Source organism: Streptomyces sp. NPDC032822 (assembly GCF_055578825.1).
In genome coordinates this window covers 600,665-658,335 of the sequence record NZ_JBVIOL010000002.1, presented here as the reverse complement: position 1 = coordinate 658,335, position 57,671 = coordinate 600,665, and the positions used below count along the sequence as shown (strand labels likewise).

Genomic DNA, 57,671 nt, shown 5'->3' with positions numbered 1-57,671 from the left:
CTCCCCACTGATCGACACCGACGGACTGCTCGCCGCCGCCTACTCGCCCGACGACGGCCACTGCACGCCCGAGGCGGTCGTGCACGGCTACGCGGCGAGCGCCCGTCTGCACGGAGCGAAGATCCTGCGGCACACCGAGGTCTCCGGCATCGAACGCCACGGCGACGCCATCACCGCCGTGCTGACGACGATCGGCCGGATCGACACCGACACGGTGATCTGCGCGGCCGGCCCCTGGTCGCGCGCGGTCGCCGCGATGGTCGGCGTGGACCTGCCCGTCGAGCCGCTGCGCCGGCAGATCGCGGTCACGGAACCGGTCCCCGGACTGCCGCCGCGCCTCCCCATGACCATCGACTTCACCACCAGCCTCTACTTCCACACCGAGGGCCCCGGCCTCCTCGTCGGCATGTCCGACCCCGACGAGCGGCCCGGCTTCGCCACCGACACCCACGACCGCTGGATCCCCCGCCTCGGCGCGGCCATGGCACAGCGTGCCCCCGCCCTGCTCGACCTGCGCCGCACCGGCGGCTGGGCGGGACTGTACGAACTCACCCCGGACCACAACGCCCTGATCGGCGAGGCGACTTCGGTGTCCCGTTTTCTGTATGCGACCGGCTTCTCCGGCCACGGTTTCCTCCAGGGACCGGCCGTCGGCGAGGTCGTCCGCGACCTGTACCTGGGCCGCGTACCCTTCGTGGACGTCAGCCCGTTGAGCGTCGACCGGTTCGCGGCCGACGCCCTGCGCCCGGAGGCCAACCGCGTATGACCGAGCTCCACCTGTGGCTGCGCCACGAGGCCCGCACCACCGAGCGCCGCACGCCGATCGTGCCGTCCGACGCACGACGGCTCGTCGACGGCGGAGTGAGGCTCACCGTCGAGGAGTCCCCCCAGCGGATCTTCCCCGTCGAGGAGTACGAGGCGGCCGGCTGCCGGATCGCACCCACCGGCTCGTGGGTGTCGGCACCCGCCGGCGCCGTGATCCTCGGCCTCAAGGAACTCCCCGACGAACCCGCCGAACTGACCCACCGTCACATCTTCTTCGGCCACGCCTACAAGCGACAGCCGGGAGCCGCCGATCTGCTGCGACGGTTCGCGCGCGGGGGAGGGGCGCTGCTCGACCTGGAGTACCTCGTCGACGACGCCGGACGCCGCCTCGCCGCGTTCGGGTTCTGGGCCGGCTACCTCGGCGCGGCCCTGGCCGTCCTCCGGCACCGGGGCAGGCTCGCCGCGCCCCTGACGCCCACCGACAAGGACGCGCTGGACGAGACGCTGCGCCCGCGGGCCGGGGACGAGGAGTTCACCGCGCTGGTGATCGGCGCGCTCGGCCGCAGCGGACGGGGCGCACGCGCCGCCTTCCACACGGCGGGGATCGAACCCACCTGCTGGGACGTCGAGGAGACCCGCGACCTGGACCGGGCGGCCCTGCTCCGCCACGACGTCATGGTCAACGCCGTCCTCGCCACCACGCCCGTCCCGCCCTTCCTGCGCGAGGACGACCTCGACGCCCCCGCCCGCCGCCTGCGCACCCTGTGCGACGTCACCTGCGACGTGGGCTCGCCCCTCAACGTCCTGCCGGTCTACGACCGCACCACCGACTGGACGCAACCGGCGCGCCCGCTGCGCGAGAAGCCGCCGCTCGACCTGATCGCCATCGACAACCTGCCGTCCCTGCTGCCGCGGGAGTCCAGCACCGACTTCTCGGCGGCCCTGCTGCTCCAGCTGTCCGAGTTCGGTACGGGTGCTCCCTGGGGACGCTGTCTGGACCGGTTCCATCAGGCCTGCCGTGAACTCGGCATCACGGGGATCGCGAACACCGCGAACACCGAGGAGGGGGAGTCGCGTGACGTCGTCTGAGGTGGTTCCCGCGAGTGGCACGGTCCACTGGATCGGTGCCGGACTCTCCACCGGCAGCGGTCTGGCCGTGCTGTGCGAGACGGCCGGGCGGGTGCGGCTGTGGCACCGCACCGAGGAGCGCGCCGCCGAGACCCTCGACCGGCTCGGTCTCGCCTCGCGCGCCGAGCCCCGGGCGTTCACCCCGGACGCCCTCGCGGCGGCCCTCGCGCCCGGCGACGTGGTGGTGTCGATGCTGCCCGCCCCCGAGCACCCCGCCCTCCTGGCCCTGTGCGTGCGCGAGCGGGCGCACTTCGCCTGCTCCAGCTATGTCTCCGACGCGATCCTGGAACAGGCGCCCGCGGCGGCGCGGGCCGGGGTCGCCGTCCTGACCGAGGCCGGCCTCGACCCCGGCATCGACCATCTCTTCGCGCACGGCCTCGTCGCCCGCGCCCGGGAGACGATCGGCGACGACACCCCCGCCTCCTACCACTTCACCTCCTACTGCGGTGGCGTCCCCGCCGTACCGAACGACTTCAAGTACCGCTTCAGCTGGGCCCCCGCCGGTGTGCTGAACGCCCTCCGCTCACCCGCCCGCTACCTGGAGGACGGCGCCGAGACCATCGCCGGCCGGCCGTGGGAGGCGACCCGCCGGCAGGTCGTCGACGGCGAGACCTTCGAGGTCTACCCCAACCGCGACAGCGTGCCCTTCGTCGAGCAGTACGGTCTGCCGTCGGCCTGGGAGCCGCGCACCTTTGTCCGCGGCACCCTCCGCCTGGACGGCTGGCTGCGCGCCTGGGACGGAGTCCTCGCGGAGCTGCGGAGCGGCGACGACACCCGGATCGCCGCCCTGGCCCGGGAGCTGGCAGCGACCTACCCGACCACGGCCGCCGACCGCGACCGGGTGGTCCTCGCGGTGTCGCTGGACGTGCGGGGCGGAGCCGGGCAGGAGTGGTCGGGCGGCTACCTCCTCGACCTGGTCGGTGACGAGGAGGAGAGCGCGATGGCCCGCTGCGTCTCGCGCCCCCTCGCCCTCGGCGTCCGGCACATCCTGGACGGCTCCCTGCCGCCGGGCCTGAGCCGCGCCGCCGAGACGGCGGCCCGCTCCCAGGAGTGGCTCGGCGAACTCGCCCGGGAGGGCGTGCACTTCACCCTCCGGGTCGATCAGTAGGCCGGCGCGGCTGCCCGCGGGTCGCGTCGGCGCAGCTCCGCCGAGACCACCCATAGCAGGCCCAGGTCGAAGAGCAGCTCGGTGACCGACGCGAACTGGTTGACCGTGAACTTGAATATCTGGCCGAGCAGGATGTCCATGAGCAGCGCGGCCCGGAACAGCCGGAACGCCGCCGCCGGGTCGGCCCGCAGGCGCACCAGCCCGGTGATGCCCAGCCCGGCCGCGGCGACCGCGCTCACCATGATCCCGACCAGGGCGCCCCGCTGCGGCTCGCGCGCCAGTTCGCCGTCGAACACGCCCATCGTCAGCCAGACGGAGAACAGCACCGCCTCGGTCAGGACGCACAGCACGGTGAGGACGAGCACCAGCCGGTGCCCCGCCGCCCGGCGCAGCACCTCGCGCACCCGGGCCGCTCCGGAACGCCATCGTTCCGAGGGGCCCGGCCCGCGCTCGGGCAGCACCTGGAGCAGCCGGACGAGCGTCACGTCGACCGCGTGCGGTGAGTCCTCGACCAGCCGGGTCGCCGCCCGGCGCCGACCGGCGGTCAGGCCCGAGGCGACCGAGGTGAGGGCGAGGTCGGCGGCCTGAACGGTGCGCTGCTCCGCGGTGTGCGCGGCGGGGCGGCGCGGCGACCCGGTCAGGAGGATGAGCAGGGCGAACGCCAGATAGATGATGCCCGCGGCCGGTCGGTAGAAGTACCCCGGCTCGTCCGTGACCTGCTTGCCCACCTCGTCGATGAAGAGCCCGAAGCCGACGCCGCCCACGACCGCGCAGGCCAGGCGCGCCGGACGGCCCACACAGCCGAGCGCGAGGAGGTTCGCGGCCATCATCAGCAGGCCGCCCCACAGCATGTGGGCGATGTGCAGACGCCCGCCGTCGCCGCCGAGCCTCGGATACCCCGCCAGCGCGAGAAAGGCCCGGGTGAGGAGGACCGTGGCGATTCCGGACAGGACGAACAGTCTCAGGTACGAGTGCGCGCCCGAGGCCCTGACGAGCCGTGCCCCGCCCGGCCTCCCTCCGCCCGGCCTTCCCCTGCCCGGTCGTCCCTCGTCCGACTCTCTCTCGTCCGGCCTGCCCCACATGGCGCTTCCCCCGTCCGCCCGTTCGCCTCGCGGACTTCAGAGTGGCAGGTGCGGGTGCCGTGGCCGATCCGGGATCACCCTGAGAAGTCCCGGACCCGGACCCGGACCCGGACCCGGACCCGGACCCGGGCTTCGATCCCGATCACGGCCCCGATGGTGTCGGCGCCTACTCGTCGACCGCCTCGTGCACCAGCCGCTTCAGATCCGGGAAGATCGTGTGCGAGTTCTTCGGCCGCAGCTGCGTCATGAACTGCACGGACAGATCCCGGCTCGGGTCGACCCAGAACGTCGTGGTCGCGGCGCCGGTCCAGCCGTACTGGCCGAGACCCGAGGGTGCCAGGGTGCGGTCCGGGTCGATCACCACGGAGAGGCCGAAGCCGAAACCGACGCCTTCGTTGCCGGGTTCGTCGTGCGCGGGGCGACTGCCGGCGGTGCGCAGGTCGGCGCCGCCCGGGAGGTGGTTGGACGTCATCAGGTCCACCGTCTCGGGGGCGAGCAGGCGGACACCGTCGAGTTCGCCGCGGCGGCGCAGGAGTTCGGAGAAGCGGTGCACGTCGTGGGCGGAGGCCACCATGCCGCCGCTCCCGGACAGCAGCCTCGGACGCCCGCGCAGGGGGAGGCCGGGGATCGGCTCGATGCCGCCGCCGTCCGCGTCGCCGTACAACTCGGAGAGCCTGCCCGCCTGTTCCTCGGTGACGCAGAAACCGGCGTCGGTCATCCCGAGCGGGCCGAAGATCCGCTCGGCGCAGAACGTGTCCAGGGCCTGCCCGGACGCCACCTCGACGACCCTGCCCAGCACGTTGGAGGCGACCGAGTAGTTCCACTGGGTGCCCGGTTCGAACTGGAGCGGCAGGCTCGCGTACCTGTCGGTCGTCTGGGCCAGGTCCGTGCCCGGCAGCACCGACGACTCCAGACCGGCCTCGCGGTAGAGGGCGTCGACGGGATGCGAGTGGTAGAACGCGAAGGTCAGGCCCGCGGTGTGGGTCATCAGATGCCGGACCAGAAGGGGACCCTCGGCCGGACGGGTCACGGTGTCGGCGCCGGACCCGCTCACGTACACCCGCGGTTCGGCGAAGGCCGGGACGTGGCGGCCGACCGGGTCGTCCAGCGACAGCCGCCCCTCCTCCACCAGGATCAGCGCGGCGACCGCCGTCACCGGCTTGGTCATGGAGTAGATCCGCCACAGGGTGTCGGGCTCGACGGGCAGGTCGGCCGCGATGTCGCGGCGGCCGTGCGTCGTGAGGTGGGCGACGCGTCCGCCGCGGGACACGGCCACGAGGTAACCGGCCAGCCGGCCCTCGTCCACGTAGTGGGCGAAGTGCTGGTCGAGGCGGTCCAACGCCTTCGCGTCCAGGCCGACCTCGCCCGGGTCCACCTCTTGTCGCAGCAGTGCCATCGTTCTCCTCCGTCGCGTTCGTCGAGGTGCGGTCCGGCATACCCCGCCGGGACGACCTCAGACATCATCGTCGCGCAGGAAGGGGCCCTCGGTCCCCGCATCGGCATGATCGTCGGTCGTCGGGAGGAAACGTTCCGGCAACATCGCGGTCGCAGCACGCGGAATAGGGCGCCCGGCCGGGCGAGTTGGTTCAGGCATGACTCAGGACGCGCTGCTCCAACTGCTCTCCGAAGGCCACGGCGGGGTCCTGGTGACCCTCAAGCGCGACGGCCGGCCCCAGTTGTCGAACGTCAGTCACGCCTACTACCCGGAGGAGCGGATCATCCGGGTCTCGATCACCGACGACCGCGCCAAGACCCGCAACCTACGCCGTGATCCGCGTGCCTCCTACCACGTCACCGGCGCCGACCGCCGGGCGTACACGGTCGCCGAGGGCACGGCCGATCTCACCCCGGTGGCGGAGGATCCGTACGACGAGACGGTGGAGGAACTCATCCGCCTCTACCGGGACGTGCTGGGCGAGCACCCCGACTGGGAGGACTACCGCGCCGCGATGGTCCGCGACCGCCGACTGGTGCTGCGGCTGAGGGTGGAGCGGGCGTACGGGATTCCCGTACGGGGCGAGGACCGGTAGGCCGGAGGGAGGGGCCGGGGGCGAGGCGGGGGAGCGGTCGCCCCGGCGGCGACGGCCCGACGTGACTTCCGCCCGCCGTGCGGAGGCGTCGGGTGAGGGCCGGCCGGAGTGTCATGCACCGCCCCCCCATGACGCCGAGGCCGAGGACACCGGCGTACCCGGCGTGCCGAAGGTTTCCGCACCGGCGACGCGCCCCGGCTCCGCGCGCGCCGGCCGCCCCTGAAACCGGCCGGTGCGCGCGGAGAGCCTTCCCCCTCGGGACCACGGATGTCGCAGGAGGCGCGGGGCTGTTCTTTTCTGCTCGTTTCGGCCGATGTTCTTGCAGGGGACGTCAACTGTCAACGGGGCGACGGCGGGAACACGCCGTGTCCCCGGCGCCGAACCGACCGGCGCCGGGGACACGGGGGAAGCGACGGGGTCAGGCGGTCACGCGCTGCGGTTCCGGCGCCTCGCGGGCGGGTCGTTCGCCGAGCAGTTCCGTCGGGACCTTGTGGGTCTCGCGGGCGGTGACGGCGGCGATGACCGGCGGGACGCACAGGGCGGCGGTGAACAGGGCGACCGCCAGCCAGTCGTCGCCGTCCGGGCCGGCGATCTGCGCGGCGAAGGTCACCGCGAACCCGGCCACGGCGAAGCCGATCTGGGTGCCGATGGCCATGCCGGACAGCCGGACGCGGGTGGAGAACATCTCGCCGTAGAAGGAGGGCCAGACGCCGTTCGCGGCGCTGTAGACCACACCGAAGGTGATGATGCCGAGGACCAGGACCAGCGGGTAGGAGCCCGTCGAGATGGCCCACAGGTAGAGGAACATCATCACCGCGCTGCCGACGGCGCCGACGAGGAACACCGGGCGGCGGCCGATGCGGTCGGACAGGGTGGCCCACGCCGGGATCGCGGCGAGGGCGACGAGGTTGGCGAGCGCGCCCACCCACAGCATCGACGAGCGGCTCATGCCGACCGAGTCGCTGGTCGCGTACGACAGTGCCCACACGGTGAAGATGGTGCTGACCGAGGCGATGAGGGCACCGCCGACGACCCGCAGGACGTCCGCCCAGTGCTCGCGCATCAGGATGGCGAGGGGCATCTTGGCGACGCCCTGCTCGGCGGCCTGCTGGGCGAATGCCGGGGTCTCGTCCAGCTTGCGGCGGATGACGAAGCCGACGACGGCGACCGCGACGCTCATCCAGAACGGCACCCGCCAGCCCCAGGACAGCAGTTGGTCCTCGGGCAGCGCGGCGACGGGGATGAAGACCAGGGTGGCGAGCAGCTGGCCGCCCTGGGTACCGCTGAGGGTGAAGCTGGTGAAGAAGCCGCGCCGCTCGGGCGGTGCGTGTTCCAGCGTCATGGAGTTGGCGCTGGCCTGCTCGCCGGCCGCCGAGATGCCCTGGAGGACACGGCACAGCACGAGGAGGACGGGGGCGAGGGTGCCGACCTGGTCGCGGGTGGGCAGGCAGCCGATGAGGAACGTCGACAGGCCCATCAGGATCAGCGTGAAGACCATGATCTTCTTGCGGCCGACCCGGTCGCCGAAGTGTCCGAGGAAGAGCGCGCCGACCGGGCGGGCCGCGTAGGCGACCCCGAAGGTGCCCAGCGACAACAGGGTCGCGGTGGCCGGGTCGGACTCGTCGAAGAAGACCTCGGGAAAGATCAGCGCTGCCGCGCTGCCGTAGATGAAGAAGTCGTAGTACTCCAGGGCGCTGCCGATCCAGGCCGCAGTGGCGGCTTTTTTCGGCTGGCCGGGCGGTGCGGCGGCGGGGACGGACACGGCGGTGCTCCTTCGGGGAAACTCCGACTTAGAGGGAGTGAGCGGCGGGGAGAGGGCCGGATCTTCGGCTAATTAACCCACTGGGTAGTTAGTGGCGGTGGGTGGGATGTTGCGCCGACGTTTCCCGCGTGTCAAGAGGTGGTGCCGAAGGATCTTTCCGCTCCGGGTGCCCCGGTCCGCCCGCGGCGGCCTCAGTCCGTCGCGCGCTCCGCCGTGAGGTAGGCGATGACCATGTCGCCGAGCATCGCGCGGTAGTGCTCGCGCTGGGCGGGGTCGATCAGGTCGCGGCCGAAGAGGGCGCCGAAGGTGTGCCGGTTGGCGACCCGGAAGAAGCAGAACGAGCTGATCATCGCGTGCAGGTCGACGGCGTCCACGTCGGCCGTGAACAGCCCGGACTTGTGGCCCTGCTCCAGGATCCGGCGGATCACGTCGAGGGCCGGAGAGCCGATCTTGCCGAGTTTCTCGGAGGCGGCGATGTGCACGGCCTCGTGGATGTTCTCGATGCTCACCAGGCGGATGAAGTCGGGGTGGCGCTCATGGTGGTCGAAGGTGAGCTCCGCCAGCCGCCGGATGGCCGCGACCGGGTCCAGGTGGTCCACGTCGAGCCCCTGCTCGGCCTCGCGGATGACGGCGTACGCCCGCTCCAGCACGGCCGTGAACAGTTGCTCCTTGCCGCCGAAGTAGTAGTAGATCATCCGCTTCGTGGTGCGGGTGCGGGCCGCGATCTCGTCGACACGGGCCCCGGCGAAGCCGGCCCGCGCGAACTCCTGGGTGGCCACGTCGAGAATCTCGGCCTGGGTGCGGACGGCGTCGCGGATGCGCCCGCCCGGTCGGCCGGCTCGTGCCGGTTCTTCGACGCTGGTCATCGGATTCCTTCGGGCGACAGGGCGGGCGGCGGGGTGGGAGGCGGCACGGACGGCGGGGCGAGAGGTGTGGCGGGCGACGGCAGTGCGGCAGATTCTAGGAGCAGGCCGCCGTGCGGGGCTCCTGATCATCGCACCGGGGCTTCCCGTGGGCCGGTGATACTGGTATAGCTAACGTACTAGTTCGTACATTAGTGAGCCGCTCAGGAGGTCCCGCGTGGTGCCCAAGGACTCGTATCTCGTCGGCCTGATCGGTTCCGGAATCGGCCCGTCGCTCAGTCCCGCACTCCACGAGCGGGAGGCCGACCGGCAGGGCCTGCGCTATGTCTACCGGCTCATCGACATCGACACCCTCGGTGTCCCGGCCGAGGCCGTGGGCGATCTCGTACGCACGGCCCGCGATCTGGGCTTCGACGGACTGAACATCACGCACCCGTGCAAGCAGGAGGTCATCCCCCACCTGGACGCCCTCTCCGCACAGGCCGAGGCGCTCGGCGCGGTCAACACCGTCGTCTTCGAGGAGGACGGCCGGGCGGTCGGCCACAACACCGACGTGACCGGCTTCGCCGCCTCCTTCGCGCGCGGTCTGCCCGACGCCCCGCTGGAGCGGGTCGTGCAGCTGGGCGCGGGCGGCGCGGGCGCGGCCGTCGCGCACGCCACGCTCACGCTCGGCGCCGGACAGGTCACCGTCGTGGACGCGATGCCCGCGCGGGCCGCCGCCCTCGCCGACTCCCTGAACCGCCACTTCGGCGACGGCCGCGCCCTGGCCGCCGCCCCCGACCGGCTGGCGGAGCTGCTCGCCCGGGCCGACGGCCTCGTCCACGCCACCCCCACCGGCATGGCCGCCCACCCGGGCCTGCCCTTCCCCGCCACCCTCCTCCACCCCGGCCTGTGGGTCGCCGAAGTGGTCTACCGCCCGCTGGAGACCGAACTGCTGCGCACTGCCCGCGCGCTCGGCTGCGCCACCCTCGACGGCGGCGGCATGGCCGTCTTCCAGGCCGTCGACGCGTTCCGGCTGTTCACCGGCCGGGAACCCGACAGCGCGCGGATGCTCACCGACATCGCCGAGCTGGCCGGCGCCGTGACGGCCCCCAAGTAAGCAGGGCGGGGCGCCCGGGGGCGGGCCCGGACCGGATCGGACCCGGATCGGCCCTGGACCGGTTCGGACACGGAGTGGAAGGGGACGGACCGGCCCGGCGCCAGGAATCCGGATCGGATCGGCTCGGCTCGGCTCGGCTCGGCGCCAGGAAACCGGAACGGATCGGAACCACGAACGGTCCGGACTCCGGAACCAGTAACGGCCCGGAACTCGGGACGGCCCGGAACCAGGCACCGGTAACGGCCCGGCACCCGGCACCCGGCACCCGGCACCCGGCACCCGGCACCCGGCACCCGGAACAGAGAGGTACCGACATGCGTACGTCCATCGCCACCGTCTCCCTGAGCGGATCCCTCACCGAGAAGCTCACGGCCGCCTCGCGGGCCGGCTTCGACGGCGTCGAGATCTTCGAGAACGACCTGCTCGCGAGTCCCCTCACCCCCGAGGAGATCCGCGCCCGCTGCACCGACCTCGGTCTCACCATCGACCTCTACCAGCCGATGCGGGACATCGAGGCGGTACCGGAGGGCGAGTTCGCCCGCAATCTGTGCCGGGCCCGGCACAAGTTCGAGCTGATGCGCCGGCTCGGCGCCGACACCGTCCTCGTCTGCTCCAGCGTCTCCCCCCTCGCGGTGGACGACGACGCCCTCGCCGCCGCACAGCTGGCCCGACTGGCCGACCTGGCGCAGGAGTTCGGTATCCGGGTCGCCTACGAGGCACTCGCCTGGGGGCGGCACGTCAGCACGTACGACCACGCCTGGCACGTCGTCGAGGCGGCCGGCCACCCCGCGCTCGGCACCTGCCTCGACAGCTTCCACATCCTGTCCCGGGGCTCGGACCCCAAGGGCATCGAGGACATCCCCGGCGAGAAGATCTTCTTCCTCCAACTGGCCGACGCCCCGCTGCTCGCCATGGACGTCCTGCAGTGGAGCCGCCACTACCGCTGCTTCCCGGGCCAGGGCGGCTTCGACATCGCCGGGCTGGTCCGCAGTGTGCTGCACACGGGATACGACGGTCCGCTCTCCCTGGAGGTCTTCAACGACGTCTTCCGTCAGGCCGAGGCCGGCCCCACGGCCGTCGACGCCCGGCGCTCCCTCCTCGTCCTCCAGGAGACGCTGGGCATCGCCGCCCCGCCCGCCTCGGTCGCCCCGACGGGCATCGCCTTCGCCGAACTCGTGACGTCCGACGCCGAGCCGCTCACCACGGTGCTCGGCGCGCTGGGCTTCACCCGCGCCGCACGGCACCGCAGCAAGCCGGTCGACCTGTGGCAGCAGGGCGCGGCCCGGCTCCTGGTCAACACGGGCACGGCCGCACGCCGGGACGGCACCCGGCTGGCCGCGATCGGCCTGGAGTCACCCGATCCGACGGCCGCCGCCCGGCGCGCCGAGGCGCTGCTGGCCCCCGTCCTGCCCCGCCGCCGCGCTCCGGAGGACGCCCCGCTCGACGCGGTGGCGGCCCCGGACGGCACCGAGGTGTTCTTCTGCGCCCCCACGGACCGCCCCGAACAGCCCGGCTGGCGGGCGGACTTCGAGGACACGGCAGCCCCCGAGCCCCCGCCCGGGCCCGCCGCCCGCATCGACCACCTCGCCCTCACCCAGCCCTGGCACCACTTCGACGAGGCGGCCCTCTTCCACCAGAGCGTGCTCGGCCTGCACGCGCAGGAGAGCGTCGACGTCGCCGACCCCTACGGGCTGCTGCGCAGCCGTGCCGTCACCAACGCCGACGGCACCGTCCGCATCCCCCTGTCCGTCGGCGCGGCACCCACCGACGACACGGTCCACGCCCAGCACATCGCGCTGGCCACCGACGACGTGGTCGCCGCGGCCCGCCGGTTCGTCGCGGCGGGCGGGCGGCTGCTGCCGATCCCCGCCAACTACCACGACGACCTGGCGGCCCGTTTCGAGTTCGCCGACGGGGAGCTGGACACGTACCGCGAACTCGGCATCCTCTACGACCGTGACGCCCACGGCGAGTTCCGGCACTGCTACACCTCCACCATCGGCCGTGTCTTCTTCGAGCTGGTCCAGCGCGACGGTGGCTATCGGGGCTACGGCGCCCAGAACGCCCCCGTCCGCCTCGCCGCCCAGCACGCGGTGCGTCGGCTCACTGGCGGCTGACGGTCCGGGTCACACCGGCGAAGACCGTCGTGGCCAGGATCCAGCCGGCGATGACCAGCGCGTACGACAGGATCTGGTACCCGCTCCCCGGGGCGAACGCGCCCTCCTGCCCGAACGAGATCACCGGCAGCAGCAGGTCGAGGGTGTAGAACAGCGGGTTGAACTCCGGGGCCTCGGACGGCTTGAGCGGGCGCGGATGGTGCAGCGCGTACGCGACCGAGCCGATCGCGAGCAGCGACAGCAGCCAGCCGCAGGCGCGCAGCGGGCGGAAGCCGTAGCCGACGGTGGCGTCCTGGACGTGGCCCCACAGCCGGCCGTACCAGGGCAGGGTGCGGCGGTGGCGGCGCTGCTTGGCGAGCTGGACGAGCCGGGCGGCGCGGTCGTCGCCGATGCGCAGATAGGCGGCGGTCAACTGCTCGTAGCCGTGCGGGACATAGCCGTCGCTGTCCCGCTCCAGCATCGGCAGCCGGCGCTCGGCGGGCTCGTGCGGGGTGAGCGTGGTGTAGACGAGGTCGCTGAGCAGCACCTCGTCCGGCACGACCGCCGGCTCCAGGAAGAGGACCTCCGTCTGGGTGCGGCGCAGGTTGAGGGTGCCGTCCAGACGGGGGCCCCGGCGCAGCCACAGCTCCCCGATGGTGCAACTGCTCGCCCGCAGCGCCGCGTCGCGCGGGTTCACCAGGCGGGCGTACGACAGGTCGAGGCGGCCCGTGATCCGGGCGCCCCGCAGCCCGATCCAGCCCTCGACGTGGGTGTGCCGCATACGGACGTCGCCCTCCACGGTGAGGGTCTCCGCGTCGAGGACGTGCTCGCCGGGGCGGCTGAGCCGCGCCTCGTCGAGGTTGACCGAACCGGCGATGTGGGCGCCGTTGAGCCGCATCTCGCCGTCGATCCGCAGCCCGGGAGCCCACAGGTCGTCGCCGGTGGTCACCTGGTTCAGCTGGAGCACGGGCTCCGACGCGTCCCCGGCGGTGAGGTGCGCGCGTTCCATGAACAGGGCGTTGGCGATCTGGGCGCCGCCGAGCCGCACCGGCCCGTGGACCCGGCAGTCCGACAGCCGCAGGACGCCCTCCACCCGCAGCACACCGGCGGTCAGCCCGGGCAGGACGGAGCCGCTCAGGTTCAACTGGCGGAGCCGGGAGCCGTACAGCTGGGGCACGCCCGCGAAGTGGCAGTGGCTCAGCCGTACGGCGTGCTCGCAGGTCCCGTACCGCAGGTCCAGGGTGCCGGTGATCCGTGCGCCCGCCAGTTTCAGGGCGGGTATCTCCCCGTCCTCCTGCGGGCCGTTGAGCAGCAGCGCCCGCAAGACGGCGGCCCGTACGGTCCGTTCGGGACCCCACGTGCCGCCGTCCGCCACATCCTCGTCGTCCGCGCCCCCGAAGGTCACGGACTCGCCGCGGGGGAAGGCGCGCCAGACCCGCAGCTCGGCCGGGGTCAGATCGTCGATCTCCATCAGCCGCGACTCTGACGCGGTCCCTCCGGCATGTCAACCGGCCCCGACGCGCCGACGGTTGCCGCTCGACGGAGCGGGTTCCGGCCCGCCACTACGGCCGGGTGTTCCACTCCGCGACGACCGGACGACCGTGTTCCGTGGACAGTCGGCTGACGGTCGCCGTCGCCAGTTGGAACAGCCGACCGTCCGCGGCGTCCAGTCCCAGCCGGCGGGCCGTCAGCACGCGCAGGAAATGGGCGTGCGCCACGACGATCACGTCTCCGTCGGGGAGAGCGGTCTCCACCCGGGCGAGCACCCGGTCGGCGCGTCGGCCCACCTCGGCGGGCGACTCGCCCGGATGCCCGTCGGGGCCGGGCGGCACCCCGTCGGTCCACAGGTACCAGTCCGGCACGGTGCGGTGGATGTCGACGGTGGTGACGCCCTCGTAGCCGCCGTAGTCCCACTCGCGCAGGTCGGGCTCGGGTACGGCCCCGGCGACACCGGCCAGTTCGGCGGTGCGTATCGCGCGGTCCAGCGGGCTGGTCAGCGCGAGGGCGAAGGTCCGCGACGAGAGGAGCGGAGCGAGGGACTTGGCCTGTTCCTCACCGTGCCGGGTGAGGGGCAGGTCGGTCCAGCTGGTGTGCTGTCCCGACACGCTCCACCCCGTCTCGCCGTGGCGGACCAGCAGTAGGTCCCCCACGACGCGTTACTCCTTCGCCGACTCGACGGCGTGGCCGCCGAACTGGTTGCGCAGCGCCGCGATCATCTTCATCTGCGGCGAGTCGTCCTGACGGGACGCGAACCGGGCGAACAGCGAGGCCGTGATCGCGGGCAGCGGCACCGCGTTGTCGATCGCGGCCTCGACGGTCCAGCGGCCCTCGCCGGAGTCCTCCGCGTAGCCGCGCAGCGCGCCCAGGTGCTCGTCCTCGTCGAGGGCGTTGACCGCCAGGTCCAGGAGCCAGGAGCGGATGACGGTGCCCTCCTGCCAGGAGCGGAACACCTCACGCACGTCGGTGACCGAGTCGACCGCCTCCAGCAGCTCCCAGCCCTCGGCGTAGGCCTGCATCATGGCGTACTCGATGCCGTTGTGGACCATCTTGGAGAAGTGCCCGGCGCCCACCTTGCCCGCGTGGACGAAGCCGGAGGGCCCTTCCGGCTTGAGCGCGTCGAAGATCGGCCGGAGCCGGTCGACGTGCTCCTTGTCGCCGCCGACCATCAGGGCGTAGCCGTTCTTCAGGCCCCACACCCCGCCGGAGACGCCCGCGTCGACGAAGCCGATGCCCTTGGCGCCCAGCTCCTCGGCGTGCTTCTCGTCGTCGGTCCAGCGGGAGTTGCCGCCGTCCACGACGACGTCGCCGGGCTCCAGCAGCTCCGCGAGCTCGTCGACCGTCGACTGGGTGGCGGCGCCGGCCGGCACCATCACCCAGACGGTGCGCGGGGCTTCGAGCTTGTCGACCAGTTCGGCCAGGCCGCTCACGTCGGAGACGTCGGGGTTGCGGTCGTAGCCGATGACGGTGTGGCCGGCGCGGCGGATCCGCTCGCGCATGTTGCCGCCCATCTTGCCGAGGCCGATGAGACCGATTTGCATCGCTATCATGTCAGAGCACTTCCTTCAGCTCACGGTAGGCGGCCACGAGGGCGCTGGTGGAGGAGTCGAGGCCGGGCACCTCGGCCCCTTCGGTGAGGGCGGGCTCCACGCGCTTGGCGAGGACCTTGCCGAGTTCGACGCCCCACTGGTCGAAGGAGTCGATGTTCCAGACGGCGCCCTGGACGAACACCTTGTGTTCGTAGAGGGCGATGAGCTGGCCGAGGACCGAGGGGGTGAGTTCCCTGGCCAGGATCGTCGTCGTGGGGTGGTTGCCCTGGAAGGTGCGGTGCGGCACCTGCTCCTCGGCGACACCCTCCGCACGGACCTCCTCGGCGGTCTTCCCGAAGGCGAGCGCCTGGCCCTGCGCGAACAGGTTGGCCATCAACAGGTCGTGCTGGGCCGCTAGTTCGTCGCTCAGTTCGTCGACCGGACGGGCGAAGCCGATCAGGTCGGCCGGGATGAGCTTGGTGCCCTGGTGAATCAACTGGTAGTAGGCGTGCTGCCCGTTGGTGCCGGGCGTGCCCCACACCACCGGACCGGTCTGCCAGTCCACAGGGTTGCCGTCGCGGTCCACGGACTTGCCGTTGGACTCCATGTCCAGCTGCTGGAGATAGGCGGTGAACTTGGACAGGTAGTGGCTGTAGGGCAGTACCGCGTGCGACTGGGCGCCGAAGAAGTTGCCGTACCAGATGCCCAACAGGCCCAGCAGCAGAGGGGCGTTGTCCTCGGGGGCCGCGTTGCGGAAGTGCTCGTCGACGATTCGGAAACCGTCCAGCATCTCCCGGAAGCGGTCCGGCCCGACGGCGATCATCAGGGAGAGGCCGATCGCCGAGTCGAAGGAGTACCGGCCGCCGACCCAGTCCCAGAACCCGAACATGTTGTCCGGGTCGATGCCGAACCCGGTGACCTTCTCCGCGTTCGTCGACAGGGTGACGAAGTGCCGGGCGACGGCCTTGTCCTCACCCAGGCCGCCTGGACCGTTCAGCAGCCAGGAGCGGGCCGAGGTGGCGTTGGTGATGGTCTCGATGGTGGTGAACGTCTTGGACGCGACGATGAACAGGGTCTCCGCCGGGTCCAGGTCACGGACCGCCTCGTGCAGGTCGGCGCCGTCCACGTTCGACACGAAGCGGAACGTCAACTCCCGTGCGGTGAAGGCCCGCAGGGCCTCGTACGCCATCGCCGGGCCCAGGTCGGAGCCGCCGATGCCGATGTTGACGACATTGCGGATCCGCTTGCCGGTGTGGCCGGTCCACTCGCCGGAGCGGACCCGGTCGGCGAACGCGGTCATGCGGTCGAGGACGGCGTGCACCTCGGGGACGACGTTCTCGCCGTCGACCTCGATCACCGCGTTCGCGGGAGCGCGCAGCGCGGTGTGCAGGACGGCGCGGTCCTCGGTGATGTTGATGCGCTCGCCGCGGAACATGGCGTCACGCAGCCCGAACACGTCGGTGGCGGTGGCGAGTTCCTGGAGCAGGGCGAGCGTCTCGTCGGTGACGAGGTGCTTGGAGTAGTCGATGCGCAGGTCGCCGACGCGTACGACGTACCGTTCCGCGCGCCCGGGGTCCGTCGCGAACAGGTCCCGCAGGTGCGGGCGCCACTGGGCGCGATGGTCCTCCAGGGCCGTCCACTCCGGTCGCCGGGTGGGCCGCGGGGAGTCGGAAGGGGAGTCAGACATGGGCGGGGGTCTCCTTGGTGCCGTTGCCGCGCAGGGCGATGGCGTACATCTCGTCCGCGTCGAGGCGCCTGAGCTCCTCGGCGATCAGTTCGGAGGTGGTGCGGACCTTCAGCGCGAGGGTGCGCGAGGGCTGGCCCGGCAGGGACAGCGTGGCCAGCGGGCCCTCGGGGCGGTCGATGACGATCTCGCCGTTCGCGGTGCCCAGCCGTACGGCCGTGACCACCGGCCCGGCGGTGACGACCCGGTCGACCTTGACCCCGAGGCGGGCCTCCAGCCAGCGGGCCAGCAGCTCGGCGGCCGGGTTCTCCTCCTCGGCCTCCACCGCCGCCGCGGTCACCTTCACCCGGGCCTGGTCCAGGGCCGCCGCCAGCATCGAGCGCCACGGCGTCAGACGGGTCCAGGCGAGGTCGGTGTCGCCGGGCGCGTACGAGCGGGCCCGCAGGTCCAGGGCGCGCAGCGGCTGCTCGACGGCGTACAGGTCGGTGATCCGGCGCTGGGCGAGCGCGCCCAGCGGGTCCTTCGCCGGGTTCTCCGGCGCGTCCACCGGCCACCACACGACGACCGGGGCGTCCGGCAGCAGCAGCGGCAGGACGACCGAGTCGGCGTGGTCGGACACCTCGCCGTACGTCCGCAGGATCACCGTCTCGCCGGTGCCCGCGTCCGCGCCGACGCGTACCTCGGCGTCCAGGTGGGAGTTGGTGCGGTCGCGCGGGGTGCGGGCGTGCCGCTTGATGACGACCAGGGTGCGCGAGGGGTGCTCGTGCGAGGCCTCCTCGGCCGCCTTGATCGCGTCGTAGGCGTTCTCCTCGTCCGTGACGATCACCATCGTCAGGACCATGCCCACCGCGGGCGTACCGATGGCGCGGCGGCCCTTCACCAACGCCTTGTTGATCTTGCTTGCCGTGGTGTCGGTCAGATCGATCTTCATGGCCTGCGCCAGCTCCGTCCGTCTCGTGCGAGCATCTCGTCGGCTTCCTCGGGTCCCCAGCTGCCCGCCGTGTACTGCGCCGGCCTGCCGTGGTTCGCCCAGGTCTCCTCGATCGGGTCGAGGATCTTCCAGGACTCTTCCACTTCCTGGTGACGGGGGAACAGGTTGGCGTCCCCGAGGAGGACGTCCAGGATGAGCCGCTCGTACGCCTCGGGGCTGGACTCCGTGAACGACTCGCCGTAGGCGAAGTCCATCGTCACGTCCCGGATCTCCATCGAGGTGCCCGGCACCTTCGACCCGAAGCGGACCGTCATGCCCTCGTCGGGCTGGACGCGGATGACGATCGCGTTCTTGCCCAGCTCCTCGGTGGCCGTCGAGTCGAAGGGGGAGTGCGGGGCCGACTGGAAGACCACCGCGATCTCGGTGACCCGGCGGCCCAGCCGCTTGCCGGTGCGCAGGTAGAAGGGGACGCCCGCCCAGCGCCGGTTGTCGACGTTCACCTTGATGGCCGCGTACGTGTCGGTGGTGGAGGCCGGGTCGGTGCCGTCCTCCTCCAGGTAGCCGCGCACCTTCTCGCCGCCCTGCCAGGCCGCCGCGTACTGCCCGCGCACGGTGTGGGCGCCGATGTCCTCCGGCAGCTTGACGGCCTTGAGGACCTTCAGCTTCTCCATGAGCAGCGACTCGGCGTCGAAGGCGGCGGGCTCCTCCATCGCGGTGAGGGCCATCAGCTGGAGGAGGTGGTTCTGGATGACGTCACGGGCGGCGCCGATACCGTCGTAGTAGCCGGCCCGGCCGCCGATGCCGATGTCCTCGGCCATCGTGATCTGTACGTGGTCGACGTACGACCGGTTCCAGATGGGCTCGTACATCTGGTTGGCGAAGCGGAGCGCCAGGATGTTCTGGACGGTCTCCTTGCCGAGGTAGTGGTCGATACGGAAGACCTGGTCCGGCTCGAACACGTCGTGCACGAGGGCGTTCAGCTCCCGCGCGCTCTTCAGGTCGCGGCCGAACGGCTTCTCGATCACCGCGCGCCGCCAGGAGCCCTCCGGGGCGTCCGCCAGGCCGTGCTTCTTCAGCTGCCGGACGACCTTCGGGAAGAACTTCGGCGGTACGGAGAGGTAGAACGCGTAGTTCCCGCTGGTCCCGCGGGAAGCGTCCAACTCGTCCACGGCGGACCGCAGTTGCTTGAACGCGGTGTCGTCGTCGAAGTCACCGGGGATGAACCGCATGCCCTCGGCGAGCTGCTGCCAGACCTCCTCGCGGAACGGGGTGCGCGCGTGCTCGCGGACGGAGTCGTGCACGACCTGCGCGAAGTCCTGGTCCTCCCAGTCCCGCCGGGCGAAGCCGACGAGGGAGAAACCCGGCGGCAGCATGCCGCGGTTGGCGAGGTCGTAGACCGCCGGCATCAGCTTCTTGCGGGACAGGTCACCGGTGACCCCGAAGATCACCAGACCCGAGGGGCCCGCGATGCGGGGGAGCCGGCGGTCGCGCGGGTCGAGCAGGGGGTTGGCCCAGTCGTCCGGTTCCATGCCCAGGTCTCCCCTCTCCTCGGGCGTGTCGGTCTCCGGCGCTGCCGGAGCGGTCTTTTCGGGAAGCTTCTTGCTCATTCCCCGTCAACTCCCTTCCCGTTCAGGGACTTCGTCACGGCGTCGAGCAGCTCCTGCCAGGCCGCCTCGAACTTGGCGACGCCCTCGTCCTCCAGCTGCCCCACGACCTCGTCGTAGGAGATGCCGAGCCGCTCCACGGCCGCGAGGTCGGCGCGGGCCTGCGGGTAGCCGCCGGAGACGGTGTCGCCGGTGATGACGCCGTGGTCGGCGGTGGCGTTCAGGGTGCCCTCCGGCATCGTGTTGACCGTGCCGGGCGCGACCAGCTCGTCGACGTACAGGGTGTCCTTGTACGCCGGGTCCTTCACACCGGTCGACGCCCACAGCGGACGCTGCTTGTTGGCGCGGGCGCCGCCGAGGGCGGTCCAGCGCTCACCGTCGAAGACGGCCTCGTACGCCTCGTAGGCGAGCCGCGCGTTGGCGAGGGCGGCGCGCCCCTTGAGGGCCAGGGCCTCCTCGGTGCCGAGCACCGTCAGCCGCTTGTCGATCTCGGCGTCCACGCGGGAGACGAAGAAGGAGGCGACGGAGTGGACGGTGGCGAGGTCGAGCCCGGCCGCCTGCGCCTTCTCCAGGCCGGCGAGGTAGGCGTCCATGACCTCGCGGTAGCGCTCCAGCGAGAAGATGAGCGTGACGTTGACGCTGATGCCGAGGCCGACGACCTCGGTGATCGCCGGGAGACCGGCCTTCGTCGCCGGGATCTTGATCATCACGTTGGGCCGGTCGACCAGCCAGGCGAGCTGCCTGGCCTCGGCGATCGTGGCCCGCGTCTCGTGGGCGAGGCGGGGGTCGACCTCGATGGAGACCCGGCCGTCGCGGCCGTCCGTGGCGTCGTACACCGGACGCAGGACGTCGGCGGCGGCCCGCACGTCGGCGGTCGTCATCATGCGGACGGCCTCGTCGACGGTGACGCCCCGCAGGGCGAGGTCGCCGAGCTGCTCCTCGTAGCCCGCGCCGGAGCCGATGGCGGCCTGGAAGATGGACGGGTTGGTGGTGACTCCCACCACGTGCTTCGTCTCGACGAGCTCGGCGAGGTTCCCGGACTCGATCCGGGTGCGCGACAGGTCGTCCAGCCAGATGGAGACGCCCTCGTCGGAGAGGCGCTTGAGTGCTCCCGCGGGCGCGGTTGCTTCGGTCACGGTGATCATCTTCTTTCTGGCGGTCGGATCAGCCACGCGCGGCGGACGGGCCCGTGGTCGAACTGAGCACGGCCCGCGCCGTGGCGGCGACGTTCTCGGCGGTGAAGCCGAACTCGGCGAACAGGGTCTTCGCGTCGGCGGAGGCGCCGAAGTGTTCGAGGGAGACGATGCGTCCTGCGTCACCTACGAACCGGTACCACGTCAGACCGATCCCGGCCTCGACCGCAACGCGCGCCTTCACGGACGGCGGAAGGACGCTCTCGCGGTACTCCCGCGACTGCTCCTCGAACCACTCCACGGACGGCATCGACACCACCCGCGTACCCACACCCTCGGCCTCCAGCGTCTCGCGCGCGGCGACGGCGAGCTGGACCTCGGAGCCGGTGGCGATCAGGACGACGTCGGGGGTCCCGGTGGACGCCTCACGAAGGACGTAGCCGCCCTTCGTCGTGTCCGGGTTCGGCGCGTACGTCGGCACGCCCTGACGGGTGAGCGCCAGACCGTGCGGGGCCGGGTCGGTGGCATGCCGCTTGAGGATCTCGGCCCAGGCGAGCGCGGTCTCGTTGGCGTCGGCGGGCCGGACGATGTTCAGGCCCGGGATGGCCCGCAGGGACGCGAGGTGCTCGACCGGCTGATGGGTGGGACCGTCCTCGCCGAGGCCGATGGAGTCGTGCGTCCACACGTAGGTCACCGGCAGGTGCATCAGTGCGGAGAGCCGTACGGCGTTGCGCATGTAGTCGGAGAAGACGAGGAAGGTGCCGCCGTAGATGCGGGTGTTGCCGTGCAGCGCGATGCCGTTCATCTCCGCGGCCATGGAGTGCTCGCGGATACCGAAGTGGATCGTGCGGCCGTACGGGTCGGCCTCGGACAGGGGGTTGTCCGCCGGGAGGAACGAGGACGTCTTGTCGATCGTCGTGTTGTTGGAGCCGGCCAGGTCGGCCGAGCCGCCCCACAGCTCCGGGATGACCGCGCCGAGCGCCTGGAGCACCTTGCCGGACGCGGCGCGGGTGGCGACGGAGGTCCCCTCCTCGAAGACGGGGAGGGCGTCCTCCCAGCCCTCGGGCAGCTGACCGGCGACGACCCGGTCGAAGAGCCGGGCGCGCTCCGGCTGGGCGCCGCGCCACTCGTCGAGCCGCTTGTCCCAGGAGGCGTGCGCCTGCGCGCCCCGGTCCAGGGCGCGGCGGGCGTGGGCGAGGACGTCGTCGTCGACCTGGAAGCTCCGCTCGGGGTCGAAGCCCAGCAGCCGCTTGGTGGCGGCGACCTCGTCCGCGCCGAGCGCGGAACCGTGCGAGGCCTCGGTGTTCCGGGCGTTCGGCGCGGGCCAGGCGATGATCGTGCGCATGGCGACGATCGAGGGGCGGCCGGTCTCCGCCCGCGCGGCGGTGAGGGCCGCGTACAGGGCGTCGACGTCGACGTCGCCGTCCTCGCCGGGCTCGATCCGCTGCACGTGCCAGCCGTACGCCTCGTACCGCTTCAGCACGTCCTCGGAGAAGGCGGTCGCGGTGTCGCCCTCGATGGAGATGTGGTTGTCGTCGTAGAGGAAGACGAGGTTGCCGAGCTTCTGGTGACCGGCCAGCGAGGAGGCCTCGGCGGAGATGCCCTCCTCCAGGTCGCCGTCGGAGACGATCGCCCAGACGGTGTGGTCGAACGGCGAGGTGCCCTCGGCGGCCTCGGGGTCGAACAGACCGCGCTCGTAGCGGGCGGCCATCGCCATGCCCACCGCGTTGGCGACACCCTGCCCGAGCGGGCCGGTGGTGGTCTCGACGCCGGCGGTGTGGCCGTACTCGGGGTGACCGGGCGTCTTCGAACCGTGGGTCCGGAACGCCTTCAGGTCGTCGAGCTCCAGCTCGTACCCGGCGAGGTAGAGCTGCGTGTAGAGGGTGAGCGAGGTGTGCCCGGGGGACAGGACGAAGCGGTCACGGCCCGTCCACTCGGGATCCGCCGGGTCGTGACGCATCACCTTCTGAAAGATCGTGTACGCCGCCGGGGCCAGGCTCATGGCCGTTCCCGGGTGTCCGTTCCCGACCCGCTGCACGGCATCGGCCGCCAGCAGGCGGGCGGTGTCGACGGCACGCCGGTCGAGTTCGGTCCATTCGAAGCGGTCCGGTGTCTGCGTGCTCATCTTCAAGAAGTCCTCGATCGGAGCGGGGTAACTGGTCTGATGCCTTCAAATCTAAAAGTCGGACTTTTATGGGGGAAGGTGCTCGTGTGTCAGCCTGTGGTGAAAGTGGGACACGGACGGCTGGACCGAGGCGGCACGAGAAGGACATGGCGGACAGAACCATCCAAGGCGGCGACGGTGACGGTGGCATGGACGGGATCAGAACGTTTCCCTTCCCGGTCGAGCTGAGCGTCGGCGGTGTCGGCATGCAGGTCGGCCCCATGGGTACCGGCCGCACCTGGCACGCGGAGGCACCGCTGGAGCGCGTGCACCGCATCGACTTCCACGTCGTGATGCTCTTCGGCGACGGTCGTGGTGGGGGCGTCGGTCGTGGTGGCGACGGCGACGGGGGCGGTCCCGTCCGCCACATGATCGACTTCGACGAGTACGAGGCGAGGCCCGGTGACCTGCTGTGGATCCGCCCGGGCCAGGTCCACCGCTTCTCACCGACCAGCGAGTACCGCGGGACCGTCCTGACCATGCAGCCCGGTTTCCTGCCCCGCGCCACCGTCGAGGCCACCGGCCTCTACCGCTACGACCTGCCGCCCCTGCTGCGCCCCGACGAACCCCGGCTCGACGCACTCCGGTCCGCCCTCGCCCAACTGCAACGCGAGTACGAGGACGCCGGGACCCTCCCCCTCAGTCTGCACACCGCGGTACTGCGCCACACGCTCAGCGCGTTCCTGCTGCGCCTGGCCCACCTCGCGGCGAGTTCCGCGGAGGCGCTGCGACGGCAGTCCGACACCACCTTCACCCTCTTCCGGGACGCCGTGGAGCGGGGCTTCGCCACCAACCACAGCGTCAGCGCCTACGCCGACACCCTCGGCTACTCCCGGCGCACCCTCGTCCGCGCGGTCCGCGCCGCCACCGGCCAGACCCCCAAGGGCTTCATCGACCGACGCGTGATCCTGGAGGCGAAACGCCTCCTCGCCCACACCGACATGCCGATCGGCCGGGTCGGAGCGGCGGTCGGTTTCCCCGACGCGGCGAACTTCTCCAAGTTCTTCCAGCAGCACACGGAGGTGACTCCGGCGGGATTCCGGGCGGAGCTGCGGTGACGGCGGCCCGGGGCCGGTCGGGGCGAGCGAGGGACCGGCGGGTGGCGCCGGGCCGCCGAGCCGGTCGCCGCACCCGAGCGGTCACCTCTCCCGCATCCACGGCGGCGCTCCCCTGGACACGCGACGGCGCCGCCGGTCTCCGTGAGGGAGAGCGGCGGCGCTTCGCGTGTCCCGCCGGAGCGAGGGCTGAGGAGACCTCGGGGACCGCGGGCTTCGCCCACAAGGTGGGCGCCGGGGTGGTTTCACCCACCGCCGGGCGTTCCGGGGCGTGCTGACGCCGAGTCTCACCGTGTCGCGGTCGGCCTCGGCGTGCCGGTGTCAGCCGCAGCTGCGGAAGTTGTACGAGGCGTACCGGATCGTGGTCCCGTTGTCGTTCGAAGAGCCCTCGTAGAAGCCGTAGTTTCCGGAGCTGGTCCGGTTGATGTAGAAGTGGTGCGTCGGCCCGTCGTAGTGCATCCACAGGTTGCCCGAGGTGCTGCCCGAGTAGTGCACGAGCCGCCTGCCGTCGAGGTAGCCGAAGGTGTCCGGCCCGACGATGCCGTCGACGTCCTCCAGGTTCCAGCGTCGCTGCAGGTCCATCGTCGCGTGCCGGGTGTTCGGCCCGAAGTCGCCGTCGATGTCCGCGGCGTCGAAGTCGGAGCCGTTCTGCTCGTTGGCCCCCTCCGCCCAGAGGATCTGCTGCCACAGGCAGGTGGCGTTGGAACGGGTGTTGCTGCTCGTGGAGAGCGGGCCCTCGTCACCCCAGTCGTTGGTGAATTCGCCGCCTCCGCTGACATAACCGTTCGAGACGCTCGCCGATGCCGGGGACGCGCTCAACCCCACCATGGCCGCCGTGGCGGCGCCGATCGTCGCCGCGACCACTCGCTTACGAAAAGACATGGTTCCCCCTGGAGACTCGGTGGCGGGTCCAGCGCCCCAAGTCTCGGAGCACGTCGGGCGGGAGGGAACCTGAAACCTTTCAGGGTTGCGTGACCCTCCGGCGAAGACCATGAGCTCACGACGGATGTCCGCGACGACGCGTGCGGGGTCCGGGAGGGACCCCGCACGAGCGGGGCCCCTCGCGGAGAGGGCGTCAATGCCCGAAGTTGAACCAGTTCACGTTCACGAAGTCGGCCGGCTGGCCGCTGGTGAACGTCAGATACACGTCGTGCGTGCCCGTCACCGAGCTGATGTTCGCCGGGACCGTCCGCCAGGACTGCCAACCGCCCGTGTTGGCGAGGGAGAAGGTGCCGACGGGAGCGGCGGTACGGCTGTCGAGGCGGACCTCGACGAGGCCGCTGACGCCGGTCGCCGCCCCGCTGGCCACGCGGGCGACGAACTGGGTGGCCGCGGAGGAACCGAACTTGACGCCCCGGTACAGGGCCCAGTCGCCGTTGGCGAGGGAGCCGATGTTCTGGCCGGCGCCGGTGTCCGAGGTGGTCTCGGTACTGGAGCCGGACTGGCTGTCGTAGGACTCGGCCTGGATGGCGGCGTAGGCGTCGCGGTTGCCGGTCGGTGGGGGAGTGGTGGTGCCGCCGGTGGCCGACAGGACCTGGACGTAGTCGACGGTCATCGGCACGCCGGAGCGGGTGTCGGCGTCCAGTCCGCCGCCGAACGCGTCGGGGAAGCCGCCGCCCATCGCCACGTTCAGGATGATGAAGAAGCCGTGGTTGGTGGCGTTGGACCAGGTCGTCGCGTCGACCTGGTTGGCGGTGACGGTGTGGAAGTTGACACCGTCGACGGAGTAACGGATCGCCTCGGGGCTCACCGAGCGGTCCCACTCCATGGTGTAGGTGTGGAAGCCGGCCTGGCAGGTCGTGCCCGGACACGAGGTCGAACCGCCCAGGCCCGTCGTCTCGTTGCACGGGCCGCCCGGGCTGGTGCCGCAGTGCATGGTGGCCCACACGGTGTTGAGGCCCTGGACGTTCTCCATGATGTCCAGCTCGCCGACGCTCGGCCAGTTCTGGTAGTTGCCCCGGTAGGGCGCGCCCAGCATCCAGAACGCGGGCCAGTAGCCCTCGGCCGCGGTGCCGGTGACGTTGGGCATCTGGATCCGGGCCTCGACGCGCAGTTTGCCGCCCGACGGGGGCTGGAAGTCGGTGCGGTTGGTCTCGATGCGGCCCGAGGTCCAGTTGCCGGCCGCGTTGCGCAGCGGGGTGATGCGCAGGTTGCCGTTGCCGTCGAGTGAGACGTTGCTGGTGCTGTTGGTCATCGTCTCGACCTCGCCGGTGCCCCAGTTGGCAGGGCCGCCGGGATACGAGGTCCCGGTCGCGTACTGCCAGTTGGCGGTGGAGACGCCGGTGCCCGCGGCACCGGTGAAGTCGTCGAGGAAGACCTGCGACCAGCCCGCCGGGGGCGTGGGCGCGGAGGCGTTCGCGGACGGTGAGGCGACCGTGGCGGCAGCCGCCGCGAGGCCCAGGGTGCTGATGACGGCGACGAGCGCCCGCCGCAACGGGCGCCGTCTGCGGGGTATGCCGGAGGTTCCACTCATGAGGGGGTGCTGCCTCTCGGGTACGGAGTGAGGTGCGCGGGTGCCTTCGACGGCGTCCTCGGAACTGGCTGAGAGCGCTCTCAAAGTGGGCCCAATGTGCTCTCGGGCACTCCGGTCGTCAAGAGGTGTAGCAGTGAAAGTCCTTCTGCCCCGGGTGAGTTAACCCGATGAAGGCGCGAATGTGCTAAAGGGCACTGCCCGCCTTCCAGTCCGCCCAGGACAGGTTCCATCCGTTGAGTCCGTTGGCCGGATCGACGGTGTCCTCGCCGGAGTTCTTCACGACGACGACGTCCCCGAGCATCGAGCTCCGGTAGAACGTGTAGCCGTCGACCGAGGTGTCGTTCGCACCCTTGGCGTCGTGCAGGCCCACGCAGCCGTGACTGGTGTTCTGGCTGCCGAACACCGAGGTGGACGCCCAGTAGTTGCCGTGGATGAAGGTCCCGGAGGTGGTGAGCCGTTGGGCGTGCGGGACGTCGGAGATGTCGTACTCGTCGCCCAGGCCCACGGTCGAGGACTCCATGCGGGTCTGCTTGAACCGTTCGCTGATCACCATGATCCCGGACCAGGTGGTGTGTTCGGCGTCGCCGCCGGAGACCGGATAGGTGGCGGTGGTCGCGCCGTTCCGCCGGACGGTCATCCGCTTCGTCGCGAGGTCGACCGTGCTGATCTGCTCGCGGCCGATGTGGAAGGTGACGTCCTTCGACTGTGTGCCGTAGACGCCGTCCGCTGCCTCGACGTCCTTCAGCCGCAGAGCGAGCGTGATCGTGGTGCCGGCCGCCCAGTACGTCTTGGGCCGGAAGTCGAGTCGGGTGTCGCTGAACCAGTGGCCGACGACCTCGACGGCGGGCTCGGCCGTGACCGTGATCGCCTTCTCGACGGCGGCCCGGTCCGTCACCGCGTGCGTGAAGTCGACCGACACGGGCATGCCGACGCCGGACGTCGAGTTCGCCTCGGGGGTGAAGTAGCCGACGAAGGTCTCCCCGGGCGACCTCGTGGTGAACGTCGTGCTCTCCTCGGCGCCGTCCTCCGCCTCCGCGGTGACCTCGTACCTGGTGCCCGAGGAGGGGTTCTTGGCGGAGGTCCACCGGGTGCGGGCGTCGTTGAAGGAGCCGCTCAGCGTGGAGCCGTCGTCGCCGGTGACCTTCACGGAGGTGAGCGTGCCGTCGGTGACGGTGACCTCGACGGGGCTGGTGAACCCGGCCTTCCCGGTGCCGTCGGCGGGGGTGACGGCGATGCTCGCCTTCGCCGTGGCGGCCTGGGCGGACGTCGTCGCCCCGCCGCCCGCCGCGGCCCCCTTCGACGCGTGCGCCGATCCGCCGCCGCACCCCGTGAGCACGGCGGCGGCGGGTATCGCGCCGAGCGCACCGAGCAGCCCGCGCCGGGACCACCCCTGCGGCTGTCGCTCGGACCGGTTCGATAGGTGCGGGACGCCCACGGCACGCCTTCCTGAGATATCCGTCTTGGCGTGTGCATCGTGCGCCCCGTATCTGGGGTGATCCTTTGAAAGCCGGGGTCGCCGTCTGAGATTCCGGTGAGGAGAGTCGGTGTGAGGGCGCCGCGTCGCCGGGCGCGGCTTCCCAGGGGTGGGCGTGGGCACGCCGGGGCGCTGGAGGACGGCGGCGACCTGGTCGCCCGAGCCCTGCCGACAGAGGGCCCCACCGTCTACGCCCGGCTCTCCTCCGGCTGCCATCCCAGTGCCCGTGAGATCCCCCGGGCCGCCAGCCGTACCGCCGGAATGAGCGCCGGTACCTGGGCACCGTGCTCGGGGACGACGACCGAGACGGCCGCGATCAGGGTGCCGTCCGGTCCGCGTACGGGGGCGGCGACGGAGAGGGCGTCCTCGGTGATCTGACGGTCGCTCACCGCGACGCCCGAGCGGCGTATCTCGGCGAGGGTCCGGCGCAGGCGGCTCGGGTCGGTGATGGTGTGCGGGGTGTAGGAGGCCAATGGGCGGGCGCAGTACTCCTGTTGGAGCTCGGGGTCGCCGTACGCCAGCAGAGCGAGCCCGACACCTGTGACGTGCAGCGGCCAGCGGGCGCCGACGCGGATGTGGACGCCGACCGCCGAACGCCCGGAGATCCACTCGATGTAGACCACCTCGGAGCCGTCGCGGACCGCCAACTGCACGTTCTCGTGGGTGGCTTCGTACAGGTCCTCCAGGTACGGCAGCGCGACCTGCCGCAGGGCGAGGGCGCGGGGTGCGAGCGCCGCGACCTCCCACAGGCGCAGTCCGACGTGGTACGTGCCGGACTCGTCGCGTTCCAGCGCGCCCCAGTCGGTGAGGGCGCCGGCGAGGCGGTGCGCGGTGGTGAGGGTCAGCCCGGCCCGTCGGCTGATGTCCGTGAGGCTGAGCGCCGGGTGGGCGTGGTCGAACGCGGCGAGGACGGACAGCAGCCGGTCGGGTGCGGAGCGGGTGGTCATGGCCGGACACCTCCCGGATGGGCCAGGTCGTGGGGGCGGTGCGGGGCGGCGCCGCCGCGGACGTCCGTCGTCGGTGCCGCGTCAGGCGAGCCGGTCCTCCGCGAGTCGCAGCAGCAGGGCGTGCAGGGTGTCGCGCTCGGCCGGGTCGAGCGGGCCCAGCAGTTCGTTGGTCACCCTCAGACCCGCCTCGTCGGTGTCGCGCAGGAAATCGCGGCCGGCCTCGGTGAGGACGACGATGCGGCTGCGGCGGTCGTCGGGGGAGGGGCGCCGCTCGGCGAAGCCCAGCTTCTCCAGGTCGTCGACCAGGCCGACGATGGCGCTCGGGTCGTAGCCGAGCGTGGTGCTCAGTTCGCGCTGGAGCGCACCGCCGGAGGTGGCGAGGAGGCGGAGCAGCGCGTAGTGGCGCAGGCGCAGGCCGGACTCCTGGAGGAAGCCGTTGAAGAGCTGCCCGGAGCGCAGGCCCAGCCGGTACAGGAGGTAGCCGGTGTCCGCGTGCAGGCCGCGCATCCACGGCTCGTCGGCGTCGATCGGGGCGGGGCCTGCGGCGGGGTCGGTGGCGTGGGGCTGGCGGGCGATGGCGGGCTCCCTGGGAGAGGCCCCGGGCGGGGCGGTCCGGTGTGCTGAGCGGTCGGGGGGACGTGGCCGTGCTGGTGTCACGTACCAGTCTGACGCACTGGACGGACAGCAACAACTATTGACGTCACCAATTATTGCTCTTAGCTTCGATCTGGGCGCCGCGCTGGTGCGGCCGCCTCATCCGTGTCACGTGAAGGGACCCGCCCGTGCCCAGCATCGATCTCACCGGCAAGGCCGCCGTCGTCACCGGCAGCGGCCGGGGCCTCGGCCTCGCCTACGCGCACGTCCTGGCCGCCCACGGCGCCCGCGTGGTCGTCAACGACGTCGACGAGGCCGTGGCCGAGCAGGCCGTGAAGTCCATCACCGAGGCGGGCGGCACCGCCGTCGCCGAGGTGGTCCCGGTCGGGACGTCCGAGGCCGCCGACCGGCTGGTGAACCGGGCCGTCGAGGAGTTCGGCCGGCTCGACGTGCTGGTCACCAACGCGGGCATCCTGCGGGACAAGGTCCTGTGGAAGATGACCGACGAGGACTTCGACGCGGTGATCACCACCCACCTCAAGGGCACCTTCACCTGCGCCCGGGCCGCCGCCGTGCGGATGCGCGAGCAGGGCGAGGGCGGCTCCCTGATCCTGGTCGGCTCCCCGGCCGGACAGCGCGGCAACTTCGGGCAGACGAACTACGCCGCCGCCAAAGCCGGCATCGCCGCGTTCGCCCGCACCTGGTCGATGGAGCTGGGCCGCGCCGGCATCACCGTCAACGCGATCGTGCCGGTCGCGGCGACCGCGATGACGGAGACCATCCCCGCCTTCGCCCCCTACATCGAGGCCCTGAGGAACGGCGAACCCTTCCCGGACTTCCTGCGCAAGGGTGAGGGCTTCGGCACCCCCGAGGACTGCGCGGCCCTGGTGGCCTTCCTCGCCTCCGAGGCGGCCCGGGGCGTCACCGGCCAGGCCATCGGCATCGGCGGCGACAAGGTGGCACTCTGGTCGCATCCGCAGGAGATCCGCGCCGCCTACGCCGACGGTGGCTGGACGCCCCAGACCCTGGCCGACGTGTGGCCCACCTCGGTCGGCGCCGAACTCCAGACGGTCGGCATCCCGGCGCCCGAGTTCCCGGAGGCGTGACCATGACGATCCCCCACGTCGAGGACCTCGTCGCGATCGACGTCCACACCCACGCGGAGGTCTCCTCCAAGGGGCACTCCTCCTTGGACGACGACCTGCACGACGCGTCCTCCGCCTACTTCAAGGTCGAGGGCAAGCGGAAGCCGACTCTTCAGGAGACGGCCGCCTACTACCGGGAACGCAGGATGGCCGCCGTGATCTTCACGGTGGACGCCGAGTCCGCGACCGGCACGGCCCCCGTCCCCAACGAGGAGGTCGCCGAGGCCGCCGCCGCCAACGCCGACGTCCTCATCCCCTTCGCCTCCATCGACCCCTTCCGGGGCAAGGCGGGGGTCAAGCAGGCCCGTCGCCTGGTCGAGGAGTACGGGGTGAAGGGCTTCAAGTTCCACCCCAGCATCCAGGGCTTCTTCCCCAACGACCGCTCGGTGGCGTACGACCTCTACGAGGTGATCGAGGAGACGGGCACCATCGCCCTCTTCCACACGGGTCAGACGGGCATCGGCGCCGGGGTCCCCGGCGGGGGCGGCATCCGCCTCAAGTACTCGAACCCGCTGCACGTGGACGACGTGGCCGCCGACTTCCCGCACCTGAAGATCATCCTGGCGCACCCGTCCTTCCCTTGGCAGGACGAGGCACTCGCCGTCGCCACGCACAAGCCCGGCGTGCACATCGACCTGTCCGGCTGGTCGCCGAAGTACTTCCCGCCGCAACTGGTGCAGTACGCCAACACCCTGCTCAAGGACAAGGTCCTCTTCGGCTCCGACTTCCCCGTCCTCACCCCGGACCGCTGGCTCGCCGACTTCGAGAAGCTGCCGATCAAGGACGAGGTCAGGCCGAAGATCCTCAAGGAGAACGCCGCCCGCCTGCTCGGGCTGACGAAACCGTAAGGGGCGTCGAGATGCGCAATGAGGGACTGGGGTCGTGGCCCGCACGCCGGGCCCGCAAGACCCCGCACCGCACGGCCCTGGTCCACGGTGAGCAGTCTACGGACTACCGCACCCTGCACACCCGCACCACCCGCCTCGCGCACGCCCTGCGCACCCGGGGCGTCCGGCGCGGCGACCGCGTCGCCTACCTCGGCCCCAACCACCCCTCCTACCTGGAGACCCTGTTCGCGGCGGGCACCCTCGGCGCGGTCTTCGTCCCCCTCAACACCCGCCTCGCCGGCCCGGAGATCGCCTACCAGCTGGCGGACTCCGGGGCCAGGGCGCTCGTCTACGGCCCGTCGTTCCAGGGCCTGGTCGCGGGACTGCCGGGCAGCACCGATGTGCGGGCGTACGTCGAGGTCGGCGCCGAGTATGAGGAAGCGCTGGCCTCGGCCGCCTCCGAGCCGATCGACGAGCCGGTCGGCGCCGACGACACCTGCATCATCATGTACACCTCGGGCACGACCGGCCGTCCCAAGGGCGCGATGCTCACCCACGGCAACCTCACCTGGAACGCGATCAACGTCCTCGTCGACACCGATCTGATCGCCGACGAACGCGCCCTGGTCTCCGCCCCGTTGTTCCACACGGCCGGCCTGAACATGCTCACCCTGCCGGTCCTCCTCAAGGGCGGCACCTGCGTCCTGGTGGAGGCATTCGACCCGGACGCCACCTTCGACCTGGTCGCACGGCACCGGATCACCTTCATGTTCGGTGTGCCCACGATGTTCGACCAGATCGCCCGGCATCCGCGCTGGAAGGACGCCGACCTGTCGTCGCTGCGCATCCTCACCTGCGGCGGCTCCCCGGTGTCGTCCCCGCTGATCGCCGCCTACCAGGAGCGCGGCCTGACCTTCCTCCAGGGCTACGGCATGACCGAGGCCGCCCCCGGGACACTGTTCCTGGACGCCGAACACGCCCTCGACAAGGCCGGATCGGCCGGCGTGCAGCACTTCTTCAGCGACGTACGGGTGGTACGGCCGGACCTGGCGCCCGTCGACGTCGACGAGACCGGCGAGATCGTGGTCCGCGGGCCGCACGTCATGCCCGGCTACTGGGGGCTGCCCGAGGAGACCGCCGCCTCCTTCACGGACGGCTGGTTCCGCAGCGGGGACGCCGCCCGGGTCGACGAGGACGGCTACGTCTTCATCGTCGACCGCATCAAGGACATGATCATCTCCGGTGGGGAGAACATCTACCCCGCCGAGATCGAGGACCTGCTCCTCACCCACCCCGACATCGTCGAGTGCGCCGTGATCGGTGTGCCGGACGACAAGTGGGGCGAGGTGCCGCGCGCGGTCGTCGTCCCCCGCGAGGGCGCCTCGCCGGACCCCGACGAGATCCTGGCCTCGCTCGCCGGCCGGCTCGCCAAGTACAAGATCCCCAAGTCGGTCGTCCTCGCCGACGAACTCCCGCGCACCGCCTCCGGGAAGCTCCTCAAGTCCCGGGTCCGCAAGCGCTTCGGAAGCCATCAACTCCCTTAAGGAACAGATCACTTATGAGCATCACCGTCAACGGCCTCGACGAACTGAAGAAGCTCTCCGGCAGCGACCTCGGCACCAGCGAGTGGATCGAGGTGACGCAGGAACGCATCGACACCTTCGCCGACGCGACCGGCGACCACCAGTGGATCCACGTGGACCCGGAGAAGGCCGCCGCGGGCCCGTTCGGTGCCCCCATCGCGCACGGCTACCTCACCCTGTCCCTCTTCATCCCCCTGTTCACGGAGCTGTTGGACGTCCAGGGCGTCACCACGAAGGTCAACTACGGCCTGAACAAGGTGCGTTTCCCCTCCCCGGTCAAGGTGGGCTCGCGCATCCGGCTGGTGGCCAGGCTCGCCGAGGTCGAGGAGGTGCCGGGCGGCGTGCAGATCGCCGTCGACGGGACGATCGAGATCGAGGGCGGCGCCAAGCCGGCGGCTGTGCTGCAGAGCCTTTCGCGGTTCTACGCCTAGCCCGCACGCCCGGCGGGATCCCCTCCCGCGGCCGGCCCGGTGCCCCACCGAGTGTGAGGGCACCGAGCGGGAAAGCGTCTGATCAGCAGCCCGCAGCCACAAGGTGACGCTTCGTCAGGCCCCCGCCACGTCCACGAAGACGGGGTTGGAGTAGAACCAGGTGTCGGCCCACGGGTCACCGTCCCCGGGCGCGTGCGGGATCGGCCCGTGCGGGTCGACGGACGCGCCCAGGTAACCGGTGCCGTGACGCTTGCCGTCGCTGCCGCGCAGCCGGACGTAGAAGGACTCGTCCCCCGCGGTCAGCGGGACGCGCAGGGTGTACGTCCCCTTGCGTCCGGCCACGTCCTTCGACCGGACGACCCGGGTGTCCGGCGCCCGCCAGGTGTCGCGGTCGCCCACCGGGCCGCGCACCGCACCCCGGATCACGTCCACGTGGGCCAACTCCGGGACGACTCCCTGGGAGTTGGGACGGGAGGCCGTCGTCACGGTGATGTCGAGGGTGAGCCGCTCGCCCTTGCGGACCCGCAGCCGGCCGCCGAGGGTGACGCCCCGGCCGTGGTCGCGCTCGCGCCGCAGCCGGACGTCGAGGCCGTCGAGCAGATGCCCGTGGTCGACCCAGACCCGGCCCGCGCGCATGCCCTCCATCACCGCGCGGTAGCCGTAGCGGGTGACGCCGACGTGGGTGCGGCTGAACTGGCCCGGCCAGAAGTCGCTGCCCGGCTGCGCGGTGTCCGTGTTCACGGGGTCGGGCAGCTTGCCGGTGTCGTCGAAGTTCTGCCCGGCCGGCCAGTCGCCGTTCTTCCAGGTGTCGAAGACGGTCCGGTGGTTGTCGGAGTTCGTGGTGATCGAGAACAGCCTGCCCTCGGCCAGCATCGAGTCCCACAGCCCGCCGACCGTCGCGGTCGCCCAGTCGAAGCCGCCGTAGGTGAGATAGGCGTCCGCCGGATAGCCCGCCCAGGACTGGGCCGAGGGCTTGTTCTCGTACTCGCCGCGGATCGACGTGGGGCCACGCCAGCCGGGGATGGCCGCGCCCTGGGCGCCGGGCGCGCCCTCCATGCCGATCATGATCTCGGGGGCCGCGTCACGCCAGTTGCGCATCTCGTGCGGGGAGTCGATGCCCAGGCGCAGCGGGTGGTTGGCGAGGACGAGGACGTCGTCGACGTAGCCGGTGCGGCGCTGCTCGGCCAGCCACCTGACGGCCTTGACGGCGTGCGCCTCGTTGCGGGCGGTGTCCGCGTCGGCGGCGCCGCCCTTGTCGTAGCCGAGCAGCTTGCCGTCGTAGGCCAGCTCGAACCGCGTGAGCAGGTCCACCTCGTGGGGGCCGGGCGCGGCGAACACCGTGCAGTGCTCGGCGGCCGGGATGTACCACTCCAGGCCCTGGAAGATCAGCTGGCGCGGGTTCTCGGCGCGGGCCTTGAGGATCTCCTTGTGCTCCTTGGCGGCGCCGTAGGAGGCGTGCCCGAAGTTGGAGTGCTCGTTGAAGACCATCCAGTCCAGGCCGTACCTGGCGGCGGCCCGGGCCTGCTGGGAGAACGTGTACTTGGCGTCGTGGCTGTAGACGCTGTGGACGTGGTGGTCGCCGACGAGATAGGCGAGGCGCGGGTCGTCGCCGCCGAGGCCGGGGCCGCGGCCGGTCGCCGCCGCGGGCACGGCGGTGGAGCCGAGGGCGAACGCGGCGCCGAACAGCCCCGCGCGGCGCAGGAGTCCGCGCCGGGAGACGCCCTGCGCGTCGAGATCGGTGGGGGAGACGGACGGATCGGCCCAGGAGGGCAGTTGCTGCTCGGACATCGTGATCCTCGAAGACGTCAGCGGGTCGTGCAGGGTCAGTGGTTCATGAACGAGGTGACGGGCAGCGGCCGTTCGACGATCCGGATGTCGCCGAGCCGGCCGTGGAAGATCTGGTCGATCTTTCCGCCGTACTCGTAGCCGCCCAGCAGCCACGGCAGTCCGACCGAGGTGATGCCGACGGCGGGCGCCTTGGGGTTGCGGACCGCCGGGCAGCCCTGGACGTACAGCGTGGTGTGCCTGCCGTCGTTGACGAGGGCGAGATGCCACCAGGTCTCCAGGGGGGTCTCCTGGGCCCAGTTGGTGGCGATGCCCTGCTGGTTGAGCGGTCGCATGGCCCACTGGGGTTCCCGGTCGTTCGACAGGGACAGGGTGGCGAGCGGCTCGTCGGGGTCGTCGCCGGTCTTCCCGGCGGCGCCGCCGGTGCCCGTCCGGCTGACCAGGCCCGACCAGGCGTTGTGGTCGGGGTCCCAGTCGGCCGGGAGACGGTAGAAGGCCTCGATGGTGTAACCGGACCTGAACGTGGCCGAGTTGAGGGGAGCGCCGTCGACCGTGCGCAGATAGGCGCCCTTGAGCGGCGACTTGAAGCCGGTGAACTCCAGGCTGCCGTGGCCGGGTTGGTCGGGGTGGTGGTCCGGGGACCAGCCCAGGGTGCCGCCGCCCACGGTGACGAGGGTGAGGTCGTTGCCCCGGCCCGAGAGATCGCGGACGGTGCCGGACACCGCCGAGTCGAAGCGCCAGTACGCCACCGTGCCCGGGACGACGACCTTCGCGGCGGGCCGCGCGGGACGTGCCGGCACCGGGTCGAAGCCGGCGAAGCGGGCCGCGAAGTCGATGTCCACCGAGAACCGGTCGGCCGCGCCGCTGAGTTCGATCTCCTGCCGCTCCAGCTCGTTGAGCCCCTTCGCGGCCCGGCCCAGGATCCACGGGGAGACGGTCTCCACGTCGATGGTGTTCCGGTCGAGGTCGAAGCGGTAGAGGCGGATCATGGCCGCGCCGCCGAAGTACCGGTTCTGATAGTTCGTCAGATGCAGGTGGACGTCATGCCCCGCCGCGTTCTTGCGGGTCGCCCGGCCGGCCGGCCAGTAGTGCCCGTTGAGGGTGAGGAAGATCTGGTCGTGGTCGTCGATCAGCCGGTCCCACAGCTGCTGCCCGTACTCCGACAACGTGTCGTCCCCGACGACCAGTTCGTGCGTGGTGAGGACGACCGGCGTCTTCGGATGCGCGGCCAGCACCTTCTTCGCCCAGGCGTAGCCCTTGTCCGACAGCCGCCAGTCCAGCGCCAGCACCAGCCACTGTCGGCCCGCGGCCCGGAAGAGGTGGTAGGTGTGGTAGCCGTCCGGGGAGGCGCCGCCGAAGGTCCGCTTCCCCTTGAACCGGGACGGTCCGAAGGTGTCCAGGTACGGTGTCGCCCCGCGCTGGTCGTCGGTCGAGGACTTCACGTCGTGGTTGCCGGCCAGGACGCTGTAGCCCACACCCCGCCGGTCCAGCAGCCGGAACGCCTCGCCGATCCCGGCGAACTCGGCCGCCGCGCCGTTCTGCGTGAGGTCGCCCAGGTGCGACAGGAAGACGATGTTCTCCTCCCTGCCGTGCTCCAGGAGGTAGCGCAGCGAGGCCTCGACGGGCGCTCTGTCGATGCTCGGCCCGTCGAAGAGGTACTGCGTGTCGGGCATGACGGCCAGCGTGAAACGACGGCTGTCGGCGTCGGGGCGCCAGGCGGAGGGCGTCGCCTCGGCGGAGGCGGCGGGCAGCGCCACCGAGGCTGTCGCGGCGGCGCCGAACAGTGCCGTGGCCCGCAGGAAACTGCGTCGCCCGGCACCGGCCTGCGCGGCCTCGCACGGTTCTTGGGCATGCGAAGTACACACGTGTGCTCCGTAGGAAGCTCGGGTGAGAGGGAGGTCGGCTGTCGGGACAGGTGGTTCAGGCGGTTCGGAGAGCGCGCAGCGTCCAGCTCCAGCGGTGGACGCCCGCGGGGACGAGGTACGACGGTGAGGTGTCGGGGCCGCACGAGGCGGTGCCCAGTCCGCGGTGGGCGGCGTCCAGATGGACCACGCACCCCGCCCGCGGCACGAGTGCGTCATGGTGGGTGACGGCCGTCAGGTCCTCGGCGCGATAGCGGGTCACGGAGACCTGCCGCGGCTCGTCCAGCACGACCGTGAGACCGGTGGCGTCCGGCGCCGACAGGGTGAACCGCCGTACGCCCTGCCGGCCGCCGCTCTCCTGCGGACGCAGATACGGGGTGAACAACGCGTCCACGGGGACGGAGTGGTGGCCGACCGGCGCACCGCAGGCGCGGTCCGGATACGACTCCCATGGGCCCTGCCCGTACCAGTCCATCAGGTCCAGGCCCGGCACCGTCTCGAAGACGGAGCCGACCCGCGCCACATCGGTGAGCCCGTCGGGCAGGTCGGCGCGCTCCTCGATGTGGACGCCGCCCTCGACCGGGGTGAACACCTGCACATGGCGGACGACGCCCGCCTCCGCCGCGTACTCGGCGCGCACGGAGACCTGCCCCGTGCTCCGGTGCACGTCGACGACCTTGCGCACCAGCGTGTCCAGGCCCCAGGTCCGCCAGCGCAGCGCCATCCCGCCGAGCTCGTCGTTGTCGGTGGGCGCCCGCCACAGGGACAGGACGGGCGCGGCGGTGAGCAGCGGATGGACCAGCAGCCCCTCGCCGTCGACCTCGACCTCGACCGAACGGTTCCCTACCGCCGGGAGCGGTCGCTCGGCGGCCGTGGCCGCGCGCAGCCGCACCTGCGGCAGACACACCACCGTCCCGCGCGGCGCCCACGGCTCGTCGTCGGCGGTCGTCACCCGCAGCGTCAGCCAGGCCTCGCCGCCGCCGTCCGGCAGCTCGAACGGCAGCGGCACCGCCGCCGTCTCACCGGGACGCAGAGCGGGCAGCTCGGCGGGCGCGGTGAGCGTGCCGCCGTCGGCGAGGGCCAGCTCCCACTCGGCGGACAGCCAGTCCAGGCCGCGGAAGTGCTGGTGGTTGCCGACGACGATGCCCTCGTGCCGGAGGCACTCCAGCCGCACCGGCGCCGCGATCTCCCGGTGCTCGTACATCACGGGCTTGGGCGTACGGTCCGGGAAGACCACGCCGTCCGCGATGAACGCGCCGTCGTGGATCGTCTCGCCGAAGTCGCCGCCGTACGCCCAGCGGTGGCCGGGCGCGGCCACGCCGTTGTCGTGGAGTCCGGCGCCCCCTCGCCCGACCGGTCTTCCGTCGTTCACACGTTGCAGGATGCCGTGGTCCCAGAACTCCCAGATGAAGCCGCCCTGAAGACCCGGGGTGGACTCGATGGCCGCCCAGTGGTCCGCGAGCGTGCCGTTGCTGTTGCCCATGGCGTGCGAGTACTCGCACTGGATCAGCGGCTTGGTCTGCTCGCCGGACAGCGCGTGGGCCACGCACTCCTCCAGCGGCGCGTACATCGGGCAGGCGATGTCGGAGGCGACCGAGGGGTCCGCCCAGCCGAGCTTGGCGGCGCCCTCGTACTGGAGGGGCCGGGTCGGGTCGTGCCGGCGCAGCCAGCCCGCCGCCGCGTCGTGGTTGGCGCCGTAGTCGGACTCGTTGCCCAGCGACCAGACGATGACCGAGGGGTGGTTCTTGTCGCGCAGCACCATCCGGGAGACCCGGTCCACGAAGGCGTTGAGGTAGCGCGGGTCGTCGGCGGTCTCGTGCGCGTGGTCGTGGGACTCGATGTCCGCCTCGTCCACGACGTAGAGACCGAGCTCGTCGGCGAGGTCGTACAGCGCGGGGTCGCCCGGGTAGTGCGAGGTGCGGATCGCGTTGAAGCCGAACCGTTTCAGCAGGACCAGGTCCGCGCGCAGGTCGTCGCCGGACACCGTGCGCCCGGTCAGCGGGTGGAAGTCGTGGTGGTTGACGCCCCGGACGAACACGCGCTCGCCGTTGACCAGCAGGTCCCGGCCGGCGATCTCGACGTCCCGGAAGCCGATCCGCTGCCGTGCGGCGTCGGCGACCGTGCCGTCGGCGCGGTGCAGCCGCACGGTCAGGTCGTACAGCTCGGGTGTCTCCGCGTTCCAGGTGCGCACGTCCGTGACCGTGGTCAGCAGCCGTACCTCGCCCAGGAAGTCGGAGACCCGCTCGTCGTCGGCGTTGGCCCGGTCGAACCCGGTGTCCTGGGTGAGGAGGTGACCGTCCAGCTCGCCGCTGACGTACCAGCCCTCGGGGAGGGCGCCCCCGGCGTCCCGCACCAGGCAGTCCACCCGGAGGTCGCCGTACCGCCCGGCCCGCACGGTCACGTCGGCCAGTCGCAGCGGATCCGTCGCGTACAGCAGCACCGAGCGGGTGATGCCGCCGTGCCACCACTGGTCCTGGTCCTCGATGTGCGAGGCGTCCGACCACTTCACGACCGTCAGCCGTACGACGGCCCGCTCGCCCGCGCGCACCACGTCCGTCAGATCGAACTCGGCGGCCAGGTGGGAGTCCTTGGAGACACCGACCGGCCGCCCGCCCACGTGCACGAGGAGCACGCTCTCGGCGGCCCCCACCTGGAGCACGATCCGCCGGCCGGCCCACGCGGCGGGCACGTCCACGGCCCGCTCGTACACCCCCGTCGGATTGTCGGCGGGCGACAGCGGCGGGAACTCCGCGAACGGCATCCGGACGTTGGTGTACTGCGGGAGGTCGTCGGTGTCCTGCATGGTCCAGGCACCGGGCACGTACGCCGAGGACCACGTGTCGGTGACCGGGGCGTCCGGCGCGGGCAGCAGCTGGAAGCGCCAGTCTCCGTCCAGCTTCAGGGCGCCCGTGCGACGGTCGACGGCGTTCATCGGCAGCCGCCGCCACGAGGTCACCTCGGGTGCCTCCCAGGGGCGCAGGGCCACCAGGGGGTCGCTCACTTGACGGCCCCCTTGGCGAGGTCGCCGATGATCTGGCGGGCACCGATCGCGAACACGATCAGCAGCGGGACGAGGGCGAGCAGCGCGCCGGTCATGACCATTCCGTAGTCGGTGGTGCCGTGGGTGCCGTTCAGCTGGGACAGCGCGACCTGGAGGGTGACGTTGTCCGGGTTGGTGAGGGCGATCAGGGGCCAGGCGTAGTCGTTCCACTGGCCCATGAAGGTGAAGATGCCGAGGAAGGCGAGGCCCGGCCGGACCACCGGGAGGGCCACGTGCCAGTACTGGCGGAGGAAGTTCGCCCCGTCGATCCGAGAGGCGTCCAGCAGTTCGTCGGGGATCGCGCTCCGCATGTACTGGCGCATCCAGAAGATGCCGAACGCGTTGGCCGCCGCCGGCACGATCAGTGCCGTCATCGAGCCGATCCAGCCGATCTTCGCCATCATCACGAACTGCGGGATGATCGCCATCTGCGTCGGCACCATGAAGATCATCATCAGTACGGCGAACAGCGCCCGGCGGCCGGGGAAGGCGAACTTGGCGAAGACGAAGGCGGCCAGCGAGTCGAAGAACAGGACCAGGAAGGTCACCGCCCCCGCCACCAGCAGCGAGTTGACCATCGAACCGAAGAAGTCGATGGTGTCGAAGAGGCTGCGGACGTTCTCCAGGAAGTGCGAGCCGGGCAGCAGCTTGGGCGGGTAGGAGAAGATCTCGGTCGACGTGTGCGTCGACATGATGATGGCCCAGTAGAACGGGAAGGCCGACAGCAGCAGCCCGACGACCAGGACCGCGTGCAGTGCGACGCCCCGGCGCCGGGAACCCTGGACGCCCTCGGGGCGCCGTGTGCCTTGGACGGATGCCATGGTGTTCAGGCCTCCCTAGTCTTCGCCCCGGCGCTTGACCAGCCGCCAGTTGATGATCGAGAAGATGACGACGACGAGGAAGATGCCCCACGCCACGGCCGCGCCGTAGCCGAAGTCGTTGTTGTCGAAGGTCTGCTGGAAGAAGTAGAGGACCATCGTGCGGCCCGCGTGGTCCGGGCCGCCGGAGAACGTCGAGTCGTTCGAGGTGTTCTGCAGCAGCACCTGGGCCTCGGTGAAGCTCTGCAGGCCGGTGACCGTCGAGACCACGAGCACGAACAGCAGCGTCGGCCGCAGCAGCGGCAGCGTGATCCGGAAGAAGGTCTGCAGGGGCCCGGCGCCGTCCATGCGGGCCGCCTCGTACAGCTCGCCCGGGACGGTCTGCAGTCCGGCGAGGAAGATGATCGCGTTGTAGCCGGTCCACTGCCAGGTCATCAGCGTCGCGATGGCGACCTTGATGCCCCACGGCGTGTTCAGCCAGGCCACCTGGTCGATGCCCAGTGCCTGCAGAAGAGCGTTGACCAGACCGAAGTTGGTGGAGAAGACCGAGCCGAAGACGATCGCGATGGCCACCACCGAGGTGACGTTCGGCAGGAAGTAGGCGAACCGGTAGACGTTCTTGAAGCGGACCGCCGAGTTGAGCATCACGGCCGTGACCATCGCCAGGAAGATCATGGGGAAGGTGGCCAGAGCCCAGATGACGAGCGTGTTGCCGATCGAGCTCCAGAAGTCGCTGTCGCTCAGCAGGTACCGGTACTGCGACAGGCCGGCCCACTCCATCGGGCCGAGGCCGTCCCAGCGGTGGAAGGACAGATAGAGCGAGAAGCCGACGGGAACCAGCCCGAAGGCGAGGAACAGCAGATAGAACGGGGAGATCGCGGCGTACAGGTGCCAGTACTTGCGGAACCCCTTCCGGGGCCCCGTGGTGGGCGCCGCGGCGAGGACCGCCGGTGGTTTCTCCAGGGTGGGGACGGTGGCCATCAGTAGCTCACCCCCAGGTGCTTCGCGATCCGCCGGCACTTGCCCATGGCGTCACTCCAGGCCTTCTCCGGGTCCTTGCCGAGGACGCCGACGTTCTTGATCTCGTCCTTGATGGGCTGCCCGAGCGCCACGTCGAACGGGCTGTTGTAGGCGACCACGATCTTCTGCGCGGCCGGACCGAAGACGTCCGTCGTCACCTGGCCGCCGAAGAAGGGGTCGGGCTCGCGCAGTTGCTTCAGGTCGTAGGAGGCGGGAGTGGAGGGGAAGAGCCCCGCGTCGACGTAACCGGAGGCCTGGTTGGTCGCGTCGAGCATCCAGGCGATCATCGCGAAGGCCTGCTCGGGCTCCCGGCACGCCTTGGTGATCGACAGGAACGAGCCGCCGTTGTTGGAGGGCCGCACCGGCATGTCGGCGATCCGCCACTTGCCCTTGGTCTTCGGGTTGCCGTTCTTGATGTCGTACGTCGCCCAGGACGCGCCGAGCTGGCTGGGCAGCTTGCCGGAGTCCACCGCCGAGATCTGGTCCGGGGTGCCGGTGACGAGGTTGGAGACGAGCCGGCGCCGCTTGGCCTCGACGGCCAGTGCCCAGGCGTTGCGGACGTGTTCCTGGTCGCCGATGAAGTGGCGGTCCTTGTCGACGTACCGCTTGCTGCCCTGCTGGACCACGTTCTCGAAGACGCTGGTGACGTCGGTGAGCAGCGAGGTCCCCGGAATCCGCTTCCGGAGTCGCTCGCCCGCCGCGAAGTAGTTCTCCCAGGTGTTCAACTCCTTGGACACGTCCGCCGGTTCGTACGGCAGCCCGGCCTTGCGGAACACCTCGTACTGGTAGAAGTGCGCGACCGGCCCGCAGTCGATCGGGAAGCCGACCATCGAGCCGTCGTCGGCGATACCCTGGTCCCACTTCCACGGCAGGTACCGGCTCCGGTACTTCTCCGCGCCGAGCGTCCTGAGGTCCACGAACTGGTCCGCGTTGGGCAGGTAGGACGCCATGTCCTCGCCCTTGAGGCCCGCGATGTCGGGTACGTGGGCGCGGCCGGCCAGCGTGGTGATCAGTTTGGAGCGGTAGTAGCCGCCGATCTTGATGGCCTGGAGATCGACGGAACCGTCGTAACGGGCCTTGGCCCTGTCGATGACCGTGTCGCCCAGGCCGCCGTCCCAGTACCACAGGACCATGTTCCGGCCGGTGGAGCCGGCCGGCACGGCACAGCCGGACGTCAGGCCGCCCAGGGCCGTGGCGGCCGTGCCGGCCAGTCCCGCGCGGAGGAGGCCTCTTCGTGAGAGCCGCACAGCTCCCACCGCCTTTCGGATCTGTTCAGTACTTCGCCTACGAAGGGGTTGTCGGGTCGTGCGCATACGGGGCAGTCAGTGCTGCCGTGCGGGGTCGGACGGGGGGACCGGTGCGTACGCGGGCGGGGTGACGGGGGCGTACCGGACGGGCGGGCCGGGATCCTCCGGCAGCCGCTCCGCCAGGAAGCCGTACGTCCGCCTGAGTTCGGGGTCGGTCAGGGAGCGCCACCAGCGGTCGACGCCGTACCAGCCGGGCGCCGCCAGCGCGCCCCCGTGGTGCCCCACGGACAGTCCGGCGGCCAGGACGGCGAACCGCAGCCGTTCCTCCAGCGGCCAGCCGCCGAGGGAGGCCGCGACGAAGCTCGCGCCGAAGACGTCGCCGGCGCCCGTCGCGTCCAGGACATCGATGTCCAGGGCCGGGACGTCGGCGTACTCGCCGGTCGTCTGGTCGACGGCGACCGCGCCGTCGCCGCCGCGGGTCACCACGGCGACCGGCACCAGTGCGGAGAGCGTGCCGAGGGCCGCGACCGCGCTGTCGGTGCGGGTGTAGGCCATCGCCTCGGTCTCGTTCGGGAGGAAGGCGTGGCACAGGGCGAGCTGGTCCAGGAGGTCGGCGGACCACTCCTGGGTGGGGTCCCAGCCGACGTCGGCGTAGATCTGCGTGCCGTTCGCGGCGGCCTTGGCGAGCCAGGCCCGCGGTTCGGCCTCCAGGTGGACGAGGGCCGTACGCGCCTCGGGCGGGTCGCCCATCAGCACGTCCTGCGAGAACGGCGGCTCCTGGCCGTGGGTGACCAGGGCCCGGTCGTGACCTTGCGCGAGTGCGACGGTGACCGGGGTGTGCCAGCCGTCCGCGACCCGGGAGAGCGCGAGGTCGACGCCCTCCTGCCCGGCCAGGACCTCCCGGCAGTACGCGCCGTAGAAGTCGTCGCCGAACACCGTGGCCAGGGACGTGCTCAGACCGAAGCGGGAGGCCGCCACGGCCAGGTTGGCGATGCCGCCGGGGCCGCAGCCCATGCCGGCCGTCCAGATCTCCTCGCCCGGTGTCGGCGGCCTGCCCAGACCCGTGAGGACGAGGTCGTAGAAGAGCAGCCCGGTCAGCAGCACCTGGGGCCGGTCGTCATCCACGCGCACATCCTCTCGTCAGAACTCTTCATTTCGGTGACCGGAATCGTGCGCCGCTCCGCGAGAATAATCAATACCCGAACAGAACTGAGCATAGAAATGATTGAAGATGACGAGTAGTGTTCACGTCGTGCTGGCAGAACGACGACATCAACTCATCCTGCGGGCCCTGCGCTCCGGCGGTCCCGCGGCCGTGACCGATCTCTCCGAGCAGCTGGGTGTGAGCCCCGCCACGGTCAGACGCGACCTGGTCAAACTTGAGGAGGACGGCCTGCTGACCCGGGTGCACGGCGGCGCCGTGGCCGACGAGGGCGATCAGCCCTTCGCCGAGGTCGCCGAGATGCGGGTGGCCGAGAAGGACGCCATAGCGGCACGCGCCGCCGCCATGGTCGCCGACGGACAGTCGGTGCTGCTCGACATCGGCACCACCGCCTACCGCCTGGCCCGCCAGCTGCACGGCCGCCGCCTCACGGTGATCACCAGCAACCTGGTGGTCTACGAGGAGCTCGCCGACGACGAGGGCATCGAGCTGGTCCTGCTGGGCGGCATGCTCCGCCGTGAGTACCGCTCCCTGGTCGGCTTCCTCACCGAGGACAACCTGCGCCAGCTGCACGCCGACTGGCTCTTCCTCGGCACCAGTGGAGTGCGCCCCGGTGGGCAGGTGATGGACACGACGGTCGTCGAGGTCCCGGTGAAACGGGCCATGATCAAGGCCAGTGGCAAGGTCGTCCTGCTCGCCGACTCGGCGAAGTTCCCCGGTACCGGCATGGCGAAGGTCTGCGGCCCCGAGGAACTGGACACGGTGGTGACGAACGCGCCGCTGAACACGGTGACGCGGGCCTCCTTCGAGGAGGCAGGCGTCGGCGTGCTGCTGGCGGGGCAACCAGGGGAACCGGGCACATCAGGGAAGGCGGGCGAAGCGTGAAGCTGACGATTCTGGGCGGCGGCGGCTTCCGGGTGCCCCTCGTGTACGGGGCGCTGCTGACGGACCGCGGCGAGGGGCGGGTCACGGAGGTCGTCCTGCACGACCTGGACGCCGGCCGGCTGTCCGCGGTCGCCCGGGTGCTGGACGAACAGGCCGCCGAGGTGCCGGACGCGCCCGAGGTGACCGCCACCACCGATCTCGACGAGGCCCTGCGCGGCGCCGACTTCGTCTTCTCCGCGATCCGGGTCGGTGGTCTGGAGGGCCGGGCCGCCGACGAGCGGGTGGCCCTGGACGAGGGCGTCCTCGGCCAGGAGACGGTCGGCGCCGGCGGCATCGCCTACGGCCTGCGGACGGTCCCCGTCGCCGTCGACATCGCCCGGCGGGTGGCCCGCCTGGCGCCCGACGCCTGGGTCATCAACTTCACCAACCCGGCCGGGCTGGTCACCGAGGCGATGTCGCGCCACCTCGGCAACCGGGTCATCGGCATCTGCGACTCGCCGGTGGGCCTCGGCCGCCGGATCGCCCGCGTGCTGGGCGCGAACCCCCGCGAGGCCTGGATCGACTACGTCGGTCTCAACCACCTCGGCTGGGTCCGCGGCCTGCATGTCGCCGGCCGCGACGAACTCCCGCGGCTGCTCGCCGACTCGGACCTGCTCGGCTCCTTCGAGGAGGGCAAGCTCTTCGGTGTGGACTGGCTGCGGTCGCTCGGGGCGATCCCCAACGAGTACCTGCACTACTACTACTTCAACCGGGAGGCCGTCCGCGCCTACCAGCAGGTCGAGAAGACCCGCGGCGCCTTCCTCGCCGACCAGCAGGCCCGGTTCTACGAGGAGGTCAAGCGGCCCGGCGCGGCGGCCCTCACCGCCTGGGACCGGACCCGCGCCGAGCGCGAGGCCACCTACATGTCCGAGAACCGCGAGACGGCGGGCGCCGGCGAGCGCGACGCGGACGACCTGTCCGGCGGCTACGAGAAGGTGGCCCTCGCCCTGATGCGGGCCATCGCCCGCGACGAGCGCACCACCCTGATCCTCAATGTGCGCAACCAGGGCACCCTCTCGGTGCTCGACGCGGACGCCGTCATCGAGGTGCCCTGCCTGGTCGACGCCAACGGCGCCCACCCGGTCTCCGTCGCCCCGCTGCCGGACCACGCCTCCGGGCTGGTCTGCTCGGTGAAGGCGGTCGAGCGCGAGGTGCTGGCCGCCGCCGAGTCCGGCTCCCGTACGACCGCGGTGAAGGCGTTCGCGCTGCACCCGCTGGTCGACTCCGTCCATGTGGCCCGACGCCTGGTGGAGGGCTACACGGCCGTGCACCCTGGTCTGGCGTACCTTGGGTAAGCGCTTTCCCAACCTCTGACCTGGAGAATCTGATGCACGACGAACGACGCCGGATCGAGGAGCGCGTCGAGCGCGTCCACAACCAGCGCATCAAGCCCGCGATCTACGCGGCGACCGTCCCCTTCGAGGTCGAGGCATGGCAGGCGCCGGGGGAGCCGGTCTCCTTCGCGGAGGCCGCCGCCGCGTCCTACGCGTCCTTCGCGATGGACACCCCGTGGGGCCCGCCCTGGGGGACGACCTGGTTCCGGATGCGCGGGGAGGTGCCCGCCGAGTGGGCGGGGCGGCGCGTCGAGGCGGTCATCGACCTCGGCTTCGTGGGGGACTGGCCCGGCAACCAGGCCGAGGCGCTGGTCCACCTCACGGACGGGACACCGCTGAAGGCGGTCAACCCGCTCAACCAGTACGTGTCGATCGCCAACCCGGCAACGGGCGGGGAGCAGATCGACTACCTGGTCGAGGCGGCCTCCAACCCCGACATCCTGGCCGACGACTTCTCGTCCCCGACCCTGATGGGCGACGTCCTGACGGCGGGCGACAAGCCGCTGTACACCTTCCGGCGCGCCGACCTCGCGGTCCTGGACGAGGAGGTCTTCCACCTCGACCTGGACCTCCAGGTACTGCGCGAACTCATGGTCCACCTCGGCGAGCACGAGCCGCGCCGCCACGAGATCACGCACGCCCTGGACCGGGCCATGGACACGCTCGACCTGGACGACGTCCCCGGCAGCGCCGCCGCCGTCCGCGCGGTCCTCGCCCCCGTCCTGGCCAGCCCCGCCCACGCCAGCGCGCACACGATCTCCGGCGTCGGCCACGCCCACATCGACTCCGCCTGGCTGTGGCCCATCCGCGAGACCAAGCGCAAGACGTCCCGCACCTTCTCCAACGTGACGTCCCTGGCCGACGAGTACGAGGACTTCATCTTCGCCTGCTCGCAGGCCCAGCAGTACGAGTGGGTGCGCGACAACTACCCCAAGGTGTGGGCGCGCATCCAGGACTCCGTCAAGAAGGGCCAGTGGGCCCCCGTCGGCGGCATGTGGGTCGAGGCCGACGGCAACCTGCCCGGCGGCGAGGCCATCGCCCGCCAACTGGTCCACGGCAAGCGGTTCTTCATCGAGCACTTCGGCGTCGAGACCAAGGGCGTCTGGCTGCCGGACTCCTTCGGCTACACCGCCGCCTACCCGCAGCTCGCCAAGCTCGCCGGCAACGACTGGTTCCTCACCCAGAAGATCTCCTGGAACCAGACCAACAAGTTCCCCCACCACACCTTCTGGTGGGAGGGCATCGACGGCACCCGCATCTTCACCCACTTCCCGCCGGTCGACACCTACAACGCCCGCTTCAGCGGCGAGGAGATGGACCGCGCCGTCCGCAACTACCGCGAGAAGGGCGGCGGCACGCGCTCGCTGGCCCCCTTCGGCTGGGGCGACGGCGGCGGCGGACCCACCCGCGAGATCATGGAACGCGCCCGCCGGCTCGCCGACCTGGAGGGCTCGCCCAAGGTCGTCATCGAGCACCCCGACGACTTCTTCGCCAAGGCCCGCGAGGAGTACCCGGACGCCCCGGTCTGGAACGGCGAGCTCTACCTGGAGCTGCACCGCGCCACCTACACCTCCCAGGCCCGCACCAAGCAGGGCAACCGCCGCAGCGAACACCTGCTCCGCGAGGCCGAGTTGTGGGCTACGACGGCCGCCCTGCACGCGCCGGGCTACGCCTACCCGTACGAGAAGCTCGACCGGCTGTGGAAGACGGTCCTGCTCCACCAGTTCCACGACATCCTGCCCGGCTCGTCGATCGCCTGGGTGCACCGCGAGGCGGAGGCGGAGTACGCGCGGGTCGCCGAGGAGCTGGAGGCGCTGACGGCGGAGGCGGTCGCCGCGCTGGGCGGTGCCGGGACCCGCGTGTTCAACACCAGCCCGTACGACCGCGCGGAGGTCGTCCACACCCGGGACGGCGCGCCGGCCTACGTGGAGGTGCCCGCGAACGGCAGCGCGCCGCTGACCGGCGCCGGGCCCACACAGCCGGTGAAGGTCGACGGGCTGGTCCTCGACAACGGCCTGGTCCGGGTGGAGCTGACGCAGGACGGCACACTGACCTCCGTGCGCGACCTCCGGGCCGACCGCGAGGTCCTCGCCGCCCCGGGCAACCTGCTCCGGCTGCACACCGACCTCCCGAACTACTGGGACGCCTGGGACATCGACAAGCACTACAGGAACCGCTTCACGGACCTGCTGACCGCGGACTCCGTCGAGGTCGTCTCGCAGGACCCGCTGCTCGGCGCGGTCCGCGTCACGCGGTCCTTCGGCAAGGGCTCCACGCTCACCCAGACCATCACGGTCCGCGCCGACAGCCCCCGGATCGACTTCGAGACCGAGATCGACTGGCACGAGACCGAGAAGATCCTCAAGGCGGGCTTCCCGGTGGACGTCCGGGCGGCGCACTCCTCCGCGGAGATCCAGTTCGGCCACGTCCAGCGGCCCACGCACACCAACACCAGCTGGGAGGCTGCCCGCTTCGAGGTCTGCGGCCACCGATGGGTGCACATCGGCGAACCCGGCTACGGCGTCGCGGTCCTCAACGACTCGACGTACGGCCACGACGTCACCCGCACGGTCCGTGAGGACGGCGGCACGACGACCACGGTCGCGCTCAGCCTGGTCCGCGCCCCGCGGATCCCGGACCCCGAGGCCGACCAGGGCAAGCACCGGTTCACCTACTCCCTGCTCCCGGGCGCCACGATCGGCGACGCCGTCGCCGAGGGGTACGCCCTCAACCTGCCGCTGCGCCTCGCGGAGGCGGCCGGCGCTCCGGAGCCGGTCGTGTCCGTGGACGGCGACGGCGTGACCGTCGAGGCCGTCAAGCTCGCCGACGACGAGTCCGGCGACGTGGTGGTCCGCCTCTACGAGTCGCGCGGCGGCCGCGCCCGCGGCGTACTGCGCACCGGGTTCCCGCTCGCCGGCGCCCAGATCACCGACCTGCTGGAGCGGCCCCTGCCGGACGAGAGGGCGGAGATCGACGGCGCCGGCGTGGTCGCTCTCTCGCTGCGCCCCTTCCAGGTGCTGACGCTCCGTCTGCGCCGCGGCACCACCGGCCGGTAGGGATCGGCCCCGAGGGGGCGGGCGCACCTCCCGCGCCCGCCCCCTCTCCGTTCGGAAGTGTCCGAGACGACCGAAGTCCCGTGTCCTGTCGAGGAGTTCAGCCATGCCCATGCAGCCCTGGTTCACCGACGCCAAGTTGGGGATCTTCGTCCACTGGGGGATCTACGCCGTGGACGGCGTCCAGGAGTCCTGGTCGTTCTACGACGACATCGTGCCGCACGACCGGTACATGTCCCAGCTCGACCGCTTCACGGGCGCCCGGTACGACCCCCGGGCGTGGGCCGACCTGTTCGCCCGCGCGGGCGCCGGGTACGCCGTGCTGACGAGCCGTCACCACGACGGCGTGGCCCTCTGGGACACCGAGTACGGCGACCTCGGCCTCGGCCGCGACTACCTGACCGGGTACGCGGAGGCCCTGCGCGAGAAGGGCCTCAAGGTCGGCTTCTACTACTCGCACTCCGACTGGAACCACCCCGACTACGCCACCACCCGCAAGCCGGGCCGCCCGCCGGAGCTGGAGGACAACCGCTACTCCGAGTGCGCGGCCGAGGACGAGGACCTGGTGGCCTGGGAGCGGTTCCTCGCCTACCGCGACGGCCAGATCCGCGAACTCGCCTCCCGCTACCGGCCCGACCTGATGTGGTTCGACGGCGAGTGGGACCGCAGCGAGGAGCAGTGGCGCATCAAGGAACTGGCCGCGCTCATCCGCTCGCACTCACCCGACGTCGTCTTCAACGCCCGCATGCTCAGCGAGGGCGACTACGCCACCCCCGAGCAGGGCGCACCCATCGAACCCCCCGAGGGGCCCTGGGAGTTGTGCCTGACGATCAACGACTCCTGGGGTTACCAGCACCAGGACCACAACCACAAGTCCCTCACCCAGCTGATCCGCTACTTCACCGAGACCATCGGCGGGGGCGGCAACCTCCTCCTCGACGTCGGGCCGAAGGAGGACGGGACCATCCCCGAGCCGCAGGTCGAGCGCCTCGAAGGCCTGGGGGAGTGGATCCGCAAGCACGCCGAGGCGGTCTACGGCACCCGGCGCGGACTGCCGGCCGGGCACCACTACGGACCCAGCACCCTCTCCGCGGACGGCCGCACCCTCTACCTCACGCTGTACGACATCCCGCGTGCCGAGATCGGGGTGCGCGGCCTGGTCACACCGGTCCGCCGGGTGACCGTCCTCGGCTCCGGCACCGAACTCGCCCACCGGGTGGTCGGCGGGCTGCACGAGGCCGTCGGCGTGCTGTGGATCGACCCGCCCGCCGCCGCCGACCTCGACCCGCACGCCACGGTCCTCGCGGTCGAACTGGACGGGGAAGTGGAGCTGTACCGCGGCTCGGGCCGCTTCTGAGGCCGGATTCCGTCAAGGAGTCAGGGCCTTACCCCTCAGGGCCCGAGGCCCGTTCCCGTCAAGAATCGGGAATGCGGCGAGCGGCCGGGTCACCGCGGGTTTCCCGCCGGCGGTGACCCGGCCGCGTCTACGCCGAACGGCTGGAGGAGGCGCGGCAGAGCGTCGACGCCCACGTCGTGACGTACGAGAGCCTCACCGCGGAACCGGAGAAGGCGCCCCGCGGCCTGTGCGACCAGCTCGGTGTGCCGTGGGAGAGCGGCATGCTCGACTACGGCGGCAAGGACCGCGGCGCCTTCCGCCCCCAGCTCGGCGACGGGTCGGCCACTCTCGGGTCGGGCCGCGTCCGGGCCGCCCGCGAGGCCGGTCCCGTCGCCGAACTGCCGCCCTGCCTCGCCGAGTTGGCGAAGGCGTGGGGCTATCGGGTCGACTGGGACCGCTGCTCGCGGGGGCCCGGGTCGGAGGTCAGGCCGGTGCGATGGCCGAGGCGGACGCGGAAGCCGTGACGTCGGACTCCGCGGTGACCTGCTCGACCGGCTGCGGCGCCGGTGCGGGGGCCGCCGGCAGCGGGTCCGGCACCTCCGCGCGCTGGTGCGGGAGGGACACCGGCCGCAGCTGACGCGGGCCCGACACCACGGTGTAGTCCTGGCCCAGGAACGGCGGCTCGATCACTCCCGGGTCCTCGCCCAGCGCCAACTGCACAGCTGCCCAAGGGGCGTTGATGCCGCACAGTGACAGCTGGTGGAGTCCGCCGGCCGGGCGGGTGTTGACGTCCATGAGGACGGGCGTGTCGCCGAACATCCGGAACTGGATGTTGGACAGGTAGTGCAGTCCGAAGCCCTCCGCGATCCGCCGGGCCGGCTCCAGCCACTGCTCGTTCAGGGTGAAGCCGCGACGGCGGCCGTTCTTCGTGCGGCCCACGGCGAGACGGATCCGGTTGTCGGGGCCGGTGAGGCAGTCCACCGACACCTCCGGCTGCTCCAGCCTCGGCATGACCAGCCAGTCGACCGGCTCGTCGGAGTTCTCGTCGGCCTGCTTCAGGGCCTCCAGCACCAGGTCCAACGGGACGTACGGGCTGGGGAATCCGTTCAGGTGCATGAGGGAGAAGGGGGTCCGCGTGATCACGCGGAAACCCACCCCGCCCGCACCGGACGCCGGCTTGAAGCACGCCTTGTGACCGGCCGCCTCCAACTCCTCGACGGCGGCCACGAGTTCGTCCGCGTTCCGGACCCGCCACCACGGCGGCACCGGAGCGCCGATCGCCTGGACCGCCTCGTAGGCGATCACCTTGTCGTGGAAGACGGCCACGGCCTCCGGCGGCGGCGCGAGCAGGGCGGTGCCGGCCGCCTCGAACTCGGCGCGGTGCGCCACGATCGCCGACTGGTGCAGGCGGGGCACGAAGACGTCGATGCCGCGCCGCACGCACTGGTCGAGCGCGTACTCGACATAGGCGGCCGGGGACAGACCCTCCGGCTCCAGGTCGGCGGTGTCGGCGGCCGCCAGTACGGGAGAGTCCGCGTCGCCGTGCGTCGCATGGATCCCGACGGCGCGGTCGCTGGGATTTCGCCGCAGCTGATCCATGAAGAACACGTTCTCCGCGTACGTGCGGTTGAGCCAGACGCGTACGCGAGAGACCATGCAGGCCGCCTTTCACGGTTTGCGGGCAGGGCAGAGCTAGCCCGTGCCCGGGCAGGGAAAATGGAGGAACACCAAACCGCCCCGTGCGAAGGGACGTTCGTGAGCGGTGGTGTTGGGGCGATCATACGGCTTTGAAGGGGTGCCGCGTGCAACGCGCGTGTTACGGAATTCCCGATCATGCTCCCGTCCGAGGTGGGAGGCCTGCGGGGGGCCTGACAGGGGGTCCGGAGGGGGTGCGGCACGGGGTTCCGCGACGAGGATCGACCGACGCGGTCCGCCCTTGTCCTCGACCGGGCGACTGTGTTCTCGTGGTCTTCATCGGGCGCGCGGAGGGGGCGGAAAAGTGACGTCGACGGTCGGCGATGCCGGACCACAGCTGCTGGCCGTCAGCGACCTGCACATCGGGTACGCGGAGAACCGCGCGCTGGTCGAGCGGATGCGCCCCGGGACGGACGAGGACTGGCTCCTGGTGGCCGGCGACGTCTCGGAGAGCGTGTCCGACATCCGCTGGGCCCTCAAGACCCTCGCCGGCCGCTTCCGCGAGGTCATCTGGGCGCCCGGCAACCACGAACTGTGGACCCATCCGAAGGACCCCGTCACCCTGCGCGGCACCGCCCGCTACGACCACCTGGTCGACATGTGCCGGAACATCGGCGTGACGACACCCGAGGACCCCTACCCGGTGTGGGACGGCCCCGGCGGCCCGCTCGTCGTCGCCCCGCTGTTCCTGCTCTACGACTACTCGTTCCTGCCCGCCGGCTGCACGACCAAGGAGCAGGGGCTGGAGTACGCGCACGGCACGGGCATCGTCTGCACCGACGAGATGCTGCTGCACCCCGACCCCTACCCGTCCCGCGAGGCCTGGTGCCGGGCCCGGGTCGCCGAGACCGAACGCAGACTCGCCGCGCTCCCCGACGACCTGCCCACGGTCCTCGTCAACCACTACCCGCTGGACCGCCACCCCACCGACATCCTGTGGCACCCCGAGTTCGCCATGTGGTGCGGCACCGACCGCACCGCCGACTGGCACCGCAGGTTCCGCGTCGAGACCATGGTCTACGGCCACCTCCACATCCCGCGGACCACCTGGCACGAGGGCGTCCGCTTCGAGGAGGTGTCGGTGGGATACCCCCGCGAGTGGCGTACCCGGAAGGACCCGCCGGGGCGACTGCGCCGGATCGCACCGAAGGAGGCCGGCGCCCGGTGATCGAGGAACTGCTGCCGGCCACCGTGGTGGCCGTCGAGGCGTACGGCCACGACGCGACCGGCGACGCGCGGCTGTACCCCGAGGAGGAGGCCGTGGTGGCGAAGGCGGTGCCCAAGCGGCGCCGGGAGTTCGCCGCCGTACGCGGCTGTGCCCGCCGGGCCATGGACAAGCTCGGGGTGCCGCCGCAGCCCGTGCTGCCCGGGGAGCGCGGCGCGCCGACCTGGCCGGCCGGCCTGACCGGCAGCATGACCCACTGCGACGGCTACTGCGCCGCCGCCCTGGTCCGCGCCACCGACCTGGCCTCGCTCGGCATCGACGCCGAACCCGACGGCCCGCTCCCGGACGGCGTCCTTGGCTCGGTGTCGCTGCCCGGCGAACGCGACCGGCTGCTCCGCCTCGCCCAGGACCACCCGGGCGCCCACTGGGACCGGCTCCTGTTCAGCGCCAAGGAGTCCGTCTACAAGGCGTGGTTCCCGCTCACCGGCCTGTGGCTGGACTTCGGCGAGGCCGACATCGAACTCGCCGTCACTCCCGGGGAGCACCCGAGCGGCACCTTCCGCGCCGAACTCCTCGTGCCCGGCCCGTCGGTGGGCGGGCGGCGGCTCACCCACTTCGAGGGCCGCTGGACCGCCCGGCGGGGGCTGGTGGCCACGGCGGTCGCCGTGCCCCACAGCTGACGGTCCGACGGTCCACGGGGGCCGCGCGCGCCCATTTCCGGCCGCGCCCGGACCGATCCGGCCTACGCGTCCGGCGGGCACCAGGTGTGCAGCAGGCGGAAGAACGCCTCCTCGTTGCCCGCCAGTCCCGCTCGGGCGAGGGCCTGTTCCGCCTCGGCGAGCACCGAGGGCGGGACCATCACGGGTGGCCGGGCGGTCTCCGGCGGGCCGGGCGCCACGTCGAAGGCCGCTCGCACGGTGTGCAGCAGCCTCAGATACGCCTGGACGGCGATGCGCTCGCGGTCGGTCAGTACGGCGGTGGGCATCGGGCGGCTCTCCCCATGTCGTCGTCGGTCGGTCATCGGTCGCGCCCCCGGACGGCGGCGCACTTCCAGCTTGCCGCCCGCCACTGACAATCCGGTCCCCTCGCCCGCCGGTTCGCCCGCTTAGCGGAGGCGAAACCTCACCGAAATCCCCTGGAGGAATGCGCCCCTACGCTTGAGGGAAGGGCTTTCGGCCGCCGGGTCGCGGCCATGGGAACGGGAGGCGAGCGCGTGGTCGACGCCCCGCGACGGCACCCCGCGCGCACCGTACGGCTGCGCTCGGTGGGCGACGGAGAACTCACGATGCGGTACCGGGTCGTGCACGGGTACCGCCGTGCCTTCCGGATGGCCGGCGAGGGACCGGCCCTGGTGCTCATCCACGGCATCGGGGACTCCTCCGCGACCTGGGCCGAACTGATCCCCGACCTCGCCCGCACCCACACGGTGATCGCCCCCGACCTGCTCGGCCACGGCGACTCCGACAAGCCGCGCGCCGACTACTCGGTGGCCGCGTACGCCAACGGGGTGCGCGATCTGCTCACCACGCTCGGCATCGAGTCCGCGACCCTCGTCGGACACTCCCTCGGCGGCGGCGTGGCGATGCAGTTCGCCTACCAGTTCCCCGAGCGCACCGAACGGCTCATCCTGGTCAGCGCGGGCGGTGTGGGCCGCGAGGTGAACCCCGTCCTGCGGCTGGTGTCCCTGCCCGGCGCGCACCTCGTGCTGTCGAGCCTCCGCCTGCCGGGCATGCGGCTCCAAGTGGGCCTCGCCGTACACCTGATGAAGCTCCTGGACACCGATCTCGGCCAGGACGCACCCGAGTTGCTCACCCTGGTGGACGCACTGCCCGACGAGACCTCCCGCAACGCCTTCATCCGCACGCTGCGCGCGGTCGTCGACTGGCGCGGCCAGGTCGTGACGATGCTCGACCGCTGCTATCTCACCGAGGGCATGCCCACCATGCTGCTGTGGGGCGACCGGGACAGCGTGGTGCCCGTACGGCACGCGTACGGGGCGCACGAGGCGATGCCGGGCAGCCGTCTGGAGATCTTCGAGGGCGCCGGCCACTTCCCGTTCCACAGCGACCCGATCCGTTTCGTCTCCCTCGTCGAGGACTTCACCGCCGGTACGGAACCGGCTCACTGGAGCCGCGAACACTGGCGCGGACTCCTGCGCGAGGGAGGCCCCGGGACGGCCGCCTCACGGCCCGAGACGGCCCGCAGCCGCGCACGGAAACGCGACCTGCGCGAGGCGAGCGAACGCAGCGCGACATAGGCCGTGCCCGGCTGCTCAGCTGTTCGGTCCGCGGTATCCGAGGGACGCCTCGATCCGGCCCGCCAGGTGATCGCGCTGCACCGGGCCCCGAGAGGAGGAACCGGCGAGCCAGGTACGGCACTTGCTGGCGAGGAGCAGACCGAAGCGTTCGGCCTCGCGCTCGTCGGCCTGCTCGAAACGGCTGCGGGCGGCGACCTTCAGGACGGTCGCCCGCAGGTCCGCGTCGTCGCACAGTAAACGGGCCGCGACCGCCGCGCCCTCGACGTGGTGGCTGCAGTGCCCGGCCTTCATGTGCCACAGCTCGTGGCCCAGGATCACCAACTGGTGGTCGGGCGCCGTGCGTTCCTCGATCACCACGAGGTCCTGGTCGGCCATGTCGAGCCACAGCCCGCTGGCGGTGCCGGGCGGGAAGGCGGACGTACGGAAATGGACCGGGCGACCGCGGCGCCTGCTCATCCCGTCGCACAGGGCGCCGTAGAGATCCGCGGGCGGTGCCGGTGCCGGGAGGGTCAGCTCCGCGACCAGCTCGCCGCACAGGCGGCGCATTTCCTTACCGATGCCCACAGTTCTCCCCCGCCTCACGACTCGGGCCGCTTGACGCTCTCCAAGAGCATGTCGAGCCACTCCGCCACCTTGTCGCGGTGCTGGTCGGTGGGCAGCTGCGCGGCCCGCCAGGCGATCCCGCGGACGCCGTGGTCCTGCAGCAGCCGCTCCAGCGGATCGTCGGCGGCCGCGGCCGCCTCCCGCTCCCGGTCGGCGAGTTTCTGCAGGAGCTCCTGCTCGGTGCGCTGCAGTGTGCCCGCCAGCGCCTCGGGGTCCTCGGCCGTGAGGAAGCCGGCGTGCACCCGGAAGAAGCGCTGGATGGCGTCGCAGTGCTCCATGGTGGGGCGCCGGTCGCCGTTGATGAGGGCCCCCGCCTGCTGCCGGGACATGCCGGCGCCGTCGGCGATCTCCTGCTGGGTGTACTTGCGTCCGTTCGGCTTGAGCCGGGTGCGGCGCAGCAGGTCCAGGCGTTGCAGGAACCGGGCCTGCACATCGGGCTCGCCCGCCGGACGGCCGCTCAGCAGGGCCTTGACCACGGGTTCGGTCACTCCGGAGGCGACCGAGAGGCGGCCGGTGTCGAAGACCTCCGCGTGCGGTACGCCGAGCCGGTCCGCGAGCGCGGTGACGCGGACGACGACGGCCGGCAGCACAGTCGACGCCACGTCGCCCGGACCCTCGAAGCCTTCCGACACCGACAGATCTCCTACGTTTCTCACTGGCTTCTCACGGGCGGTTGCCGTGAACACCCCGGAGAGTAGCCGGTTGTTCGAACTGACATCCAGGTCTCGCCACAACTGTGGCCAATTTCAGCCGTCAACAAGTACGGAATGCCACGATAGTTGACACGACTTGCGTCGGGGCAGCAGGATCAACAACGCCGCGAGAAGGCCGCATAGGCAAGAGGGGTGACCTCCCGATGGCATTTCAGGCAGGTGGGCAGCGGTCGGTACCGCGGCCCGTCCCCGAGAGTCTTGAGGCCCAGGCGTACCTCCAGGACTACGCCACCCTTCTGGACGCCGTCCCCTTTCCGTCCGTCGTCCTCGACCACCGCTGGGACGTCGTCCTGGCCAACGCCGGTTTCGCGTCACTTTTCGGTGCGGTGGGACCCCATCCGACCGCGATGCCGGACGACAACTTCCTGAGGTTCGTCCTCTTCCACCCGGACGCGGGCAGCGTCCTCGGTGAACACGAGTCGCGCTGGTGCCTGCCCATGCTGGCGCACTTCGCCGCCGCCGTGGAACTCCACGGCCACGACCACGGCCTCCAGTCGATCCGCCGGGACATCGCCCAGGACCCGATCATGGAAGCCGCCTACCGTCAGGGCCTGCCGCACTGGATCCGCGCGGTCGGCCAGCGGGCCGTCGAGCAGGACGGCGCGGTCCGCCCCCTGATCCACCCCGACCCGCGCTGGGGTACCACCGAGTGC

The 57,671-nt window shown here is 71.4% G+C and carries 48 protein-coding genes (2 of these 48 running past the window's edge); 20 read left to right on the top strand and 28 right to left on the bottom strand.

What is annotated here, in order from left to right; translation table 11 throughout:
* The 3 genes in view from ACZ5VD_RS08580 to ACZ5VD_RS08570 are tightly spaced (each overlapping or abutting the next) and all read left to right on the top strand, a layout consistent with a single transcriptional unit that may run on beyond the window.
* On the top strand, positions 1–766 hold the 3' portion of the coding sequence (locus ACZ5VD_RS08580) for an NAD(P)/FAD-dependent oxidoreductase (RefSeq protein ID WP_468551393.1). The gene continues 374 nt to the left of window position 1, outside the view; the window shows 766 of its 1,140 coding nt (coding positions 375–1,140); its start codon lies off the left edge, out of view; it ends in the stop codon at positions 764–766.
* Positions 763–1,854, top strand: a complete 1,092-nt coding sequence (locus ACZ5VD_RS08575; protein ID WP_468681550.1) for a saccharopine dehydrogenase — start codon at positions 763–765, stop codon at positions 1,852–1,854. Before ACZ5VD_RS08580 ends, ACZ5VD_RS08575 begins: the two co-directional genes overlap by 4 nt.
* The gene (locus ACZ5VD_RS08570; RefSeq protein WP_468681548.1) at positions 1,841–3,001 is read left to right on the top strand and encodes a saccharopine dehydrogenase family protein; all 1,161 of its coding nucleotides are present in this window, start codon (positions 1,841–1,843) and stop codon (positions 2,999–3,001) included. The genes ACZ5VD_RS08575 and ACZ5VD_RS08570 overlap by 14 nt, the downstream gene beginning before the upstream one ends.
* Here the strand turns inward: ACZ5VD_RS08570 and ACZ5VD_RS08565 are convergent.
* Both ACZ5VD_RS08565 and ACZ5VD_RS08560 read right to left on the bottom strand, forming a co-directional pair.
* Entirely contained in the window at positions 2,995–4,083 is a 1,089-nt protein-coding gene (locus tag ACZ5VD_RS08565) for a hypothetical protein (protein ID WP_468681547.1), read from the bottom strand. The genes ACZ5VD_RS08570 and ACZ5VD_RS08565 overlap by 7 nt on opposite strands.
* Before the next feature lie 166 nt (positions 4,084–4,249).
* The gene (locus ACZ5VD_RS08560; RefSeq protein WP_468551257.1) at positions 4,250–5,479 is read right to left on the bottom strand and encodes a serine hydrolase domain-containing protein; all 1,230 of its coding nucleotides are present in this window, start codon (positions 5,477–5,479) and stop codon (positions 4,250–4,252) included.
* A gap of 196 nt (positions 5,480–5,675) precedes the next feature.
* Between ACZ5VD_RS08560 and ACZ5VD_RS08555 the strand changes: the two genes are divergently transcribed.
* Positions 5,676–6,113 (top strand): TIGR03618 family F420-dependent PPOX class oxidoreductase, encoded by a 438-nt coding sequence (locus ACZ5VD_RS08555; protein ID WP_468681545.1) that lies wholly within the window; start codon positions 5,676–5,678, stop codon positions 6,111–6,113.
* A 418-nt stretch (positions 6,114–6,531) separates the two neighbouring features.
* Here the strand turns inward: ACZ5VD_RS08555 and ACZ5VD_RS08550 are convergent, their stop codons facing one another.
* Together ACZ5VD_RS08550 and ACZ5VD_RS08545 are read right to left on the bottom strand one after the other, a co-directional pair.
* Complete coding sequence (locus ACZ5VD_RS08550; RefSeq protein WP_468551259.1) at positions 6,532–7,875, bottom strand: MFS transporter; 1,344 nt, start codon at positions 7,873–7,875, stop codon at positions 6,532–6,534.
* Between the two features lie 191 nt (positions 7,876–8,066).
* On the bottom strand, positions 8,067–8,741 hold the full coding sequence (locus ACZ5VD_RS08545; protein WP_468551260.1) for a TetR family transcriptional regulator: 675 nt from the start codon (positions 8,739–8,741) through the stop codon (positions 8,067–8,069).
* Between the two features lie 217 nt (positions 8,742–8,958).
* Here ACZ5VD_RS08545 and ACZ5VD_RS08540 point away from each other — a divergent pair, with 217 nt between their 5' ends.
* Together ACZ5VD_RS08540 and ACZ5VD_RS08535 are read left to right on the top strand one after the other, a co-directional pair.
* Positions 8,959–9,837 (top strand): shikimate dehydrogenase, encoded by an 879-nt coding sequence (locus ACZ5VD_RS08540; RefSeq protein ID WP_468551394.1) that lies wholly within the window; start codon positions 8,959–8,961, stop codon positions 9,835–9,837.
* A 314-nt stretch (positions 9,838–10,151) separates the two neighbouring features.
* The gene (locus tag ACZ5VD_RS08535; protein WP_468681543.1) at positions 10,152–11,954 is read left to right on the top strand and encodes a bifunctional sugar phosphate isomerase/epimerase/4-hydroxyphenylpyruvate dioxygenase family protein; all 1,803 of its coding nucleotides are present in this window, start codon (positions 10,152–10,154) and stop codon (positions 11,952–11,954) included.
* Here the strand turns inward: ACZ5VD_RS08535 and ACZ5VD_RS08530 are convergent.
* The 8 genes from ACZ5VD_RS08530 to tkt form a co-directional block, all read right to left on the bottom strand.
* Positions 11,941–13,404, bottom strand: a complete 1,464-nt coding sequence (locus tag ACZ5VD_RS08530) for a membrane-associated oxidoreductase (RefSeq protein WP_468681541.1) — start codon at positions 13,402–13,404, stop codon at positions 11,941–11,943. The genes ACZ5VD_RS08535 and ACZ5VD_RS08530 overlap by 14 nt on opposite strands.
* A gap of 91 nt (positions 13,405–13,495) precedes the next feature.
* Entirely contained in the window at positions 13,496–14,083 is a 588-nt protein-coding gene (locus ACZ5VD_RS08525) for a histidine phosphatase family protein (protein ID WP_468681540.1), read from the bottom strand.
* Between the two features lie 6 nt (positions 14,084–14,089).
* Positions 14,090–14,971: a phosphogluconate dehydrogenase (NAD(+)-dependent, decarboxylating) gene (gene gnd / locus ACZ5VD_RS08520; protein ID WP_468551395.1), complete on the bottom strand. Its 882-nt coding sequence runs from the start codon at positions 14,969–14,971 to the stop codon at positions 14,090–14,092.
* A gap of 10 nt (positions 14,972–14,981) precedes the next feature.
* Positions 14,982–16,646 (bottom strand): glucose-6-phosphate isomerase, encoded by a 1,665-nt coding sequence (gene pgi / locus ACZ5VD_RS08515; RefSeq protein WP_468681538.1) that lies wholly within the window; start codon positions 16,644–16,646, stop codon positions 14,982–14,984.
* Positions 16,639–17,574 carry a glucose-6-phosphate dehydrogenase assembly protein OpcA gene (gene opcA, locus ACZ5VD_RS08510; protein WP_468551265.1) on the bottom strand — a complete coding sequence of 312 codons (936 nt, stop codon included), beginning with the start codon at positions 17,572–17,574 and terminating at the stop codon, positions 16,639–16,641. Before opcA ends, pgi begins: the two co-directional genes overlap by 8 nt.
* Positions 17,571–19,103: a glucose-6-phosphate dehydrogenase gene (zwf, locus tag ACZ5VD_RS08505; protein ID WP_468681688.1), complete on the bottom strand. Its 1,533-nt coding sequence runs from the start codon at positions 19,101–19,103 to the stop codon at positions 17,571–17,573. The genes opcA and zwf overlap by 4 nt, the downstream gene beginning before the upstream one ends.
* Positions 19,104–19,177: 74 nt before the next feature.
* Positions 19,178–20,323 (bottom strand): transaldolase, encoded by a 1,146-nt coding sequence (gene tal, locus ACZ5VD_RS08500; RefSeq protein WP_468551266.1) that lies wholly within the window; start codon positions 20,321–20,323, stop codon positions 19,178–19,180.
* A 19-nt stretch (positions 20,324–20,342) separates the two neighbouring features.
* Complete coding sequence (tkt, locus tag ACZ5VD_RS08495; protein ID WP_468681536.1) at positions 20,343–22,436, bottom strand: transketolase; 2,094 nt, start codon at positions 22,434–22,436, stop codon at positions 20,343–20,345.
* 146 nt (positions 22,437–22,582) lie between these two features.
* On the opposite strand from tkt, the gene ACZ5VD_RS08490 reads away from it, so the two are divergent.
* Entirely contained in the window at positions 22,583–23,533 is a 951-nt protein-coding gene (locus ACZ5VD_RS08490) for a helix-turn-helix domain-containing protein (protein WP_468551268.1), read from the top strand.
* A gap of 318 nt (positions 23,534–23,851) precedes the next feature.
* Here the strand turns inward: ACZ5VD_RS08490 and ACZ5VD_RS08485 are convergent, their stop codons facing one another.
* The 5 genes from ACZ5VD_RS08485 to ACZ5VD_RS08465 form a co-directional block, all read right to left on the bottom strand.
* A complete protein-coding gene (locus tag ACZ5VD_RS08485) occupies positions 23,852–24,412 on the bottom strand; it encodes a peptidoglycan-binding domain-containing protein (RefSeq protein WP_468551269.1) in 561 nt (186 codons plus the stop codon).
* Positions 24,413–24,605: 193 nt separating this feature from the next.
* Positions 24,606–26,003, bottom strand: a complete 1,398-nt coding sequence (locus tag ACZ5VD_RS08480; RefSeq protein WP_468551270.1) for a glycoside hydrolase family 16 protein — start codon at positions 26,001–26,003, stop codon at positions 24,606–24,608.
* A 184-nt stretch (positions 26,004–26,187) separates the two neighbouring features.
* Entirely contained in the window at positions 26,188–27,438 is a 1,251-nt protein-coding gene (locus tag ACZ5VD_RS08475; protein WP_468681535.1) for a L,D-transpeptidase, read from the bottom strand.
* Between the two features lie 227 nt (positions 27,439–27,665).
* Positions 27,666–28,424, bottom strand: a complete 759-nt coding sequence (locus ACZ5VD_RS08470; RefSeq protein WP_468551272.1) for an IclR family transcriptional regulator — start codon at positions 28,422–28,424, stop codon at positions 27,666–27,668.
* A gap of 81 nt (positions 28,425–28,505) precedes the next feature.
* Complete coding sequence (locus tag ACZ5VD_RS08465; protein WP_468551397.1) at positions 28,506–28,931, bottom strand: MarR family winged helix-turn-helix transcriptional regulator; 426 nt, start codon at positions 28,929–28,931, stop codon at positions 28,506–28,508.
* Between the two features lie 275 nt (positions 28,932–29,206).
* Here ACZ5VD_RS08465 and ACZ5VD_RS08460 point away from each other — a divergent pair, with 275 nt between their 5' ends.
* From ACZ5VD_RS08460 to ACZ5VD_RS08445, 4 genes are read left to right on the top strand one after another with little or no spacing between them, the layout of a single operon-like run.
* Entirely contained in the window at positions 29,207–30,124 is a 918-nt protein-coding gene (locus ACZ5VD_RS08460; protein WP_468681533.1) for an SDR family NAD(P)-dependent oxidoreductase, read from the top strand.
* 2 nt (positions 30,125–30,126) lie between these two features.
* Positions 30,127–31,011 carry an amidohydrolase family protein gene (locus tag ACZ5VD_RS08455; RefSeq protein ID WP_468681531.1) on the top strand — a complete coding sequence of 295 codons (885 nt, stop codon included), beginning with the start codon at positions 30,127–30,129 and terminating at the stop codon, positions 31,009–31,011.
* Between the two features lie 11 nt (positions 31,012–31,022).
* Positions 31,023–32,534, top strand: coding sequence for an o-succinylbenzoate--CoA ligase (gene menE / locus ACZ5VD_RS08450; protein ID WP_468551275.1), 1,512 nt, complete (start codon positions 31,023–31,025; stop codon positions 32,532–32,534).
* Between the two features lie 14 nt (positions 32,535–32,548).
* Positions 32,549–33,004, top strand: coding sequence for a MaoC family dehydratase (locus ACZ5VD_RS08445; RefSeq protein ID WP_468681529.1), 456 nt, complete (start codon positions 32,549–32,551; stop codon positions 33,002–33,004).
* A gap of 114 nt (positions 33,005–33,118) precedes the next feature.
* Here the strand turns inward: ACZ5VD_RS08445 and ACZ5VD_RS08440 are convergent, their stop codons facing one another.
* The 7 genes from ACZ5VD_RS08440 to ACZ5VD_RS08410 all read right to left on the bottom strand — a co-directional run bounded on the left by ACZ5VD_RS08440 (position 33,119) and on the right by ACZ5VD_RS08410 (position 43,901).
* Positions 33,119–34,792, bottom strand: a complete 1,674-nt coding sequence (locus tag ACZ5VD_RS08440) for a PHP domain-containing protein (RefSeq protein WP_468681527.1) — start codon at positions 34,790–34,792, stop codon at positions 33,119–33,121.
* A gap of 35 nt (positions 34,793–34,827) precedes the next feature.
* Positions 34,828–36,654, bottom strand: coding sequence for a LamG-like jellyroll fold domain-containing protein (locus ACZ5VD_RS08435; RefSeq protein WP_468681525.1), 1,827 nt, complete (start codon positions 36,652–36,654; stop codon positions 34,828–34,830).
* 55 nt (positions 36,655–36,709) lie between these two features.
* Positions 36,710–39,652, bottom strand: a complete 2,943-nt coding sequence (locus ACZ5VD_RS08430; protein WP_468681524.1) for a glycoside hydrolase family 2 TIM barrel-domain containing protein — start codon at positions 39,650–39,652, stop codon at positions 36,710–36,712.
* Positions 39,649–40,512 carry a carbohydrate ABC transporter permease gene (locus ACZ5VD_RS08425; RefSeq protein ID WP_468551286.1) on the bottom strand — a complete coding sequence of 288 codons (864 nt, stop codon included), beginning with the start codon at positions 40,510–40,512 and terminating at the stop codon, positions 39,649–39,651. The genes ACZ5VD_RS08430 and ACZ5VD_RS08425 overlap by 4 nt, the downstream gene beginning before the upstream one ends.
* Positions 40,513–40,527: 15 nt before the next feature.
* On the bottom strand, positions 40,528–41,490 hold the full coding sequence (locus ACZ5VD_RS08420; protein ID WP_468551287.1) for a carbohydrate ABC transporter permease: 963 nt from the start codon (positions 41,488–41,490) through the stop codon (positions 40,528–40,530).
* The gene (locus tag ACZ5VD_RS08415) at positions 41,490–42,776 is read right to left on the bottom strand and encodes an ABC transporter substrate-binding protein (protein ID WP_468551288.1); all 1,287 of its coding nucleotides are present in this window, start codon (positions 42,774–42,776) and stop codon (positions 41,490–41,492) included. Before ACZ5VD_RS08415 ends, ACZ5VD_RS08420 begins: the two co-directional genes overlap by 1 nt.
* Before the next feature lie 75 nt (positions 42,777–42,851).
* Positions 42,852–43,901: a carbohydrate kinase family protein gene (locus ACZ5VD_RS08410; RefSeq protein WP_468681522.1), complete on the bottom strand. Its 1,050-nt coding sequence runs from the start codon at positions 43,899–43,901 to the stop codon at positions 42,852–42,854.
* Positions 43,902–44,028: 127 nt separating this feature from the next.
* Between ACZ5VD_RS08410 and ACZ5VD_RS08405 the strand changes: the two genes are divergently transcribed.
* The 5 genes from ACZ5VD_RS08405 to ACZ5VD_RS08385 all read left to right on the top strand — a co-directional run bounded on the left by ACZ5VD_RS08405 (position 44,029) and on the right by ACZ5VD_RS08385 (position 51,109).
* A complete protein-coding gene (locus tag ACZ5VD_RS08405) occupies positions 44,029–44,823 on the top strand; it encodes a DeoR/GlpR family DNA-binding transcription regulator (RefSeq protein WP_468681520.1) in 795 nt (264 codons plus the stop codon).
* Positions 44,820–46,157, top strand: coding sequence for a 6-phospho-beta-glucosidase (locus ACZ5VD_RS08400; protein WP_468551291.1), 1,338 nt, complete (start codon positions 44,820–44,822; stop codon positions 46,155–46,157). The genes ACZ5VD_RS08405 and ACZ5VD_RS08400 overlap by 4 nt, the downstream gene beginning before the upstream one ends.
* A 32-nt stretch (positions 46,158–46,189) precedes the next feature.
* On the top strand, positions 46,190–49,252 hold the full coding sequence (locus ACZ5VD_RS08395) for an alpha-mannosidase (protein ID WP_468681518.1): 3,063 nt from the start codon (positions 46,190–46,192) through the stop codon (positions 49,250–49,252).
* A 103-nt stretch (positions 49,253–49,355) separates the two neighbouring features.
* Complete coding sequence (locus ACZ5VD_RS08390; protein WP_468551293.1) at positions 49,356–50,606, top strand: alpha-L-fucosidase; 1,251 nt, start codon at positions 49,356–49,358, stop codon at positions 50,604–50,606.
* Between the two features lie 176 nt (positions 50,607–50,782).
* The gene (locus tag ACZ5VD_RS08385) at positions 50,783–51,109 is read left to right on the top strand and encodes a hypothetical protein (RefSeq protein WP_468681516.1); all 327 of its coding nucleotides are present in this window, start codon (positions 50,783–50,785) and stop codon (positions 51,107–51,109) included.
* Here the strand turns inward: ACZ5VD_RS08385 and ACZ5VD_RS08380 are convergent.
* Complete coding sequence (locus ACZ5VD_RS08380; protein WP_468681514.1) at positions 51,069–52,241, bottom strand: ATP-grasp domain-containing protein; 1,173 nt, start codon at positions 52,239–52,241, stop codon at positions 51,069–51,071. The genes ACZ5VD_RS08385 and ACZ5VD_RS08380 overlap by 41 nt on opposite strands.
* A 343-nt stretch (positions 52,242–52,584) precedes the next feature.
* Between ACZ5VD_RS08380 and ACZ5VD_RS08375 the strand changes: the two genes are divergently transcribed.
* Positions 52,585–53,448: a metallophosphoesterase family protein gene (locus ACZ5VD_RS08375; RefSeq protein WP_468681512.1), complete on the top strand. Its 864-nt coding sequence runs from the start codon at positions 52,585–52,587 to the stop codon at positions 53,446–53,448.
* Positions 53,445–54,125: a 4'-phosphopantetheinyl transferase family protein gene (locus tag ACZ5VD_RS08370; protein ID WP_468551297.1), complete on the top strand. Its 681-nt coding sequence runs from the start codon at positions 53,445–53,447 to the stop codon at positions 54,123–54,125. Before ACZ5VD_RS08375 ends, ACZ5VD_RS08370 begins: the two co-directional genes overlap by 4 nt.
* 62 nt (positions 54,126–54,187) lie before the next feature.
* Here the strand turns inward: ACZ5VD_RS08370 and ACZ5VD_RS08365 are convergent, their stop codons facing one another.
* Positions 54,188–54,430, bottom strand: a complete 243-nt coding sequence (locus ACZ5VD_RS08365; protein ID WP_468551298.1) for a hypothetical protein — start codon at positions 54,428–54,430, stop codon at positions 54,188–54,190.
* A gap of 228 nt (positions 54,431–54,658) precedes the next feature.
* On the opposite strand from ACZ5VD_RS08365, the gene ACZ5VD_RS08360 reads away from it, so the two are divergent.
* Positions 54,659–55,702, top strand: a complete 1,044-nt coding sequence (locus tag ACZ5VD_RS08360) for an alpha/beta fold hydrolase (RefSeq protein ID WP_468681510.1) — start codon at positions 54,659–54,661, stop codon at positions 55,700–55,702.
* Positions 55,703–55,717: 15 nt separating this feature from the next.
* Here ACZ5VD_RS08360 and ACZ5VD_RS08355 read toward each other — a convergent pair whose 3' ends face one another.
* Positions 55,718–56,248 carry a toxin-antitoxin system, toxin component gene (locus ACZ5VD_RS08355; RefSeq protein ID WP_468681686.1) on the bottom strand — a complete coding sequence of 177 codons (531 nt, stop codon included), beginning with the start codon at positions 56,246–56,248 and terminating at the stop codon, positions 55,718–55,720.
* A 32-nt stretch (positions 56,249–56,280) separates the two neighbouring features.
* Positions 56,281–56,937 carry a helix-turn-helix domain-containing protein gene (locus ACZ5VD_RS08350; protein ID WP_468551299.1) on the bottom strand — a complete coding sequence of 219 codons (657 nt, stop codon included), beginning with the start codon at positions 56,935–56,937 and terminating at the stop codon, positions 56,281–56,283.
* A gap of 224 nt (positions 56,938–57,161) precedes the next feature.
* Here ACZ5VD_RS08350 and ACZ5VD_RS08345 point away from each other — a divergent pair, with 224 nt between their 5' ends.
* A protein-coding gene (locus tag ACZ5VD_RS08345) for an MmyB family transcriptional regulator (RefSeq protein ID WP_468551300.1) crosses the window boundary here: on the top strand, positions 57,162–57,671 show its 5' portion. Its footprint extends 162 nt past the window's final position; 510 of the gene's 672 nt are visible here — the first part of the coding sequence; its start codon is at positions 57,162–57,164; its stop codon lies beyond the right edge, outside the window.

Coding starts and splice junctions, on each gene's coding strand:
- ACZ5VD_RS08575 (WP_468681550.1), top strand. CDS start 763: ATGACCGAGCTCCACCTGTGGCTGCGCCACGAGGCCCGCACCACCGAG.
- ACZ5VD_RS08565 (WP_468681547.1), bottom strand. CDS start 4,083: ATGTGGGGCAGGCCGGACGAGAGAGAGTCGGACGAGGGACGACCGGGC.
- ACZ5VD_RS08560 (WP_468551257.1), bottom strand. CDS start 5,479: ATGGCACTGCTGCGACAAGAGGTGGACCCGGGCGAGGTCGGCCTGGAC.
- ACZ5VD_RS08555 (WP_468681545.1), top strand. CDS start 5,676: ATGACTCAGGACGCGCTGCTCCAACTGCTCTCCGAAGGCCACGGCGGG.
- ACZ5VD_RS08545 (WP_468551260.1), bottom strand. CDS start 8,741: ATGACCAGCGTCGAAGAACCGGCACGAGCCGGCCGACCGGGCGGGCGC.
- ACZ5VD_RS08535 (WP_468681543.1), top strand. CDS start 10,152: ATGCGTACGTCCATCGCCACCGTCTCCCTGAGCGGATCCCTCACCGAG.
- ACZ5VD_RS08530 (WP_468681541.1), bottom strand. CDS start 13,404: ATGGAGATCGACGATCTGACCCCGGCCGAGCTGCGGGTCTGGCGCGCC.
- gnd (WP_468551395.1), bottom strand. CDS start 14,971: ATGCAAATCGGTCTCATCGGCCTCGGCAAGATGGGCGGCAACATGCGC.
- pgi (WP_468681538.1), bottom strand. CDS start 16,646: ATGTCTGACTCCCCTTCCGACTCCCCGCGGCCCACCCGGCGACCGGAG.
- opcA (WP_468551265.1), bottom strand. CDS start 17,574: ATGAAGATCGATCTGACCGACACCACGGCAAGCAAGATCAACAAGGCG.
- zwf (WP_468681688.1), bottom strand. CDS start 19,103: ATGGAACCGGACGACTGGGCCAACCCCCTGCTCGACCCGCGCGACCGC.
- tal (WP_468551266.1), bottom strand. CDS start 20,323: ATGATCACCGTGACCGAAGCAACCGCGCCCGCGGGAGCACTCAAGCGC.
- tkt (WP_468681536.1), bottom strand. CDS start 22,436: ATGAGCACGCAGACACCGGACCGCTTCGAATGGACCGAACTCGACCGG.
- ACZ5VD_RS08490 (WP_468551268.1), top strand. CDS start 22,583: ATGGCGGACAGAACCATCCAAGGCGGCGACGGTGACGGTGGCATGGAC.
- ACZ5VD_RS08485 (WP_468551269.1), bottom strand. CDS start 24,412: ATGTCTTTTCGTAAGCGAGTGGTCGCGGCGACGATCGGCGCCGCCACG.
- ACZ5VD_RS08480 (WP_468551270.1), bottom strand. CDS start 26,003: ATGAGTGGAACCTCCGGCATACCCCGCAGACGGCGCCCGTTGCGGCGG.
- ACZ5VD_RS08470 (WP_468551272.1), bottom strand. CDS start 28,424: ATGACCACCCGCTCCGCACCCGACCGGCTGCTGTCCGTCCTCGCCGCG.
- ACZ5VD_RS08465 (WP_468551397.1), bottom strand. CDS start 28,931: ATGCGCGGCCTGCACGCGGACACCGGCTACCTCCTGTACCGGCTGGGC.
- ACZ5VD_RS08455 (WP_468681531.1), top strand. CDS start 30,127: ATGACGATCCCCCACGTCGAGGACCTCGTCGCGATCGACGTCCACACC.
- menE (WP_468551275.1), top strand. CDS start 31,023: ATGCGCAATGAGGGACTGGGGTCGTGGCCCGCACGCCGGGCCCGCAAG.
- ACZ5VD_RS08445 (WP_468681529.1), top strand. CDS start 32,549: ATGAGCATCACCGTCAACGGCCTCGACGAACTGAAGAAGCTCTCCGGC.
- ACZ5VD_RS08440 (WP_468681527.1), bottom strand. CDS start 34,792: ATGTCCGAGCAGCAACTGCCCTCCTGGGCCGATCCGTCCGTCTCCCCC.
- ACZ5VD_RS08425 (WP_468551286.1), bottom strand. CDS start 40,512: ATGGCATCCGTCCAAGGCACACGGCGCCCCGAGGGCGTCCAGGGTTCC.
- ACZ5VD_RS08420 (WP_468551287.1), bottom strand. CDS start 41,490: ATGGCCACCGTCCCCACCCTGGAGAAACCACCGGCGGTCCTCGCCGCG.
- ACZ5VD_RS08395 (WP_468681518.1), top strand. CDS start 46,190: ATGCACGACGAACGACGCCGGATCGAGGAGCGCGTCGAGCGCGTCCAC.
- ACZ5VD_RS08390 (WP_468551293.1), top strand. CDS start 49,356: ATGCCCATGCAGCCCTGGTTCACCGACGCCAAGTTGGGGATCTTCGTC.
- ACZ5VD_RS08380 (WP_468681514.1), bottom strand. CDS start 52,241: ATGGTCTCTCGCGTACGCGTCTGGCTCAACCGCACGTACGCGGAGAAC.
- ACZ5VD_RS08365 (WP_468551298.1), bottom strand. CDS start 54,430: ATGCCCACCGCCGTACTGACCGACCGCGAGCGCATCGCCGTCCAGGCG.
- ACZ5VD_RS08355 (WP_468681686.1), bottom strand. CDS start 56,248: ATGCGCCGCCTGTGCGGCGAGCTGGTCGCGGAGCTGACCCTCCCGGCA.